Here is a 56,881-nt window from a genome sequence, read left to right as displayed (position 1 = left end):
AAATTAAACTTTTCTACTCCAAAGTGTGAATTCTTCAAATACGTTTTATAATTTTGCACTTGCGGGTTGACTCTGCGATATTGTCCATGGTTGGCTATTGCCGTTTTTGTGTAGGTGGAATACACTCTATCTACACCATCTCTCTTGTTTATTACTAGAGATAGCGCCTGATTCCGCTCTTTTCCGATTATTTATAGTTGGCTGCATGGCCTTGGCAACTCTCCTGTTAAGGCTTTGCAGTATTGCTGAAGAGCCGGGGCAGCATCCTTGTCTCACCTTTGCAGCATTTTTTGTCTGAATGTTTTGGGATTTATCGACCGTTGACCTGTGGGGCAAATCCGTTGGTGTATAAGGCTGTAAGTTTGTGAGTTGTAGGAAGAAGAGTGTGAGTCGAATACTGAAACCTAGGGCTATTATCAGAAGTTGATGGCTGCCCTGAAGCCCAAAGTGAGGGTGTGTATGTGCTCTTTGCTTGATACACTATGGGCAGGGAGAAGGTTGTAGTCGGTGAAACCGCCAAAAGCGAAGTTGCGCTTCAGCCGGTAATCGAGGCTTAGTCCGCTTCCGTATGAGATACCACAGCTACTTGGGACGTCCACCCCTCCAATGTTAGTATCCTTATATCCTATGTATCCAATCAACGCTTTTGTGCCAATACGCCAACGGGGCGTCAAGGGGACAGAGAAATAAGGGCCTGCGCTGATGTTGTAGAAGTCGAGTGTGTTCTCCGAGGCCTCTTTCTCGTTTACGATAATGTGACTATTAGAGACTGTGGCGCGTGCACCAATGCCTAGGTAGTGATTGAAAAACCATGCACCCTCTGCACCTATTGTCGTGCCTGCAGAGAACTTGTATTCTACGGCTTCGTTTAGATCGTATTGGCTCAAAGGGACGTTGAAGCCGGTATAGACTCCGATAAACGAGGGCTTGCTTAGCCCTATTTCCATGGTCTCCTGCGTGGGGTGGATGTTTAGTCCTCGTTCTTTCATAATGGCATCGGCTATCCAATAGCCAAATTCCGTGGATAGAATGCCGAATCCTGCTCCCACCAGCACGTCGCTTAACCAGTGCTTGTTATTGGCCACACGCATCAGTCCGGTGGTCGTTGCCATACTGTAAGCGGCCACACCTATCCATGGGGAGAGGTGTCCGTATTCTTTGGTGAGCATCGTGGCGGCCATAAATGCCGTGGCGGTATGCCCAGATGGAAAGCTTTGCTTGTTGCTTCCGTCAGGGCGAGTGACGCGTGTGGTGTGTTTTAAGCCTTGTACCACGCTCGTCATGAGTGCCACTGAGATGACGTTGCTTACCACCATGCGTTCCCACGACGACCTGCTTGGTACGCCGATGGCTTTGAGTCCGACCATGACGGCGGTCGGTGTTAATTGCAGATAATTGTCTAATGTGTAGTGGAATTTAGGCATGAAGTTATTGCGTAAACTTCTAAAATCGGTATCATAATGCCCTTCCAGCAGTCCGCCGATGATGAATGGGACGCCGATGTAAGTAGCTTGGAACCATCGCTGACGACCGATACCGTCAATCTTTTTCAGCAGTTGGCTTTGATGTGTAGTGTCGTTGACAGCTCGTAAAGAGTCGTTTTCATTGGTTGTTGATGCTGTTGATGTGGTAACAAACATTAGAAAAGCAATGAATGTAATTGTCTTTCTGAGTGTCTTCTTTTGATTTTTTCCCATTTCTGTGATAAATACTGTCTGTCCGCTGTTATTACTTGTTCGTTTATGCTTCACTGAACATTCCGCTGATAGATGTCAGATAGAGGTTGTTGTGTCGTATGTCCGGTGTGCTTCTGGGCTTAAACGCGGCAGCGTGTGTTTGAAACTGCAAAATTACAAGATGTTATTGAGAAAATGGTAAAGGAGAATGTAAAAAATATATTTCCTTAATTAAATGCATGTTTGGTGTGTGTTTGTCGGGGAATGACTACCTTTGTAATACTTTTCAAAGTGAACGTAGGATATGTATATAGTATTAGCGCTTGTAGGTCTTGTTGCCGGGACGTTCTCTGGTTCTATCGGTTTTGGGGGCGGCATGATTCTTTTGCCGGTCATTACCTATTTTTATGGCATTGAGATTGCGGTGCCTGTCTCTACCATCGCGCAGATGATGAGTAATCTTTCGCGTGCCGGCATGGGGTGGCGCGAGATACATTGGCGACAGGTGGCTTGGTTTTTGATACCGGCTTTGCCTTTTACTGCGTTGGGAGCATTTGGCTTCTCAATGATAGACAAGGCGTTGATGACCCGTATATTATGCATATTTCTCATCGTGTTCTCCATCATGAAGTTACGAGGAAAGGTTCATTTAGGTGGGGGGAGACACACGATGCTCGTAGGTGGAGGTCTTACCGGCTTGCTTAATGGTATGCTTGGTATCTCCGGCCCGCTGAGTAGTGCCGTGTTTCTCTCGCTTAACCTCTCACCGGTAGCCTATATTGTCAGTGAAGCCACGGCTGCCACTGCCATGCACATGGTTAAAGCGGTGACTTATAATCGCTTTGGTTTGATGGATTGGCACATCTTCTTGAATGGTTTCTTTATAGGCTGCGCCATGATGGTGGGTAATTTCATAGCCTTACGCTTGATACGTTATGCCCACAAGAAGCTGTATCAACGTATCGTAGCTGCCATGATGATAGTCATTTCTCTATGGTTGATGCTGACAGTGTAATTTTGGGAATTCTAGGTTTTTAAGCTTATGAGTCTTTAGGTTCGAGTTGGCTTTGGCAGTTTTACGACTTCTTAAGTATTACTATATATTCGTGACTCATGGTGCTAACCTTGGCTCCTACTTTATTGGTTGGGCTCGTTTTAGATGGCATCCGCTTATTTGGTATTTCTCTTACCAAAGTAATGTGATGCTTAAATCCGCATTTTTCAAACATCTCAGCAGTAAAGTAGTCCAAAGGTATCTGCACATCTTTAACCCTTCTGTCACCTACAACATAGCAAACGACACCACCACTTCTAACAGTCTTGGCAACATGTTGTATAGATAGGTAATAGTCATTCAGAAATGATATTACTTCTAAATACCTTTTATGCTCTAAGCTATCTATCTCATCTAGCACTTCTCTAATGCTTTCCGTTTTGAATAGTTCCTCTTTACTTTTCTTTCCTCCCATTAATAGGCGATCCAAATTTCTCGCATTTTCAAAATTAAACCATTCGTTAGCCCATCTGGAGAATTGACCATAAGCAACAGTAGTGCGGCTATCACCATAGGGAGGAGAGGTTACAACCATATCTACGGCATTATCAGCTATAATATTGGATGGTATGTCATTAGTAGAATTAAAATCATAAATAGATGCTGCTACTTTGTTAGCGCATTCATTATATGTTTTTAATCCTTCCAAGTTTCTTAGTACTTTCTTCTCAAATAGATTAAAAGTATTTGGATTGAATTTAGCTATACTGTCCTTATTCATTCTATATCTTTTAAACTCGCCATTTCTAGTAAAAGAGACTTCTCTTACAGTCTCTGCTAAGGCAATATTAAAGAAATCTTTATCCTCTGCATCCTTTATTAATTGAGATAGAAAAGATAGCTTTAATAAAGTTTTCTCATCATACCAAAACGAATAGTTGGATATTCTGTCAAAATTTCGCTCTATGACTTTATCCTCAGAATAGAAAATTAGTTCAGACTGCATGACTCTAAACTGCCTTAAAACAGACTCGTAATTATAATGAGTGGTCTTTACTTTTCCCATTAATCTAGCCAATGGATTTAAATCCGCACCAATAGAATCTATACCGGCTAAGGAGGCTTCTACTAGAGTTGTACCACTACCCATGTAAGGATCGAATATAAGCCTTAACCTTCCTTCAGGCTTATACTCTTCTATAAGTGTCCTGGCTATCTGTGGAATCATCATAGCCGGATAATTGTGATAACAATGGGTAAACTCTTTTGTATTAGCTTCCTTAAAGCTCCATCTATCATCTATTTTCCGTTTATACATCTTGTTATTGTTGTTGACTTTTAATATGAGAGTACAAAATTATTAAATACTTTCAAAATGAGAGCATGGTGAAAAGTGTATTTCAATAAATTTGTAGCAAAATTAGTAAAAACTATGGTTAAATCAGAATACCAGCAAGTAATAGTATCAAAATTACGAAAATTAAGAGAGGAAAGAGGATATAGCCAGCAGAAAGTTGGTTCTATTCTAGGGATTAGTAATGGACAAATCGGTAATATTGAAAGTCTAAATAGGCCTCATAAATACACTTTAAGCCAAATAAGGGCTTTATGTAAATGTTATAATATACGGATAGAGCAACTATTCTTGGAAGATGCTGATTATGAAAACAGTGATATAATAAAAATACTCATAGATAAAATTATTGATTATGGAGAATAAAGATTTTATGATAGAAAGATTTAGAGAAGTTAAAGCGCTGGGGTATGTCCCTAGTAACAGGAAAAATAACACAGGCATAGGTAAGACATTTGAGGATTATGTAGGAGTTGTAGAAAATAACTTAGATGCCCCCGATTTGGCAGGTTATGAAATCAAGTCGCATAGAGAAGAGGCTACATCGTATGTAACTCTTTTTACAAAGGCTCCCTCATTCCCTAGAGGGGCTAACACCTACTTAAGAAATAGATATGGTGTACCTTATGAGGAAATAGAGAAAGCCGGTTTGAAAAGGTTGCATACATCTATGTTTGCTAATAGTTTTAATACCTTTGCTGGTAAGTTATCTTTCAAACTTATAAATGACAGAGGGCAAAGGACTATTAAAATCGGTGTATACGATTTAGAGCATCATCTACTGGATAGCAGTGTCGGCTATAACTATGACGCTTTAGACAGGATACTAAAGAATAAACTACATAATCTTTTCTATGTGAGTGCAGAAAGAAAGTTTGAAGATGATACAGAACATTTCTACTTTAATAAAGCGGAGATATATACTAATCCTGCATTTAGTAAGTTTTTAGACCTGATAGACGATGGCATGATTATGTTTGATATAAGGATAGGTAGTTATGCAAATGGTAAAACGCATGACCATGGAAGCGGATTTAGAATATTACAGCCAAATATAAAATTACTATATGCTGATAAAGAAAATGTAGAATAAAGGGTTGGTTTGTTGCCCCTTTTCTATCCTCTAATGATATTTGAGAGATAGAAGACTTGTTCTTTTAGCAACGTAACTCTATGAGCTCATGAACTTATAAACTTAAGAACTCATATATAAATCCACATTATTAGGTATTGCCGAGAAACAGAATAGCGACTAACTTTGCCGTATCGTCAAATAAATAACAAATGAATGGAAACTATACGGTTATCAAGTATCCCTGAGACAATGCTGATTACATTGTGGGCTAAAGCCACGGAAACTATACAATGTGGAGGATTGATTCATGATGAAGTGGCTAAAAGTATAATGGAGAACATCGATTATGATTTCTCGAAATTCAATGGCAGTAGACTGTCGCAGGTTGGATGTTGTGTGCGTGCTGCGCTGATTGATAAGGAGGTGAGGAACTTTCTTGTTACAAATCCCGATGGAGTGGTGGTGCAGCTCGGTGCGGGATTGGACGGGCGTTATCAACGTTTAGGCTGTCCAGATGTGACACATTGGTTTGATTTGGACTTGAAGGAAGTCATTGGTCTCCGTCGGAAGCTGATTCCTGAAACCGAGAGAAATACATACTTGGGCTTGTCTATGTTCGATTACCAGTGGATAGAGATGGTGAAGTCGTATGGCAAACCCGTGTTGATACTCATAGAAGGTGTATTGATGTATTTTGAACCGGCTGTGGTCAGGGATTTCTTTCAAACCGTCTGCGAGCGCTTCGACGAAGCTACGTTGGTCTTTGATATGTTGACCTACTTTGCCCTGAAACGTGCCAAACACCACGAGACGGTGAAAAAGATGAGTAGCAGCGTGCCATTTTTGTGGTCGGAACTCGATACCCGGAAGATGGAGTCATGGCATTCCAAACTGCATATCGGCCGAGAGTATTATATGAGCGATTACGACCAAGGGCGGTTCCCTCTCGTTTTGCACCTTATGTATCTGCTACCTTATTTTTATAAGCGTCTCAATCAGCGTATTGTAAAGGTAGAGATTCGATGATATCATACGAGGGGGAAGTTTATGTTGTATGATGCGATGAGATAAAAGCGTATTAAATAAATATAATAACGTTAATTAATGATAAAATAAAAGGTTTATAGTAGGCCGAATGATACCATGTAAATAAAACGTCGTAACTTTGCAGTCCGATTATTTCGGGGATAAACTTAGAACCCCAGTGCAGGGGTGTTAATAGTGTAGCTTTTGGCCGAGCTCCATGGTTAGTGAATCGTCTGCACAGCAGCGTGAGCGTATGCTCGTGTTGTCAGAATAAAGTTTAAAACGTTTTTTAGTAGTAAAATCAAATCTTAAAATGAACACTTTAAGTTACAAGACTATTTCCGTGAATAAGGAAACAGCCCAGAAAGAGTGGGTCGTAGTAGACGCCAGCGATCAAGTTGTAGGTCGCCTTTGCTCTAAGGTCGCTAAGCTGTTGCGCGGAAAGTACAAACCAAGCTTCACTCCCCATGTGGATTGTGGAGACAATGTAATCATTATCAACGCCGAGAAGGTGGTTTTCACAGGTAAGAAGGAAACTGATAAGGTTTACACTCGTTATACTGGTTATCCCGGTGGTCAGCGTTTCAATACGCCGGCTGAACTGCGTACCCGTGAGGACGGTATGGACAAGATTCTTCGTCACGCCGTAAAGGGTATGTTGCCAAAGGGACGTCTAGGTCGTCATCTCTTGAGCAATCTTTATGTATTCAATGGTGCTGAGCATGACAAAGAGGCTCAGAGGCCAAAGAACATCGACATTAACCAGTACAAATAAAGCAAAAAGATGGAAGTTATCAATACAATTGGTCGCCGTAAGAGTGCTGTCGCTCGTGTCTACCTGACAGAAGGTACCGGTAAGATCACAATCAATAAGAAAGATTTAGAAACTTATTTCCCTTCAGCTATCCTACAGTATGTAGTAAAGCAGCCTTTGGCAGAGCTTGAAGTAGAGGGTAAATATGACATCAAGGCTAATCTCGATGGTGGCGGTTTCACAGGCCAGAGCCAAGCTCTTCGTCTCGCTATCGCTCGCGCATTGGTAAAGATTAACGCAGAAGATAAGAAGGCTCTCAAGAAGAAAGGCTTCATGACACGTGATAGCCGTGCTGTTGAGCGTAAGAAACCGGGACGTCCAAAGGCACGTCGTCGCTTCCAGTTCAGCAAGCGTTAATATGGTGGCCTTGCGCCTCCTGTTTAGTATCTAAACCGGTGGGACTCTCTTTAGTGAGATTACCCACAGGCTGATTCTGACAAAAGAATTCAAAAGAAAGTAAACAATTAAAAGAAAAAGAAATGTCAAGAACTAATTTTGACCAATTACTAGAGGCTGGCTGTCACTTTGGTCACCTCCGCCGCAAGTGGAATCCTGCAATGGCTCCTTATATCTTTATGGAGCGTAACGGTATTCATATCATCGACCTTCACAAGACTGTAGCTAAGATTGACGAGGCTGCTGAAGCTTTGAAGGGAATCGCCAAATCAGGAAAGAAAATCCTGTTCGTCGCTACTAAAAAACAAGCTAAGGACATCGTTGCCGAGAAGGCAGCATCTGTTAACATGCCATACGTAAACGAGCGTTGGGCTGGTGGTATGCTTACCAACTTCCCTACTATTCGTAAGGCTGTTAAGAAAATGACGAACATCGATAAACTGATGAACGATGGTACATTCTCTAACCTCTCTAAGCGTGAATTGTTGCAGATTACACGTCAGCGTGCCAAGCTCGAAAAGAACTTGGGGTCTATCGCCGATTTGACTCGTCTGCCTAGCGCACTCTTCGTTGTCGACGTAATGAAAGAACACATCGCTGTGAAAGAGGCTAACCGTTTGGGTATCCCTGTATTTGCTATCGTAGATACAAACTCAAATCCTAAGAATATCGACTATGTGATTCCTGCTAACGACGATGCCAACGATAGCGTTAATGTTATCTTGACTGCTGTTTGCGGTGCTATCGCTGAGGGCTTGGAAGAGCGTAAGGCTGAGAAGGCTGATGAGAAGGCTGCTGCAGAGCAGGCTGAAGAAGCTGCCGACAAGCCACGTCGTGCTCGTAAGGCTCAGAAGGAAGAAAAGGCAGAGGTTGTAGCTGAGGCTACTGCTGAAGAAGCTCCTGCTGCTGAGTAATTAGAAATTCAAATATAACCCTTTAACGAAAGAAAATTAATATGGCTGTTACAATAGCTGACATCCAGAAGCTTCGTAAAATGACCGGTGCCGGACTTGCTGATTGCAAGAAGGCGCTTACCGAGGCTGATGGTGATATTGAAAAGGCAATCGAGCTCGTTCGCGAGCGTGGTTTGGCTATCGCTGCAAAGCGTTCTGACCGTGAGACTTCTAACGGCTGCGTGCTTGTAAAGGCTGCAGATGGTTTCGCTGCTATGATTGCTTTGAAGTGTGAGACCGACTTCGTTGCCAATGGTGCTGATTTTATCAAACTGACCGAAGACATCTTAGACGCTGCTATGGCTGCTAAGGCTCAGAGCCTTGCTGAGGTTGAAGAGTTGACATTGGCTGACGGTACCAAGATTGCTGAAGCTGTGAAATTGCGTTCAGGTATCTCTGGTGAGAAGATGGAATTGGATGGTTACAACTTCATCGTTGGTGACAACATCTATGTTTACGACCACCAGAACAAGCACCTCTTGGGTACCATGGTTCAGTTGAACAAGGCTGCCGAAGAGCAGGGCCACGCTATAGCAATGCAGATCGCTGCTATGAACCCAGTTGCTTTGAACGAGGCTGAAGTTCCTGCTGAGGTTAAAGAGAAGGAGTTTGTCGTTGCTGTTCAGAAGACTAAGGAAGAACAGGTTGAGAAGGCTGTAGCTGCAGCTATCAAGAAGGCTGGCTTCAATGCTTATATCGCAGAGAGCGAGGAGCACTTGGAAGAAGGTGTTCGTAAGGGCAACATCACCGAGGCTGAGGCTGACGAGATTCGCAAACTCAAGAAAGAAACTGCTGAGCAGAAAGCTGCTTCTTTGCCAGAACAGATGATTCAGAACATCGCTAATGGTCGTATGAATAAGTTCTACAAGGAAAATTGCTTGTTGAATCAGGAATTCATTCAGGATTCTAAGCTCACTGTAACCGACTACTTGCAGCAGGCTGACAAGGAATTGACAGCACTTGCATTCCGTCGTTTTACATTGCGTGCTGAATAAATTTATTCAAAACAGACAATAGAGGAGGATATGCCGACAAGCATATCCTCCTTATTTTATGTATACGCGTATACATGTATGCGGGTGAAATGAATCAATAATTTGCTTTTGCATTCTTTTTTTTGTAAGTTTGCAAAGATATATGATGTAAGCAAACAATAAGAAGATGAAGATATTTGCCGTGGGAATGAACTATTAGAAAAGTAGAGTAAAATAAAACCTATGAAAATCAACTCTTTATAAGTCTTTATCATTATAAACACTTTCTTTATTTAGCTAATTTTTATTTGTTTTTTGTTACTATTTTGTTACTCGTTTGCTTGCTTGTTACCAAAAAAACCTTATCTTTGCCAGTGGTAACAAATTAGTAAATATGGGACGTAAAAAGCAGATCAATGTTAAAAGCCCTATCCGGATCCGTTTTAAGGAACTGGCAAAGGGAAACAAAAGTATCTACCTTGATACTTATCAAGACGGGAAAAGGAGCTATGAGTTTCTAAAACTATTCCTAATCCCAGAGACATCACAGGTAGCACGAGTGGCTAATGAAAATACGATGAAGGTTGCTCAAGCTATCCGGGCACAACGATTATTAGAGTTGGAGAATGGCAAAGCGGGGTTAAGAACTGGCAAAGAGAAGATGCCTTTGCTGGATTGGTTGAGAATTTTTCAGGAAATAAGATTAAGGACAGGACAGAGTAATAAAAGAGCGGAACAAATAGGAACTGCGATAAAACACGTTGAGGCTTTTCAGAAAGGTAGAAACGTTTCAGTGGGCCAAGTTGATGCTAAATACTGTCGAGACTTTATAAACTATCTTTCTACTGCAAAATCAAGAACTGCAACTATCAATACCAAATCGCTTGCAAAGAGTACAGCAAAGAGTTATTTTATCGTTTTATCCAGTGCATTAAAAGAGGCTGTTCGTCAAGGTGTAATATCCGTAAATCCAGCTTATGGATTAAGCAAAGAAGATTTTAAGCCTATAAATACGGGAAGCGTTCCGATTGGCTATCTGACTATTGAGGAGCTACAAGCAATGATAAATTGCACCTACAATAATCAGAATAAATTATTGCGCAGAGCGTTCTTGTTTGCTTGTTTTACGGGCTTTCGTATCAGTGATATAAGGTCATTAAGATGGGATGAAATAAAGAGCGTGGACGGTTCTTTCTTTCTCCATAAAAGGATGCAGAAAACAGCAACGTATATTGATGTCCCATTGCCTGAATCAGCTTTGTATTGGCTCCCGAATAAAGGGAATAGAAGTGAAAGCGATTTTGTTTTTCCTACAGCTGAAAGGTGGACTAATAAAAAGCTGCAAGAAAGCCTACCTATTACGGAATGGTGTGTAAATACAGAGCTAAACCGATGGGCGCAGAGGGCTGGGGTGAGAAAGCACATCACATTTCATCAAAGCCGGCACACTTATGCAACGATGTTGGTAACTAAGGGTGCGGATTTGTTTACAGTTCAAAAGCTATTAGGGCATAAGAGCATACAGACTACCCAAGTATATGCAGAGTTGGTAGGTAAAAAGAAAAGGGAAGCAGTAGAACTCCTTGATGATGTTTTAAGTAAGTAGGAATTATAAAATAATATAGTTATGGGAACGAATGTAAAAAACAATGCACCTTTAGGTCATTATGTAGTAGGTGATGCTACGGGTAAATTCTTAGATTGTGTTGAACATCTGGACAGACTGCAAGAGGATTTACGTACAGCCTGCCATCTGGTCTATGGAGAACCTACAGACGAAGAGGGTACTTATTCTGCAGATATGATGAAGAAGTACGAAAATATATTCGGAAGTTTGCGTAATATGCTGGTAGATGATGTTGCAGAGTGTGTGCGCTGTTCTGTTGATACTACGGGGGTATTATCGCAGGATGTTGTATTTTTATAGTGAAATGATGCTGAAAGCCTCATCACAACATAAAGATGAGGCTTTCATTTTTCTTTCTATTGGGTAAATAGTTGGTGTCAGAATGGAAGATGTTATCGAACTAACGCATTTGGGAAATCAGAACGATAAAAACGAAGTATCAATCATTAGGTGGGTAACGGAGGAAGATTACTGGGAGGCTGAAGAGGAAATGGAAGAGCGTTATTTGCTGGAGTATGGAGGTGCATTTGCAGTAGAATTGACTATACGTAAACTTTACGGGCACTCTGGAACGTTTGATGATGTTTGCCTAATACTTGATAACCGATACCCCAATATTGACCGAGATACGGCAATTATGATAGCAGAACAGATTAAGGCTAAAGCAGAGGAAAGTAACGATAAAGTTTTGAAGCTAACGCCACAGCGTTTAATCTGGGTGATGAGATGGGCAGAGAATAAGCAATTTGCTGTGGCAAAAGTTAATCATCAGGATATAATTTCGGAAAAGACTATTCGGCAACTACCTGAAGGTCTATTATCTATCAAGCCTTATTTGAATGTAGCTATCGAGGCTGGATTAGTGGATGAGAATTATCAGCCATTAGAGGAAAATGTAAATCGGAATGAACTTGCAGCGATGATATGGTATATTAACCAAAGTCACAAGGTCAAATATATTTGGAAGCTATTTCAGAACTTCTGGTTGTTACCGTCTAAGACAAATCCCAAAGTAAAGGCAGTTAATTTGCAGCATTATAATAGAGATTTATATACACCACGTATAAAGGACTTTATCAAGAATATTAAAGATATAGGCAAGTAATTTGGTAGTGATAAGGTAGCATTCTTGTAGTGCTACTTTATCTTTTATTCTTTCATAAATTCTGAACTTTGCAGCATAATAATACCGAAGGAAGGTGCGCACCCCCAGAGGCTGTAAAAATCAGAAACAATGAACGAAATTATTTTTATTTTGAAGGAGATACAGCGTAACAGCCTATTGGCTGCGAAGCAGGTGTTATCCATTGATGATGTGGCTACGCTTACTGGTCTTAGTAGGTCGCATTTATATAAATTGACCAGTGCCAACGAAATTCCCCATTACAAGCCTAATTCCAGACTTCTGTATTTTGATAAGACGGAGGTTGAAAAATGGATGAAGCGTAATCGAGTAGGCGCTAACAGTGAAGCAGAAGAGTATGCAGCAGGCTATACGGCAAGAAAGGAGGCTACCAAATGATTATTAAGGACTTGGAAAATGCAGCAGCTACAAGAGTTGGTAGATTGTTTAAGGTTGTGTGGTTAATAGTGCAAACCCGAAAAGAAATTCCAGCACCTAATGAACTTCGTCTAATTTGTCAGAATAGTGGGGTATCGTATTATGATGTTGTGGAGTTGTTTAATCAAATTAAGAAGGAGCCAGACTATGGAAAATAAAGATTTATTTGAGAATGATGGCTACATACCGGGTTATTCTCCAAGAGATAGACAGATACGAGAAGAGAGAGAGAGTATTATAAAACAAGCCTCAACGGTTGAAGTACCTCGTAATGGTGTTATTATAGGCAGAAATCCGAAAGAGCAGACAGAAAGGCTTTATAGGCTTTTATCCGATGGTAACAAGCATAGTACAGTAGATATTACTGATAGAATCCGGGTAGCAGATCCAAGAGCTGTAATACGAGAGCTAAGAAAAAAAGGTGTAGTGGTCTTTGATGAATGGTGCAAAGCTAATGGGAAAAGGTTCAAGAGATATTGGATAAAAAGTTGAGGCTATGGCAGAGGGGAAAAATAGTTCGCCATTCATAGAACTGATTAACCGGTTTTGGAAGGTAAATATAGAATATTCATTTGGAACGTCAGATATGGCTCTTTTCTTTGCCTTACATCATTTCTGCAATCAAGTTGGTTGGAAGAGGCAATTTGCTTGCTCCAATCGACAAATAAAGATCCTAATCCAAATATCAGATAAAACTCTGATAAGTTCTCGAAAACGCCTTATGGATGCAGGGTTGATAACCTTTACGCCAGGAAACGCCAAACGGCAAAAATCTTTGTATTCATTATGCCTAGACTACTGGAAAAATTCCAGTAGTTCGGGTAGTAGTTCGGGTAGTAGTAATATAATAAGAAAAGAAAAGACTAAACCAGAATTATCAAAGAATGATAAGAAAGTACCCACAACAAATAAGAAATCTATACCGAGTAAGGTTGAAGAGACATCCCCTACACTGGAAGAGGTTGTAAAGATATGCACCGATAAGGGTATGAGTGAGGAAGAGGCGAAGAACTTTTATTATTACTATGATGCCCAAGGGTGGGTAACCACTGGAGGGCAAAAGATAAGGCGCATCGATAGTATGGTTAATCGGTGGCTGACAAATGGAAAGGGCAAAGAATATGATAGAGTCAATAACACAAATAGTTCAAAGAGAGAGGCACGAAATAGGGAGGTCATCGACTACGTTATGTCGCACTATAAAAAAGAGTGATAGGGAGGCGGTAGAGCTACTGGAAAAGTTCAACCCTTCTTTGCAGTATAAATGCTTTGCGCATCCAGAGAGGTGTGTAAGTGGAAGCGCCCCCACTCTGGCAGAGGTTAATAGAGCCTATGGCGAGCAGGTGGCTGCGGACTGGCTTACAATTGAGCTGAACGACTATCAGAACTTTGTCGGAGTGAAGGAAGAGAACAAGGCTACGTACGATGTGGTCTGTGAGTTGTCGAGGATGATATTAGGGCGGTATTACTTCTTTAAATTGTCCGAACTGATGCTATTCTTTCAGAGATTGAAATACGGGGACTACGGGGAAATGTACGGGTGCGTTGATGCTGTACGCATACTAAGGGCGCTACGTTCCTTTGTGGTTGAGCGAAACGTAATCATTGAAAGGCTGGAGCAGGAAGAGAGAGAAAAGAAAAGGGCATCGGAAAGAAAGAATGCTATAAGCTACCAAGAATATTTAGCAAGAAAAGATAAAATGCAAAATAAAGCGATTTAAGGCGTTAAAAATGCACGAGATAATAGAATACTTATAAGCGTAATAAAAAGCCGTTAGAATTATAAATAGAGAGGCAGGGGCTAAAATGTTCCTGCCTTTATTGTGTCCTGACGATTGGAATGAAGCAAGAAAGATGGGATTGTGAAAACAAAGCACGGATGAAGCACGGAGACGAAAGGAATAAAGGTTTTGAAATGATGCTGCAAGAAGAGCAGTTTTTTTACTAAATTAACAACCAAAAAGGAGTTGGAAAGAATAACACGAACCAAGATGGAATGTGGTAATATGTCCTTTTGGAGATTGGTTTATTATCCTCGTTTTTATTTATTCCCAAAATAAATTCTATCTTTGTAGCAGAAAGCAGGGTAAGCACCTATAAAAAGTGCATTTTGTTACTAATTTGTTACCAGACTTTAGTAATACCCTTGCTTTCCTTTTGATTTATAAATAGTTATCGAAAGATGAAGATATTTGCCGTGGGCATGAATTATGGCCTACACAATAAAGAACTTGATGGAACGTTGTATAAACCGGAGACACCGGTTATTTTTACCAAGGCCGATTCTGCTTTGCTGAAAAACGGGAAGCCATTTTTCATTCCCGATTTCATGGGGCGTATCGACTATGAGGCCGAGTTGGTAGTGAGAATATGCAAGTTGGGTAAGAATATATCTCAGCGTTTTGCGCACCGTTACTACGATGCGGTGACGGTAGGTATCGACTTTACGGCTCGTGAAATGCAAAAGAAGTTGCGTGATGCCAGCCAACCTTGGGATATATGCAAAGGTTTTGATGGCTCGGCAGCCCTAGGTGAGTGGGTGGAGAAAGATAAGTTTCTAGACCCACAACAGCTTCGTTTCCATCTCGATATTAATGGTGGTACTGTTCAAGAAGGATATGCCGGAGATATGCTATTTAAGATAGACGAGCTTATTTCGTATATTAGCCGATACTTTACGCTCAAAACAGGTGACTTGTTGTATACCGGTACGCCTGTAGGGGTGGGACCGGTGCAAATCAACGACCATCTCGAAGGTTATTTGGAAGAGCGTAAGGTGCTGGATTTGAGATGTAAGTGATACTTCTCCCCAACTCTCTCCCAAGGGGAGGGAGTGCAGGATAAGGGAATGATGGTTGCTTCTTTACTACTCGTAGGGGCTAATTGCATTCTAGGTCTGTGAGTTTATCTCTTTCATCCTCCCCTTTTGGAGAGGATTGGTGTGGCGTTACAACTGTAGAGACGGTAGGTCTACCGTCTCATGGCAAAACCGATGGACTAGTCGATGGTTCTGCTTGATACATAAAATAAAGAAACGTGATGAAGCTATATATATATATAAGGAGAAAACACTTACCCTTTGTTAGGAGGGTAGGGGCTGTATTGCTCTTTTTTTTATGCTCGCTCCCACTTTTTTCGGCTAGCCGTTTCTTCAATCTTATCTATGAACAAGTGAAGATAGACTCGGTATTACCACGCTTCTCGTTTACCATTCCTATTGGAACAGATTACGCCGATTCTACTTATCAGGTGAGTATCCTCTATCCTGAATACATGAATATGACGTCTACGGATATTGCTCAATATAAGAAAATATCAGATATGGCATTACCTGCCAGTCCTGTGATAGAGCAACATATCAGTGTGAATCGGAAAAATGGGGAACTTATCGTGAACTTCTTGCCCCTTGTCTATCGTGATAATCGCTATCAAGTGCTTGTCAGCTTTATGCTAAGGGTAGAGTCGAAACGAGTTTCTACAGCTAAGCAAAGCAGCCGGATGGTTATGCGTGCTCCGCAATTTCCTGCCTATACAGCTTCCTCTGTGCTCTCTACAGGTACTTGGGCAAAGATTCGTGTAGCGGAAACAGGCGTGTATGAGTTGACGGATGCGCTTATCAGGAGAGCTGGATTTACAGATATAAGCAAGGTGAAAGTGTATGGATATGGCGGAGCTTTGCAACCGGAAGCTATTAAGACCGGCTATATTCGCCAAACAGACGATTTGCATGAGGTGCCTCTTACAATTGTTGGAGGCCGTCGACTCTTCCATGCCGTTGGTCCGGTCACGTGGAGTAGAAAAGATGCTACGCGTAGGACGCGTAATCCTTATTCCTCTTACGGCTATTATTTTATAACCCAGACTGATGCTGTAACGGCAACAAAAGATTCAACGGCATTTCTCCAAAGCTTCTATCCCTCGACTGATGACTATCACAGTCTTTACGAGGTAGATGGTTATTCATGGTATCATGGTGGTCGGAACCTTTTTGATACGGAAGCAATACCTGTTGGAAGTACTAAGAAATTGGTGTTGAAAAATGAGGCTAATAGTGCTTATGGTACATTATCTGTGAATGTTTCGGCAGGTATAAGAAGCCAAGTTCAGATAGCAGTCAATGAACAAGTAAAAGGTATTATCAACGTCTCGTTGGTGGATTATGATAAAGGTAGTGAAGCAGCGGGAACCTATGTGCTGAACTCTCTTACTGGAAAAGACGTTATCTCTATAACAACCTTGTCGGGTGGTCCGGTTCGTTTAGATTATGTCTCAATGGCTTGGGCTGCTCCGAAGCCTGCTCCGCGTTTGGCTTCTCAGACTTTTAAGGTGCCCGAATATGTTGGTAAAGTTGCCAATCAGAATCTCCATGCCGATGAGCAATACGATATGGTGATGATCATTCCTGCTTCAAAGAAACTGAAGGCACAAGCCGAAAGGCTTAAAACATTCCATGAATTGCATGATGGATTGCGTGTACGTATCGTACCGGCAAATGAACTTTATAATGAGTTTTCGAGTGGTACACCTGATGTCAATGCTTATCGTCGCTATTTAAAGATGCTTTATGACCGGGCTAAGACGTCAAAAGACGCCCCACGTTATCTCTTGCTTTTTGGTGATTGCGTGTGGGACAACCGTATGCTTACGCCTGAATGTAGAAATCTGAAAGCCGATGATTACTTGCTTTGTTATGAAAGTGAGAACTCGTTCAATGAGATTACGTGCTACGTGGACGACGGTTTCGTGACATTGCTTGATGAGGATGAGGGTGGCAATCTTAAGGAGCATGACCAGCAAGATGTAGCTGTTGGCCGATTTCCGGTAACGACTGCGGCTGAAGCTAAGGTGATGGTAGATAAGACCATCAACTATATGGAGAATAAAAATGGTGGCTCGTGGCTTAATACGCTGATGTTTATGGGCGATGACGGCAATCAGAATCTGCACATGGACGATGCCAACGATGCAGCCGATTGGGTAAGAACAAACCATCCTGGCTACTTGGTTAGGAAGGTGCTATGGGATGCTTACACACGAGAAACTTCTTCTATAGGTAATACTTATCCCGAAGCTACCAAGCTCATCAAGCAGCAACAGGCTGCCGGAGCCTTGATAATGGACTACGCCGGACATGGCTCTGAGACATTAATTTCTCATGAGTCGGTATTAAGGTTGACCGACTTTGCCTCTTTCACGAATAAGAATCTACCATTATGGATTACGGCCTCGTGCAATATTATGCCTTTTGATGGAGTTACAGAGAATATAGGTGAAGCAACGATCTTAAATCCTAATGGTGGGGCAGTGGCTTTCTTTGGTACTACGCGGACAGTGTATGCTCAATATAACAAACGTATTAACATGGCTTATCTTAGATACGTGCTTGGTAAACAAGATGGTAAGCCTGTTTCTATTGGCGAAGCTCAGCGACTGGCTAAGAACTACTTGATTACGTCGGGCCAAGATTTGACGACCAATAAACTTCAATATTCTTTGTTGGGTGACCCTGCTTTGGTACTTCACCAACCTTCGTTCACGGCTAAAATAGATGCTATTAATGGTGTGGCTGCATCTTCAGACAATGCTCTCATGTTGAAAGCGGGCAGTACGGTGAAGATAACCGGACATATAGAGAATGCTCCTGACTTTACTGGAACATTGACAGCAACCGTCCGGGATTCGGAAGAACTCATCACGTGCAAGCGAAATGATGAATCGGAAGCAGATGAAGCATTTACTTATTACGACCGTACTAAGACCTTATTCAACGGTACCGATAGTGTGAAGAATGGTAAGTTTAGTTTCTCATTCGCTGTACCTAAAGATATTAATTATAGTAATGAGAGTGGATTGATTAATCTCTTTGCCATCAGTAATGCCAAGTCTAGTTTGGCACATGGTTACAATAATTCGTTCAAGGTGGGAGGTTCGGCCGTTGCAAAGACAGATTCTGTTGGACCGTCTATTTATTGTTATCTGAATACATCGTCGTTCTCAAATGGTGGAAAAGTGAATTCCACGCCTTATTTTGTGGCAGAAATCACGGATAAAGATGGTATCAACGTCACTGGTAACGGTATTGGACATGATTTGGAACTTGTGATTGATGATGATATGAGTAAGACGTATGTGTTGAATAATAATTTCTCATACGACTTTGGAAGTTTTACCAAAGGCTCTACCTACTATAATATTCCAACTTTATCGCCCGGAAAGCATACTTTGACGTTCCGTGCATGGGATACTTTGAATAACTCTTCGGTGTCTACATTGACGTTTAATGTGGTAGAAGGACTCAATCCTAATATCTTTGATGTGTCTGTTAATAAGAATCCGGCATCGTCTACGACCACCTTTATCGTCAATCACGACCGTGCAGGAAGTAATATCGATGTCACGATAGAGGTATACGACTTGTCCGGTCGTATCCTTTGGAGAAATTTGGAAAAGGGGATTACCCCCCAAGGTGCATATACCTTGAATTGGGATTTGACCACGGCTGCCGGAACACGCTTGCAAACCGGTGTCTATCTATTCCGTGCCACGCTGGGTTCTGATGGCGGTGTTACGAGCTCAAAGGCCAAGAAACTCATCGTTGTAGGCAATAATTAAGCCTGCTGTCCGTTTATCTTTCAAGTAAATTTATGAAATGATAAGAAACAAAATGAATAGCTATAAGTATATCCTCATGGCTTGTTTGTCGCTTTTGCTGTTAGTTCCTCAAACGGCAAAGGCAGGCGATGACAAGACAACTATTTTTAATCCGGTCTATACGGCCGTCACTTCTCAGACGATAGCACCCGATGCTCGTGCCGGTGGTATGGGTGATGTGGGTGCTGCTACCGATCCCGATGTGTACTCACAGTATTGGAATCCGGCTAAGTATCCTTTTACTATTTCGCGTGCCGGAGTGGCTTTGAACTATACTCCGTGGCTTCGTAAATTGGTTAACGATATTGATTTGGCCTATCTTGTAGGTTATGGACGTATCGGAGAACATAGTGCCGTGTCTGGCTCGTTGCGTTATTTCTCGCTTGGAGAAGTCACAACGAATGATGCAGCATTGACCATTCGCCCTTATGAGATGTCGGTAGATGTGGCTTATTCATTGATGTTGAGCGAGAAATTTTCTATTGGTGCTGCGGTTCGTTGGATTTATTCAGACCTCACTTACGACTATAATGAACATACCTCTCCCGGTAGTGCCTTTGCCGCAGATTTGTCGGCGTACTACCAGACTTACTTGATGCTTGGCAGCAGGGAAAGTCAATTGGGCGTGGGATTGAATATCTCGAATATCGGTAGTAAGATTAATATGGGTGGAACCTATAATGAGTTCATTCCTACCAACTTGAGATTGGGAGCCTCACTACTCGTGCCAATCGACCAATATAATAAATTCTCGGTTTCAATAGATGCCAATAAATTGCTTGTTCCCACGATTCCTAAGCAGAAAGAGGGGGAAGAGACTGTCGATTATGAGAGTCGTTTGCAAAAGGATTATTATGATGTATCAAGCATCAGTGGCATCTTTAAAAGTTTTGGCGATGCTCCCGGAGGATTCAGTGAAGAGTTGAAAGAGATTCAATGGAGCGTTGGTGGCGAATATACTTATAATGATAAGTTTACGCTTCGTGCCGGTTATCATCATCAGAATGAAAGCAAAGGCAACCTGAAATATTTCACGGTGGGTGCCGGATTCAAAATGAATGTTTTCTCACTTGATGCTGGTTACGTTATTGCAACAGCAAAGAGTAATCCCCTTGATCAGACATTGCGCATTTCTTTGGCATTTGATATGGACGGAATCAAGGATTTGTTTAAGAGATAGATAAAGAGATTAATCAAACCACTTTTATGAAAAAAGTAAATGAAATGGAGAGATTCTTTCCCCGTGTAGGTTATGGTTACGATGTACACCGATTGGTGGAAGGGCGTGATTTGTGGTTGGGTGGCATCAAGATAGACCATGAGATGGGGCTTCTAGGGCACAGTGATGCCGATGTACTCATTCATGCTATTTGCGATGCATTGCTTGGTGCTGCTAATATGCGTGATATTGGGTATCACTTCCCGGACACAGCTGCTTCCACACTCGATATAGATAGTAAGATGTTACTGCGTAAAACAATCGAATTGATAGCCTCTAAAGGATATGTATTGGGTAATATTGATGCGACCATCGTAGCAGAACGTCCCAAGATAAATCCTCACATTCCGGCTATGAAACAATGTTTGGCTGAAGTGATGGACTGCGATGAAGACCAGATTTCTATCAAAGCGACGACATCAGAGAAGATGGGGTTTGCCGGAAGAGAGGAGGGTATGGCGGCTTATGCCGTTTGTATGATTGTTAAGAGTTGAGAAATAAGGAATCATAGTTAAAAGGTAATAGGTAAGAGATTGTGGGTATAAATTATATATTACCACTACTCTTACCTATTAACTTTTATTGTTTTTGGGTATTTGTCTCTTAGAATTCTATGCAGACAGCCTTGTCTACCATGATATCTTGTTGGGTATCAGTCAGCATACCGGTTTTCTTGTCAATACTAAATACTTGAATTTTATTACTATCTCGACATGCACATAGCAAGAAACGACCGTTAGGAGTGATGTTAAAGTTGCGAGGATGGATGCCGGTATCTTGGTATCCAATCTTCGTAAGTGTTCCATCTAGTTTGTTCACTGCAAAGATAGAGATGCCATCAGCCTTCAAACGATTGCTGGCATATAGGAATTTGCCGTCGGGGGAGAGGTGAATGTCAGCACCGCCATGCCCATTTACCGAGTCGCTTTGAATCTCTTGGAGTCGTTTCATCTCTTCTCGGCCACGCTGGAATACCGTTATTGCACCCGAAATTTCGCTCATTACATAGACCGCTCTGTCAGAATAGATGATGTGGCGAGGTCCGGAATTACGTGTTAATGTGCCGGCTACGCCCATTTTTTGCAGACTTCCATCGCCTAAAACACGGAATCTTAGTAATTCGTTGGCACTGAAGTTAGAGGCCAATACTGTTTTCCCGTCAGGCGAAAGTTTGCTACAATGTACGTGAGCCGTAGCTTGGTTAGGAAAATCAGATGAAGCGGTGCTACCCTTAAACTGCTGTGACATTGGCTTCAAGGTGCCATCATCATTCATTGGGAATACACTCAGCGAGCCACCGGTATAGTTGGCTGTCATCACCACTTTGCCATTTGTCTCTATGTGGCATGGGTCTTCACCGTTGGTCGGTTGACTGTTGAGCAATACCATTTCACCGGTTTTCATGTCTAATTTGATGGCATTGATAGAAGCAGTAGCATCCGATTTTTCTGAAACAGCATACAATAATCCTTTCTGTTGACTTAGTTTGACGAATGACGGGTTATCAATAGCGAGTGTATATAGGGGAGTTGCTACTCCTGTTTTATCGTCGAAATGAAAGGTATAGATTCCTTCACTGGTTCCGTTGGTATAGGTTCCAACGATCATCATCAGTTTTTTTGCTGGACTTTTTGCAAGTCCCAGCACGATGAGAAGACATGTTAAGAGAATAGTTTTCTTTTTCATAAGTAGACAAAATTATCTCTACAAAGATAATCCTTTTGTGTGGTAATAATACATTTAAGGAGAAAAATAATAGAAAACGCCGGAGCTTATTCACAAACTTCGGCGTTTTCTTATGTTTAACTAAAACCTTTTTCTGAATAAATGAAAACCTCACGGCCTCCATCATTACCCGTTAAACAATCTATCAATTTACCTTTAAAAACCTAATAACTAAAAACCTAAATCTATTTTATTACTACTAACCTAAACAATCTATTAACCTTTTGACGTTGCAAAGATACATCGAGTTTTTGTGTGCGGCAACAATTTCTATCAACTTTGACCGAATTACCGTCTTTTTCTTGATTTATATCAACACATGTGTTCGCGCACAATGGGTAAAATCTGTGTAATAGGCATGTTCTGTAGTTGTTGTATGATGGTTGTCATAGGGCGGTAATGGTGTATCTTTTTCTCTTATTAACCGACAAGTGTAAGAAAATTCTTTTATCTTTGCGTATAAAAAGAGAACATCATGCGCGTGCTGATAGTCAATACAAGTGAGAATACAGGGGGGGCAGCAGTTGCTGCCAATCGGTTGAAAGATGCTTTGAACAACAATGGTGTAAAGGCTAAGATGCTTGTTCGCGACAAAACGACCGATGATATCACCGTTGTGAAGTTGACAAAGGGATTGTTGAATCGTTGGAATTTCCTTTGGGAGCGGTGGGTTATCTTTTGGAATACGCATTTCTCTCGTAAGCATTTATTCGAGATAGACATTGCCAACGCCGGTAATGACATCACTCAATTGCCCGAATTTCGCGAAGCCGATGTCATTCATTTGTCGTGGATTAACCAAGGAATGCTGTCTATCAAGAATATCCGGAAGATAGTTGAGAGCGGTAAACCGATTGTTTGGACACTCCACGACCTTTGGCCGGCTACGGCTATCTGTCACTATGCGCAGGGTTGTCCATCGTTCCGAACTCGTTGCCACAACTGTCGGCTGTTGCCAGGTGCTGGCTCTACGAATGATTTATCGGCTCGTGTGTGGCGTTATAAACAAGCTGTTTATGCGAAATCCAATATCACTTTTGTTACATGTAGCCGTTGGTTGGAGCAACAAGCCAAGCAGAGTGCGCTGTTGAATGGCTTGCGTGTCACCTCGATTCCCAATCCCATTGATACGCGTGTGTTCTGTATGAAAGATAAACAGGAAGCTCGAAAGCGGTTAGAATTACCACTAGACAAACGATTGATACTGTTTGTGTCGCAGCGAGTAACCGATGTACGCAAGGGTATGGACTATTTTATCGATGCCATTGATATGCTTGTTCAGCAGCATCCTGAAATGAAAGACAATACCGGGGTAGTCATCTTGGGTGGGCATTCCGAAGAAGTAGCTGATCGTTTGGCTCTGACTACTTATTCGTTGGGTTATGTGAACGATGAGCAGCGTATCGTTGATGTGTATAATTCTGCTGATATTTTTGTGCTTCCTTCGCTCGAAGACAATCTGCCCAACACCATCATGGAAGCCATGGCCTGTGGAGTACCATGTGTAGGATTCAATGTCGGTGGTATTCCGGAAGAAATTACTCACCTACAGAACGGCTATGTGGCGCAATATAAGAATACTGCAGATTTGGCTAAAGGCATCTTTTGGGTGCTTGTTAAGAGTGACAGAGAACTATTAAGCAAGCAAGCTGTGGGGCATGTATTGCGTAATTATTCTCAGCGCAGTGTAGCTATGAAGTACTCAGATGAGTATGAACAGGCGTTGGCCTCTAAACATTATGGAATATGATAACATTTACCATCGTCACGTGTACTTACTGTGCTGAACACGAGTTGCAACGAACTGTAGATAGTGTATTGCATCAATCGTATGGCGAAGTAGAACATCTCATCATCGATGGAGCTTCTAAAGATGGGACGTTGGCTATCGCCCGGAGTTATATGGAGGCTAACGAGGAGACAGGAATGCATCGGGTGGTGCTGAAATCTGAGCCCGACCGCGGTCTGTATGATGCGATGAATAAAGGTATTTTTGAGGCTACGGGCGATTATCTCATCTTCTTAAATGCCGGCGATGTGTTTCCTACGCCCGATACATTGGAATTAGTAGCCGGTCAGGTAGGTGAGGATGAGGAGTTGCCGGGTGTGCTGTATGGCGATACCGATGTGGTGAATGATGAGGGGACGTTCCTTTATCGCCGTCGTCTATCACCACCTGAACATCTCACGTGGCGCTCGTTCCGACAAGGAATGTTGGTCTGTCATCAAGCTTTTTATGCTCGTACTGATATTGCTCGTTGCAATCTTTATAACTTGGATTATCGATTATCGGCCGATGTGGATTGGTGTATTCGCATCATGAAGGATGCCGAAGGGCGTGGATTAAGTCTTCGCAATCTCCACATGGTGGTGGTCAACTACCTTGAGGGTGGTATGAGCATCAAGAATCATCGGGCTTCTTTACGCGAACGTTTCCTGATTATGTGCCATCATTATGGTTTGCTCACTACTTATTTCATGCATACTTGGTTTGTAGTGAGGGCTGTCGTGACCTCTCTTCGGGACTCTTCTAAGAAAAGAAGTGATAGATAAACCTCACCCCAGCCCTCTCCCAAGGTGAGGGGAATACAAGATGAGGAAATGATAGTTGCTTCTTTTTTATCTGTAGGGGTGAATTGCATTCACCAGTTAAAGAGTAAATCATGGTCAATCAGTTAGTCCGAAAGGATAGCTGCTTTTTTGCCTAACTGTATAAGATTAACGTTTGTAATTGAGAATATAAAGATGAAAATACTAGAAAATTGCATGTACAAGACACTGAAATATCCGTTATATTAGGAGAGGGTGATAAAGATTATATCAGTTTGACAGATATGGCAAGGTTTCGCGACAATGATCCTTTTGCCGTGATAGGGCATTGGATGCGTAACTTGAATACGATAGAGTATCTAGGTGTATGGGAGACACTACATAATATAAATTTTAAACCTACCGAATTCGATAGGTTTAAACGTGAAGCTGGTTATAATTCATTCACAATGTCACCGTAGAAATGGGTTGAATCAACTCATGCTATTGGTATTGTATCCAAATCAGGAAGATATGGAGGAACTTTTGCACATCGGGATATTGCCTTTAGTTTTGGTATGTGGTTAAGTCCTACTTTTCAATTGTACATAGTTCAAGAGTATCAACGTCTGAAAGAGAATGAAACTAATCCTTTAGCTTTAGAGTGGAATGTAAAACGTTTGCTGTCAAAGACAAACTACATCTTACATACTGATGCTATAAAGAATGTCATTATACCACGGCTTAATTTCTCTGGTTATAAGCAGCCTTTTGTTCAAAACGCCGGCTCTTTGCTTCACTGCAGTGTCGAGGCCCTATTCCGCACATGTTACTGATAAAAAACAATAAGAAATATATAATAAGTTTTTAATCGCTTGGTGACATCAAAAGAATGCGTATATTTGCAATCGTTTTAAACATAAAAAGATTGTAGATTATGAAAAGATTTTTAGTAGGTGCAGCCATGATGGTTGCCACAATAGGTTTTGTTAGTGCACAACAAGGTCAAAAAACTGATAAGAAGCCGGTAAAAACAGAATGTTGTGCAAAGAAAGATGCCAAGTGTTGTGACAAGAAAACCGCACAATGTGGCAAGGATGCTAATGCTGCTTCTTGTAAGAAGGGCGACATGAAGAAGTGCTGTTCTTCTGAAGCTAAGACCACCAAGAAGTGCAATGGCAAAAAGATGCAATGTGATACAACAGCAAGGTGCGATAAGAAGTAATTTGAAGTACAACGCATAACGGACAGCTCCTCACTTTCGGGTGGGGAGTTTTTTTTGTCCTGTGGCCTAAAATGAATAGTGGGATGCACCTCAACGGTACATCCCACTTCTTATCATAGTTATTAGAAATGTTATCGTTATGAGAATCGGATAATCTGTCCGAGGCGTAGAGAGGCATTCTTGCTAATGCGATTAAGCTTACACAATGTCTCTATAGATACTCCGCGCTGGCGCGAAATAGAGAAGAGTGTGTCGCCTGACTTCACCTTATAGTAACTCAACTGTGCGATACTATTATCTTTACTAGCGTTATCATCGTTGTTACTTCCTTTGACATCGGCACGGTCATAACGACCATTGCCAATCTTTCCACGTAGGCGTGTGGCTTCGGCCGATTCCCTTTCGTAGCTACTTTTCTTGAATATAAAGTAGTCTCCTGTAACGTCTTGGTTGCGGAAGTCGAAGAGTAGAGCCGGATTAAGAGCTACACCGCAGAGCCGAGTCTCAAAGTGTAAGTGTGAGCCTGTGCTTCGACCGGTGTTTCCACCAAGGCCGATAACCTCTCCGGCACGAACCACTTGGTTCTCTTCTACCAGTTGCTTGGAAAGGTGTCCATAGATGGTTTCCAGTCCGTTCGGGTGGCGAATGACAATATACTTGCCGTAGCCACGTCCTTCGTAATTCACGATGCGCACTTTTCCACTGAATGCCGACCGGATGGTATCGCCGATATACACTTTGATGTCCAATCCTTTATGCTGACGTCCCCAACGTAATCCGAAGTTACTAGTCACGACACGACTAGGCGTTGGCATACAGAAATGGCGGAGGCTGATACGGAATGAATCGGGCAGTTCGGTGGCTCTGTGGGCATATTTGTTATCCCACTCGCTATAAAGTTCGGCAGCCGGCGACTCCATTTGTTCGCGTTGGATGATACTCTTTAAAGCTACTGTATCGACTGTACGCATCTTTCGGTCTATGGGAGCTTGACGCGCCAATAGGTCTTGAGCCATTGCGGGAATGCAGGCTAATACGAATAATGCGGCAATTGTAATTCTTTTACTATTTGTAATCAATTTCATTGTTAATTCATAGGTTTAAATAGTATCGCGGATACAACACAAAACCGCGATAAGAGAGGCGATGAACCATACAAAAAGTTCATCAGATTGTCAACGGACTTCGCAAAGATAGTAAAAAAATGAAGAAAATATTTCCGTATTAACGAATTTTATAGGCTTTTTAACACAAAAAGTTTCAATTGTTGATAGATGTAAGAGGGTGGATTTGGACAAGATGAATAGGGGTGTCAACTGCTTTTTTCTATTTTGAAACTCAACCATTTATATATCCCAATCTCGTTGACTTAGCCATACGTCAGCATGTCAATTCACCTTGCTGCAAAGATTTGGCAGTATTGCTGCATAGACGTTTCAGTATTGTTGCATAGGCCGGTCAGCAAGACTGCGAACATCTTGCAGTAACTCAATAGGAATCCCAATGGATTTTCAAGCGATCTGGAATACAGAACAAGGACTGATGTTCTATATCACATCTTTTCTACTCTAGAAAAGCAATAATATACAATTAACATGTTGGATTCTAGTGGTCACTTCGCCTATCAGATAACTAAGGCCGACAAGCCTGAGGATTCTACAATGGGTAAATTGGTGATGACGGGCGTAGGTGACATCCCTACGAGCTTTGAAATCAATGGGGTGCTCGGTATGCGAATCCGTATAGGTTCACCGAATGATAACGACTGGAGTGTGAGTAGTGCAGCGGTGACGATTACGGCACGTGTGAACTCGTTTGACGTACCGGGTGTATATCGTGCTCCACAATACTATATCTATGTGTCGGATATTCCTGTTTATGTGACGCCTGATGCCAAGGTGTTAGCTGTTGGCGAACGTCTTACCACGGCAAACCACGAAACCGACATTGAAATGACAATGGGTGGATGGAAAGACGGCGTAGGGCCGTACAACAAAACGAGCGATTCTGAGACTATCCAACTCATCGATCAATGGAAGACTTCAAAGGAAGATTTGGTAGGATATCCGCTTGATGGTTTCAGATACCAGTCGCAAGGAGCGCAGAATCCAACCGATGAATTCAGTCAACCTTATACGGAAAGCGGCCAGCAATCGAAGCCCGGAAACCTTCCGGCACGTGGTACTTACTTGCGATTTGAGCCACGTGAGAGTGGTACCCTGATGGTATATGTGTTCCAAAAAGGTTCGAAGCTAGGCTTTTGTGGCTTTGCTTTCGTGCCGGAAGGCTGGACTCCGGAGAGTGGTGTGGATCGTGTACGTGTAAAAGCTGATGCTGTGACGCTCTCAGGTAAGGATGCTTACAAGGCGCCGGGCGATATAGAGAATGCCGAGGTGACCTTGTTGCGTAAGTTCAAGAAAGACTATTGGACTACCATCTGTTTGCCGTTCAGCGTACAGGAGACTGAGTTCAAGAAGATATTCGGTGAGAATGCTGTTATCTGTACATTCGATAAGATAATAAAACTAAACTTGACGGGTGAAGAACAGAATGTGCTACATCTTCGTCAACATGTATATCACATGATAGAGGCGGGTGTACCTTACTTCTTAAAGTCTGCTGTCGTTCTTGAACAAGTAGTGTTCTCAAATGCCAGTTTCGAGAGCCATATACAGCCGGAGTTTTTCTATAGTGCACAGATGGATGGTTTCCAAAGTAAGGGTATCTATAGTCCTACGAAATTACCGGAGTATAGCTATATTCTCAATGGGCAGTTTACGCGTCGTACAGGAGGTTATCTCTTGAATGGATATCGTGCTTATTTGGAAAATCTTGCAGATGCTGCGGGTGATTTAACTACTGCTGCCGGTGCCAAGTTAATGCCTTTTTCCGGCTTCGACGACCTCACGACAGGTATTGATGACATTGTAGTGGAGACCGGAGATACGGCAAATCCTTATACAAACGGTGTACTTGATTTGCAAGGACGCAAGGTTGCGGACTATGCAAATGCTGTGAAACAGTTACCTAAGGGTGTGTATATCGTGAATGGAAAGAAAATAGTTGTACGATAGAAGAGGAGGTATTAGAAATGAAGAAGAAATATGTAAGTCCTACACTCCGTTTAGTCATTGTATACGTAGAGCAGCATTTGCTGCAAGGCTCAAAAGGAAAAGTAGACAATGTAATTATCGATGATACAACTACCGGATTGCATTGGGCAGGCCCGACCATTGGTGGAGACGATTCGGAAGTAGATCCTGATTTGTAAAAGTCTTCTCTTTAGAAGACCCTAAATAAAGAAATAATGAAAAGAGATGATGGCTTAAAGCCATCATCTCTTTGTTGTTTAAGGATAATGAAAGATTTGCGAACTTTCTATCGTCCAATCCACTTTAATTCTGAAGTCCCTTGTTTAAGCCCCTATGGAGGCCCTACGATATGGCTGCCCAATTGATATTAGTGCGTCGAAGCTCCTTTAGGCGATTCCAAAGGATGGCATTTTGAGGGCTCTGACAGCCGGGGTCGGCATCAATAATCTTCTGTGCCTCATTGCGAGCGAGTTGTACTATCTGCCCGTCACGAGCTATATCGGCAATCTTGAGGTCGAAGGCTATACCGCTCTGTTGTGTTCCTTCCAAGTCGCCGGGACCACGTAGCTTCAGGTCGGCCTCTGCTATTTCGAAACCATCGTTGGTTCCACACATGATATCAATGCGTTTTCGGCTCTCGTCGGCCAGCTTGTAGTGGGTCACAAGAATGCAATACGACTGCTTAGCACCGCGTCCCACGCGTCCTCGCAATTGATGCAATTGCGACAGACCAAAGCGCTGTGCGTCGAGAATCACCATTACCGAGGCATTCGGAACGTTTACACCCACCTCTATCACAGTGGTTGCCACGAGTATCTGTGTCTCTCCTTTCACAAACCGAGCCATCTCTTCTTCCTTTTCTTTCGACTTCATCTGTCCATGAATCTTGCTCAGTTTGAATTCCGGGAATACCTCGCGTAATGTTTCATATCCCTCTTCCAGATTCTTTAGGTCGCTTTTCTCGCTCTCTTTGATGAGTGGAAATACGATGTAAGCCTGTTGCCCTTGTCGTATCTGTTGGCGTATTCCGTTGTACAGACTTGTCGTTTGCGTGTCGTATTTATGGACGGTCATGATGGGTTTACGCCCCGGTGGCAACTCATCTATTACACTTACGTCCAAATCACCGTATATTGTCATGGCCAAAGTACGCGGTATCGGTGTGGCTGTCATCACGAGAATATGAGGCGGATTTTCCGCTTTCGACCATAAACGCGCACGTTGCTCTACGCCAAAACGATGTTGCTCGTCGACCACAGCAAGTCCTAATCGGGCAAACTGCACCGTATCTTCGATGATGGCATGTGTTCCGGCGAGTATTTTTACCTCGCCGTTTTTCAGTCCTTCCAGCACTTCGCGACGTTTCTTCCCTTTTACCACGCCTGTCAACAACTCGCAACGAATATCCATTCCGTGCAGAAATTCGCGGATGGTAGCCAAGTGTTGCTCGGCTAAAATTTCCGTTGGTGCCATGATACAAGCTTGATATCCGTTGTCAATAGCAATGAGCATGGACATCAGAGCGACGAGTGTCTTGCCCGATCCCACGTCGCCTTGTAACAAACGATTCATTTGTCGCCCGCTCTTCATGTCGTCTCTAATCTCGTGCATCACGCGTTTTTGCGCTCCGGTAAGCGGAAATGGCAAGTTGTGATGGTAGAAATCGTTGAACTCTTTACCCACATGGGCAAAGATGTTACCGCGATATTTACGGCGATGGTCGCTGGCATAGCGCAGAATGTTGAGTTGGACGAAGAAGAGTTCTTCAAATTTCAAGCGCACTTGAGCGCGTTGTAAGCGATCTATACTCTGTGGATAATGGATGGTGCGGAAAGCCTCTTCACGCGGAATTAAATGGAGTGATTCAGTGATGAAAGGCGGTAGGGTCTCCGGAATACTGCTTTCCGGTAACTTGTCGATGAGCGTACGAGTGAGTTTTTCAATGTTGCGCGATGTCATCCCGTGGTCTTTCATCTTGTCGGAAGTGTGGTAATACGGTTGCATTCCCATCTGTCCGAGTTGCAGATTATCGGCCGGTTCTATCTCTGGGTGGGCGAACTGGTAGCGTCCTTGATACACCGTAGGCTTGCCGAAGACGATGTACTCCACACCTATCTTATACGTCTTGTAGATGTATTGTGCCCCTCTGAACCATACCAAATCAACCACACCACATCCGTCGGAGAAGTGGGCCACCACGCGTTTCTTACGTCCTCCCATTGAGAACTCGTCAAAACTAAGGATGCGTCCTTTGATTTGGACGAATGGTAGTGTACCGCTAAGTTCGTTGATAGGATAGATATGTGTACGGTCTACATATTTATATGGGTAGTGTTGCAATAGGTCATACCATGTCGTGATGCCGAGTTCCTTGCTCAGCATCTCTTTCTTCTTGGGGCCAACACCTGGAAGATACATGATATCTTGTGATAGAATGGAATACATAGCACCTAATGCGACCTCTCCCTTGTTCCTCTCCCTAGAAGAGGGGGAGTCTTTATGTAATGCGTTGTTATTTTTTTATGAATTCAATTTCTTACTAAACTCTCAGCAACCATCAAGTCATAAGGCGTGGTAAGTTTGATGTTCTCGCGGTTTCCCTCGACGATTGCCACGTTGCATCCAAGGCTTTCTACCACCGAAGCATCGTCTGTGAACGAGTCTCGATAAGGTTGGTTGAAGGCTTGACGTAGCAACGCGATGTCGAACACCTGCGGTGTTTGGACGATGCGATAATCACTTCGTTGCACGTTGTGCCCTCCTTCGTGGCTATCTACATAGCGAAGTGTGTCTATAACAGGCATTACCGGAATAGCAGCGTATTCTTCTTCGGCAGCTTCGTAGCATCGTTCGATGGTTTCCAACGATACGAAAGGACGCACACCATCGTGTATGCCTGCGAGTCCTTCTGCATCGGTCGGGATAGCAGAGAGTCCGTTTTTAGACGACTCAAAACGCGTACTGCCACCATCCACTATCGTATGTGCGATGTGGAAGTCGTGTTCCCGACATAGTTGTTGCCAATATTCGTGCTGGTCGTGTGGTAATACGAGGATGATTCCCATGTCTGAATCGTACTCATGGAATCGCTCAATAGTGCGCATGAGTACCGGTTTCCCTGCCACGGGTAGAAACTGTTTGGGTATCTCTCCACCCATTCGGAGGCCTTTTCCTCCTGCTACAATGATGATATAGTTCATATTTCCGTTTTCCAATCTTCCATCCTTGAGGGTGGGTGTGGACTATTTGTTATCTATGGATTCTGTTCGCGATTCTTCTTTTATAGCCAGTTTGTGGCAAAGATAAGTTTGTTACATCCTTATGAGACGGTAGACCTACCGTCTCTACAGTTGTAACTCCACCTCAATCTTAATCTTGTATCTCTAATTGTCAACTTAGAGAGCTCCCTTGCCTTTGCTAATGGGGAGTACCTATCGGCACTCTAACCTTTATGATTCTTTCTCTCCCAGCGGTTTTCGCTTTGCTCCAACCATCGGCTAACGCTGGTATAGCCACTTTGTGGCTCGCTGTTTGCCTTATTTCTTAACACCAAGGACAAATACTACTCGCCCCAACGGACAACAAATGAAGCTACTGAATACCCTCATTCTGCCCTCCCTCTCCTTGGTAGAAGGGCAGGGAGAGATCCTTATTAATCCTCCCTCCCCTTTTGGGGAGGGTTGGGGTGGGGCTTTACTTCCTCTCCATCAGGTGTGCATACTGCATCTTTACCTCATAGTTTTTCACGCGTTCGTCGCCTATGAAGTAGCTTAGGATGCGATAAGCATAGGGGAATGTGGCAGCCGGACCTTCGCCTGTGATGATGTTTCCATCCTCTTGGAAGAGTTGAGCGGTGTATTCTGCACCGTCCATATACTTCTCGAAGCCCGGTGAGCAAGTTGCTTTACGACCATGCAACAGGCCTAGACTGCCGAGAACCATGGGTGCGGCACAGATGGCACCGATACGTTTGCCTTTGGCATTCTGTTCGGTTAAGGCCTTGCGCACGCCCTCGTGCTCGTTCAGATTGGTTGCTCCGGGTAGTCCACCCGGCAACAATAGCATGTCAGCATCGCTTAAATCGGCGTTCTCGAACAATAAATCGGCTTTGATAGTGACGCCGTGTGATGAAGTCACCAGTTCTGAGCCGGTTACGCTTACGGTCTGGATAGCGACTCCACCGCGACGCAAGATGTCTACCGGAAGCAAGGCTTCGATCTCTTCGAAACCGTCAGCTAGAAATTCATATACTTTTGCCATAATTCTTAAACTATATAATGCTTTGTCCGTAAAAAATACTATTTTTGCATAGTTAATGTATTTGCAAATATACTAAATGTTTGTGATTTAGTGGTGTTTGACGGCTATTAAAGAATCAAAAATATAATGATAATGTCAGGTCAGCAACTTCGTTTCGCCATTTTCGGAAACAGTTATCAAGCCAGCAAGGCCACTTGTGCGGAGAATATTCTTGGCGAGTTGCATGCACGCGGCGCTGAAGTCTATATGGAGCGCAGTTTTTATAATGTCTTGACACTGCAAGGAAAGCTATCTATTCAGGTGTCTGGCATCTTCGATGACTACAATTTCGATGTAGACTATGTGGTCTCTATCGGTGGAGACGGGACTTTCTTGAAGGCTGCTAAGAAGGTGGGAGCCAAGGCAATCCCTATCGTTGGAGTTAACATGGGGCGTCTTGGATTCTTGGCCGACGTGTTGCCGAGCGAGATAAAAGAGGCTTTCGACGAGATATATGAGGGGCGTTGTAAGGTGGAAGAACATACGGTGTTGCAGCTGATAACCGATGGTGAACCATTGGAAGGCTGTCCTTTCGCCCTCAACGACATTGCGGTGCTGAAACGAGATACGGCTTCGATGATTTCTATTCACACCAGTGTAGACGATGAATTCCTTGTCACTTATCAGGCAGATGGACTTGTGGTGTCTACACCTACGGGTAGTACGGCTTACAATTTGTCGAATGGTGGTCCCATTATTGCTCCCCATACCAATAGTATCTGTATGACACCGGTGGCTCCACACAGCCTAAACATCCGTCCTATTGTCATTGGTGACGACCGAGAGATAACGATAGAGGTGGAGAGTAGGTCGCATAATTATCTCGTAGCTATTGATGGTCGCTCGGAGAAATTGCTCGAAAGTACGCGCCTTATCATTCGTAAAGCACCTTACACCGTTCGCATCGTGCAGAGAAACAAGCATCGTTACTCTGCCACACTGCGTGAGAAGTTGATGTGGGGAGCTGATCAAAGGGGATAGAAGCCCCCCCTGACCCTTCCCAAAGGTGGAGGGAGTGTTAATAAGAACCTCACCCCAGCCCTCTCCTAAGGAGAGGGAGTGCAGAATGAAAGATTGGGCTACAACTGTAGAGACGGTAGGCCTACCGTCTCATAAGGAGAAAAGGTAATCGTAAAGTCCTAAGTTGCCTTTCTTCCCTACCTTGTTTTATATAATAAATAGAAAGTATGAACATACGAAACTTACTGCATATCCCACCGGCTAAATATCCCATCCGTACCATATTAAAATGGTTATGGCGGTCATGGCACGGCAATCACACGCAAGCGGTGCTGAATGCCATCGTGGGTTTGCTGTCTGTGGGCATCAGCTTGTTGCAGGTTTGGGCTGTACAACATGCCATTGATGTGGCTTCGGGAGTGGTAGAGGGGAGTCTGTACGTAGCCATCGGCTTGATGGGAGGGCTGATACTCTGCGACTTTTCCATGTCTGTTGCTACCGTATGGATACGCAATGTACTAGGTATCAAAGCCCAGAACAGGATGCAACAACGGATGCTCGGCCGTATTCTGAGGTCGGTATGGGGTGGTCGCGAACAGTTCCATTCGGGCGATGTATTGAACCGTTTGGAGATGGATGTGAATAATGTGGTGAACTTCCTGACTGAGGTGATACCCAATACACTATCTGTTGTGGCCATGTTTGTGGGTGCTTTCTGCTATCTTTTCTCTATGGATAAATGGCTGGCTGTGGCTATTGTAGCCATATTACCCATTTTCTTGTCGGTAAGCAAACTCTATATTGGACGCATGCGCAACCTCACCCGACAGGTAAGAGAGAGCGATAGCAAGGTACAAAGTTTGTTGCAAGAGACCTTACAACATCGCATGCTTATCAAAACATTGGAGAGCGACGACACCATGATAGACCTATTGGAAGGGCAACAAGGTGAATTGCGTCGCCGTGTGATGCACCGTACACGGTTTAGTGTGTTCAGTTATCTGATGGTGAACTTCGGCTTTTCAGTAGGTTATCTGCTCGCTTTCTTCTGGGCAGCCGTCCGTTTGGCGGCGCATACCCTGTCATTTGGCGGTATGACGGCGTTCCTCCAACTGGTCAACAGAATCCAAAAACCGGCGCGAAATCTCGTGAATCTAGTACCCACTTTCGTCTCTGTCTTCACGGCAGCAGAACGTTTGATGGAGTTGGAAGAGAACCCTTTGGAAGAACAAGGAGATGCTGTGGAGATGCCGTCACCCTGTGGTATTCGCCTACGGAACGTCACTTACGGTTACGACGATGCCGAAAACAATGTCATCGAGCATCTAGACTTTGATTTCAAACCCGGAACATGCACAGGTGTGAAAGGCGAGACAGGCGCCGGAAAGACCACCCTGATTCGGATGTTGTTGGCCTTAGTGGCACCCAAAGAAGGACAAATAGATATCTATCATGGTGACCGTAGCGAGCGACTATCGCCCCTACATCGTTGCAATTTTGTCTATGTGCCGCAAGGCAATACGCTGTTGAGCGGTACCATTCGCGATAACTTACTGTTGGGTAAAGTCGATGCCACCGACGAAGAATTGGAAGATGTATTACAACAGAGTTGTGCCGACTTTGTATTCGACCTGCCCGACGGACTTGATACCGTTTGTGGAGAGCAGGGAGCGGGACTGAGTGAAGGACAGGCACAGCGTATCGGGATAGCTCGAAGTCTTTTGCGACCGGGCAGCATCCTCGTGTTTGATGAGGCTACCTCAGCACTTGACCTTGATACGGAGAGGGAGTTGCTACAGCATATATTATCATCTCACCATAAGACGGTGATATTTATAACGCATCGTCCGGCTGTGCTTGATTATTGTAATCAAATCCTTCAAATCAATAAAATTCCGAGTTAATGTGCGAAAATTGAGTTGCGCTGCAACTTACCAGTCTACTATGACGTCAAAAAGCTATATGATTCATCTCAACGATATTAATAAAACCTACTTCGGGGCACAACCGCTTCACGTGTTGAAAGGTATCAGTCTCGATATTGAAGAGGGAGAATTCGTCTCTATTATGGGCGCTTCGGGTTCTGGAAAATCCACTCTTCTGAATATATTAGGTATTCTTGACAACTATGATACCGGTGAATATACATTGGCCGGAACGCTTATCAAGAATCTATCAGAGAAGCGTGCGGCCGAATACCGTAATCGCTTTATCGGCTTTATCTTTCAAAGTTTCAACCTGATAGGGTTCAAGACAGCTGTGGAGAATGTGGAGTTGCCTTTGTTCTATCAAGGTGTTTGGCGCAAGCAACGGCATCGTATGGCCATGGAATACCTCGACAGACTGGGATTGACACAGTGGGCTGAGCACTATCCCAATGAACTTTCGGGCGGTCAGAAGCAACGTGTGGCTATTGCACGGGCGCTTATCACGCAACCCAGAGTGATATTGGCCGATGAACCGACGGGTGCTTTGGATTCTAAAACCAGTGTAGAGGTGATGGAATTGTTGAAGCAATTGCATGCCGACGAACATAAAACGATAGTTGTAGTGACGCACGAAAGCGGTGTAGCCAACGAGACTGATAAGATTATTCATATCAAAGACGGACTCATAGGAAGTATCGAAGAGAACATCGACCACAAGGCTAGTCCGTTCGGAATCAATGGATATATGAAGTAATGCGAGCATCATGAGAGATATAATTGCCGAAATATGGTCTACTAGTAAGCGCAATAAGCTGCGTACAACGCTCACAGGTTTTGCGGTGGCATGGGGTATCTTTATGCTCATCTTCCTGCTGGGAGCGGGCAACGGACTCATCCATGCCACGGAAGAGAACTCCGGTAGATTTCTCGATAACTCCATGGTGGTGTTTGGCGGACAGACTTCCAAAGGCTATCAAGGATTAAAAGAAGGTAGGCAAATAGCCTTGAATGATGCTGATATGAACACCACAAAGAAACGATATAGCAAGAATATGTTGAATGTGGGGGCTAAAATATCGGCCGGCAGCATTAATGTGGCATTGGGAGAAAACTATATTTCGAGTACGTTGCAGGGTGTTCATGCCAACTATGCAGAGATAGATAAGAAAGAAATGCTTTACGGCCGTTTCATCAATGAGCTTGATAATGAGGACACTCGTAAGGTAATGGTTATCAGTGAGAGTCAGGCCAAGGAGTTGATGCCGGGACATATAGATCGTTTGGTGGGTCGGTATGTGAAGGTAGATAGTTTGGCTTACCACGTGATAGGTATCTATAAGAGTGATCAAAGTGAGATGAATGCCGACTGTTATGCCCCGTTTAATACCGTACGTGTGATTTATCAAAAAGGTGATAAAGTGGGGAATATCGTCTTTGCTTTCCAAGGTTTGGAGACCGAGAAAGCCAATAAAGATTTTGAAGAATCCTATAGAGCCAGTCTCAATAGAAACCATCAGGCTGCTCCTGACGATGAAGAGGCCGTCTGGATATGGAATAGATTCACCCAAGCATTGCAGATGAACACCGGTATGGGCATTATCCGAACCGCTCTTTGGGTTATAGGTATCTTCACACTATTAAGTGGTATCGTGGGCGTATCGAATATTATGCTCATTACAGTCAAAGAACGTACACGCGAGTTTGGTATCCGTAAGGCCATCGGAGCGAAGCCTTCATCCATCTTAAAGCTCATTATTATCGAGAGTGTTATCATTACTACGTTCTTCGGGTACATTGGTATGATGATGGGAATGGTGGCTAATCAAATTATGGATGCCACTATCGGGCACGAAAAGATAGATTCCGGGCTGTTCACTTTGCAGATGTTTGTTAATCCGACAGTTGGTTTCGACGTGTGTGTGGAAGCGACTTTGGTGATGGTATTGGCCGGAACGTTGGCCGGATTGATTCCCGCTCGTAAGGCAGCACATATTAGACCGATTGAAGCATTAAGGGCTGAATAACGCTATGAGGATAGATTTAGATACATACAAAGAAATACTCGATACGCTCACACGCAATAAGAGCCGTTCGTTCTTGACTGGATTCGGTATCTTTTGGGGGGTGTTCATGCTGGTAGCCCTTATCGGTGGTGGCAACGGAATGAAGGAAATGCTGTCTAAAAACTTCTCCGGATTTGCCTCAAATTCCGCTATTATCTTTGCACAGAATACCACGAAGGCGTATGCCGGTTATCGGAAAGGCCGTTCATGGTATATGGATTACAAGGATGTGGAGCGTCTGAAAGCGCAGATTCCGGAGATAGATATAGTCTCACCGATGCTCAGTCAATGGGGCAGATTTGCCGTTGTGGGCGATAAGAAAGCTTCGTGTACGGTGAAAGGATTGCAAGCTGACTATGTGAAAGTGGAAGAACCGCAGATTTACTATGGCCGCTATCTAAATCAAATGGATATACAGCAGGGGCGTAAAGTGTGTGTAATAGGCAAGAAAGTGTATAAGACGCTCTTCCCAAATGGTGGAGATCCTTGTGGACAATTGGTGCGTATAGATTCCATCTATTATAATATTGTGGGTGTAGATTATAGTACCGGTAACATAAGTATCAATGGAAGCACGCAAGAGAGTGTCATTATCCCTATTACAATGATGCGCCAAGCCTACAACACGGGAGACCAAGTACATCTTATTTGCGTTACGGGAAAGCGCGGAGTGAAGATGGGTGAGATTACCAATCGGATGCGTGAAGTGGTTGCAAGAGCCCATCGCGTGGATCCAACTGACGAGAAGGCTATTACGATATTCAATACCGAAGTGATGTTTGGTATGGTAGATAACTTGTTCCAAGGCGTCAATTTCCTCATTTGGTTGGTGGGAATAGGAACTTTATTGGCTGGAGCCATCGGGGTATCTAATATCATGATGGTGACTGTAAGGGAACGAACGACCGAGATAGGCATTCGTCGTGCTATCGGAGCAACCCCCTGTAACATCCTCGGACAAATCATCTCAGAGAGTGTATTGCTTACGGCTGTGGCGGGGATGAGCGGCATTCTCTTTGCCGTACTCATCCTTCAGTTGCTCGAAATGGGTAATACTACCGGTGGAGTAGTCTCAGCTCATTTCCAAGTGGGCTTCTGGACAGCTTTGGGAGCAACGGTTTTCATCAGTATCTTAGGCGTATTGGCAGGCTTGGCACCTGCCGGAAGAGCTATGAGTATCAAACCGGTAGATGCTATGAGAGATGAGTAAAGCCCCCACCTCGGCTCTTCCCAAAGGGGGAGAGAGACGATATTGAAGTGCTGAAACAATGAACATAAAATAATAAACAACTACTTCTATCCCCTTGTTTCTCTATGATTAGAGGGGAAGAAACAGAAGATTTAAAGCGAAGAAATGAAAAAGTATTGGAAATTTGTGGTCGCTGCATTGGTTCTATGTCTCTTTGTTGGAACCTTTGTATTTCTTTGGATTAAGTCGCAACCTACTGCCGACGTGTATAGCGAGTTCACTCCTAAGGTGATGAACTTGAAGAAAACCACCGTCGTAACGGGTAAGATAGAGCCGCGCAATGAGGTAAACGTGAAGCCACAGATAAGTGGTATCATTACCGAATTGTTGAAAGAAGCCGGTCAAACAGTGCAAGCTGGTGAGATAATAGCCAAGGTAAAGGTGATTCCCGATATGGGGCAGTTGGCCAATGCACAAGCTCGTGTGCGCTTATCTCAAATCAATGTGAAGCAAGCACAGGTAGACTATGCCCGCGAAAAACAACTCTTTGACAAAGGATTGGTGGCAGCCGATGAGTATGATAAGATAGCTCAAGCCTTGAAGCAAGCCAAAGAAGAGGTGCAAGCTGCTGCCGATAACCTCGAAGTGGTGCGCGATGGTGTATCTAAGAGCAATGCCAATACGAGTAGCACTCTCATCCGTTCCACCATCAGTGGGCTCATATTGGATGTCCCTGTCAAGGTAGGTAACACCGTTATCCTTAGCAATACGTTCAACGATGGTACCACAATTGCCACCGTTGCTAATATGTCCGATTTGATATTCCGCGGTAATATTGACGAGACAGAGGTCGGTCAACTGGTTTCGGGCATGCCGATGAAGATCACAATTGGCGCTCTACGGAATTCCAGCTTGAAGGCTAACCTCGAATATATCTCCCCTAAAGCGGTAGAAAGTAATGGTGCTAACCAGTTTGAAATCAAAGCAGCTGTTACCGAGATAGGCGGTACTCATATCCGTAGTGGCTACAGTGCCAATGCCGAAATCGTGCTGGCTGCTGCCAATCATGTGCTTACTATCCCCGAAAGTGCCATCGAATTCCAAGGCAGCAAGTCTTATGTCTATATCATTGGGGGCAAAGGTGATAAGAAAACCTATACCAAACGTGCCATCACAACAGGTTTGAGCGATGGTATTAATATTGAGGTGAAGAGTGGACTTTCTACTCGTGACAAGGTGCGTGGGCCGAAGGTAGTGAAAGAATAATCCACGCTTTCATCACCACTTTGCCGAATTTCCATTACCTTTGCACGATATTGATGAGATCATACAGGGTGAATAAGCAGTTCGGAGAAATCATACGGTTTGGTATTGTCGGTGGGTTGGCCACGTTGTTGCAATATGGTATCTACCTGTTATTGCTCAAGCAGATGGGACACAATCCCGCCATGACGATAGGATATGCCATTAGTTTCATCTTTAACTATTTGGCCAGCACTTACTTTACGTTCCGTGTGAAAGCCAGCGCCAAGCGTGGTGCGGGCTTTGCCTTGTCGCATGTGGTCAACTATCTGCTTCAGATGGGTACGCTCAACTTCTTCTTGTGGGTGGGTGTTCCGAAGACGTTGGCTCCTATTCCGATGTTCTGCGTGTGCGTACCTGTCAACTTTCTCTTGGTCAGATATTTCTTAAAGCGCAAATGAAACGTATCTTTGGCATCTTCAGAATCAAGTATGAAGAGCGTTGGCCGGCGTTCTTCGTATTCTTGACGACCCTCTTGCTCAATGCATTGGTCATTATCAAGTATGCCGATAGATTCCTTCTTCCGGCCGAAAATTATCACAAACTCTTTGTAGCCAACTTCCATGTGTCGGGTTACGACCCCTTGACCTATGCCGTATTGTCGCATTGGTTCACGGAGTATAACATCTATCGACACCCGTTGTTGGCCTTTTTCATGTACCTCCCTGCGCAACTCAACCAAGCATTGATGGCTCTTACGGGTATCAATTGTGCCCCTTTTATCATGGCTGTTATCCTGCTATTGGGTGCCCTCTATAGTTTTATCTTTCTCTATCGTATACTCCGCGAAGTCATTGAGTTGCCACAATTCGATGCCACACTGCTGTCGCTCATGCTGTTCAGTTTTGCTTATGTGCTGGTATCGGTGTGTGTGCCCGATCATTTTTCGCTCTCCATGTTCATGCTTCTGTTGACACTTTACGTCAGCGGAAAGAAACTCAAGCAGCATAAACCCTTCACGAAGTGGCAGACAATCCTCTTCTTTCTCGTTACAGCAGGCATCTCGCTCAATAACGGATTGAAAGTGTTTATGGCCAATTGGTTTGTGAATGGGCGTCGATTCTTCCGTCCGCTCAATCTTGTTTTGGCCATTCTTGTGCCCTCATTGTTGATATGGGTGTTTGCCCGAATGGAGTATCACGAATATCAATATCCGCGTTGGAAGGCACGCAAGGTGGCACAAAAGCGAGCTAAAGATAAAGAACGAGCGCAGTTGGTAGCTCAATTTACCAAGGATTGGCCAGCTTGGGATTCTACTAAGGTGGCTCATGCTGCCGACTCGGTGATGAAGATTCGTGCATGGGAGAAGAAGCATGCCAACGATAAGAAACCGATGAATGCCCACCAAGGTAAGCCGGTGAAGAAGGGCGAATTCTGGTCGTGGACCGATATAACGACCTCACGCACAGCCACAGCCGTGGAAAATCTCTTCGGCGAGTCTATCTTGTTGCACCAAGACTATTTGTTGGGTGATACGTTGACCGGGCGACCTGTCATCGTCAATTATCGTTGGTGGACGAACTATGTGATTGAAGGCGTGTTGGTGGTGTGTTTCCTCTTGGGACTTTGGATAGGGCGTCGCAACCGCCTGATGTGGTTGGCAGTCTCGTTCTTTGCTCTTGATATGATGATACACATGGCTTTGGGATTCGGTATAAATGAGGTTTATATCATGAGTCCACATTGGGCTTTCGTGTTCCCCATCGTATTAGCGTGCCTTGTCAAAGGCGTTCCACGCCGTTTCCTGTTGCCGTTGCGTGGCTTGTTAGGACTCATAACGGTTTATTGCTTCGTCTATAATGTGGTCTTAATCATAGAATATTTGGCATTCTTATGAATATTTTCCGACTGAAAAACGAGGAACGTTGGATAGCCCTCGTGACTTTCTTGGTAGTGGTGGCTTTGCTCTTTGTGATGATTCAGCAGTATTCGCCGCTGTTCCTCAAGGGTGGTAGGTTAGGGTTTTGGACTATCTTCTCACGCCATTTCCGCATGTCGGGCTACGATTGTTGGTCGTATATCACCCTGTCTAACCTGCGTATTCATTTCGAGACCAGTCGTCATCCGTTGTTCTTGTCCATTCTTTATCCGCTCTATTTGCTCAATCAGGAACTGATGTACAACACGGGTAGTAACTATGCGGTCTACCTTATAGGAGCATTGACTACATTTTGTGCTGTTTATTCCATCGTCTTTATCTATCGACTACATCGAGATGTTATGGGGCTAAGGTTGTGGGACGCCCTGTTGCTGACGCTTCTCTTCTATAGTTTCGGGCATATCATGGTCGCCTTGTTGGTACCTGACCACTTCGTACTCTCCCTTTTCTTGCTGTCTATGACCTTGTATATTGTTGGGAAAGCTATGCGTGAGCATCGCCGATTGCCCTTGTGGCAGTGGACGATATTACTTTTTCTCACGGCCGGTGTGACGCTTACCAATGGCGCAAAGACTCTGTTGGCAGCCTTGTTTGTTGACGGCAAGCGTGTGTTTCGTTGGCGAATAGTGGTATTTGGAGGCGTGTTGCCACTTGTAGCACTTGTGAGTATCTATCTTTTCCAATACCATACGTACGAAGTTCCGCAGCAACAAGCCATACATCATATAGAAGTAAAACAGCGTGAGAAGAATCCTGACGAACTGACTAAGCGTACAGCACAGCGCGACAAATGGATGGCGGAACATTCGGGTAGCCCCATAGCCAACCTACCACTGTTGAGTATGACCGATGTAACCACCTCGCGTGTGCAGACATTGGTGGAGAATTTCTTCGGTGAACCTATTCAGTTGCACCGTGACCATTTGTTGGAAGACGTATCGTTCACTCGCCCTGTGTTCGTGAGTTATCGGTCGATTGTGAATTATGTGGTTGAGGCTGTCATTGTCTTGCTATTTATCGTGGGCCTGTGGATGGGTCGCCACGACCGCTTCATGCTCATGGTCATGTCGTGGATGATGGTGGATGTGGTGTTACACTTAGTATTAGGCTTCGGCATTAACGAAGTATATATTATGTCGGCCGACTGGATTTTCATCATCCCATTGGCTTTTGCGTGTCTTTTCAAAAGCACCCATGGACCTTTACAAATAGGCCTTCGCGCCACCACATGGTTGCTTACGTTGTATCTTTTGGCTTGGAACAGCACTCTATTGATACACTATCTACAAATACCCTATACACAGTTGGTTCGCTGAAAGGCCGTGGCAACAATGCTGCCTCGCCTTTGCAGCCTCACTGATTGGATTAGGCAGCAACGCTGCGAAGCCTCTGCAGTGGCGTACGGGTGGAGGGTAGGCAGTGAAAAGTGGGAATATTTATTTGCTTAAGATATTACCTCTTCCTCTTCACTTTCGGCATCTTCCTCGCCTCTTTTATAGGCTTGAGGGGATACGCCGTAGTTATCTTTAAAGCATTTACTGAAATATCGTCGCGAACTAAATCCTAGCATTGTAGAGATTTCTGTGATATTGTATTCGGGATTGTTTTTTAACAGCAGAGCAGCTCGGTGTAGTCGAACCATTAAGATAAACTCATTGGGAGTCTGCCCTGTAATAGCCTTCAATCTGACAAACAACTTGGTGCGTGCAATACACATCTCTTGTGCGAAGTCGGTCATATTAAACTCGCTATTGGCCATATGTTTTTCTATCACACTCATAGCCTTGTCTATAAACAGCTTGTCTTGAGGATTGGTGGCAATAATCTGTGTATTGGTTTGAGGTTGCTTACCAAGTTTCTCGCGTAATACAGCCCGGCTGTTGACAAGATATTTACAGCGTGCTAACAAAATATTAATATCGAAGGGTTTGGTGATATAATCATCGGCTCCCGTTTGTATTCCTTCAAGCTTATGTTCCATGGCAGTACGGGCCGTGAGCAAAACCACTGGAATATGACATGTATCAATGTTGCTTCTTATGATTTTGCATAATTCGATTCCTGACATCTCATTCATTAATACATCACTTAGTATCAAGTCGGGCAATTCTTCTTGAATAGCTTGTAAAGCTTCTTTTCCATCAGGAACAGCTGTTACCTTATAATAAGGTTCAAATAGTTCGATCAGCATAGAGCGAAGCGCAGTATCGTCTTCCACAATCAGAATCCGGAACATCTTTTCATTCTCTGTATCCATGTTGGTTTGGCTTTCTTGTTCAATTTCTTCAATCTGCTTGATTGCTTGGACGTGGGACAGGAGATAGTCGGACTCGCTGTTCAGGCAGATTTCGTCTGGTTGATATTGTTCATTGCCAATAGGTATCTGGAAGGAGAAGGTAGCCCCTTCATTAGGTGCACTAATCACCTTAATGCTTCCGTGATGCAATTCTACGATACCTTTTGCCAAGGCCAGTCCAATGCCGGAGCCAGCTTCTTTGGAAGTACTCCCCACTTCTGTCTGGTAGAAACGATTGAATATATTCTCTTGTTCTTCTAAAGGGATTCCCTTTCCGCTATCTGTGACTTCTATGACAACCGACAATCCATGCTTAGTTACCGATAAGGCAATCTCTCCACCGGCCGGAGTATACTTGAAAGCATTGGATAGCAGGTTGTTAATGACTTTTTGTAGTTGTTTGGCATCGTACCAAACCATAATGCCATCATTAGATCGATTAAATTTAAAATCTATTTTCCGTATTGTAGTATACTCTTGGAATAGCAGGTAGTTCTCGTGTAGGAACTCTACTATATTATGTTCGCGTACTTTAATTTTCATTTGTCCCTGCTCTTGTTTTCTGAAGTCGAGGAGCTCATTGATAAGTTCTTGGAGCTGTAGACAACTCTTATAGGTGCGCAGAATCTTATTGTAGACCATGGGAGCAATGCTCTTTACTTGAAGAAGCATTTCCATTTGGCCGATAATCGTTGTGAGCGGTGTTCTGAACTCGTGCGAAATATTGGTAAAGAAGCGCAGTTTGGATTGATTGAGTTCTTCAATATGCTTTACATAATTACGTTCATATTTAAGTTCTGTTTCTAGTTTTAGTTTTTTATGATAGACACGCAACACTATGATAATGATACCTCCTATAAGGAGGATATAGAGTTATATAGCCCACCAAGCCTTATATAGAGGTGGTAAGATATGAATCTTGATTCGGCTAATAACTTTGTCTTGTCCTTGTTTATCGACGGCTTTAACCACCAACAAGTAATCTCCCGGTGCAAGATTCGTATAAGTGATTAATCTCTCATTTCTGAGTGTTGTCCATTGTTGTGAGAAATTCTCAAGACGGTAGATGATTTTGTCTTGGTTAAAGGGTGAATAATTAGTGATGGCATACTGAATGCTGAACATTGCTTGAGAAGCCTTGAGCGTAAGTTCTTCGGTTTGCGACAAGGACTTCTTCAATATTCCGGTCTCGTCATTAATACTTACTTCTTTATCATAGATAAAGAGTTTATGTGGGAATATATGATAAGCAGGTGTGTTCTGTGCTAATTTTACAGGATTAATGGCCAACATACCGTCTACACCACCAATGTATAAATGATTGTCAGAAGCCAAAAATATGGCATTCTGATTGACGGCCGACAAAGGAATACTTTTGTTGACCGTGTAATTTTCCACTCGATTAGTTTTTATATCGAGTGTTGAAAGTCCGCAATCGGTGATAATATAGAGCTTTCCCGTTTGATCACTACATACTCCATAAATACAGTTGCTCAGCAGGTTGTGTTTCTTCTCATTATAATTGGAAAATCCATCGGTCTTTTCATTATATAAATCTAAGCCACTCTCTGAGGTACAGAACCACAACCGTTGCTTACAATCCTCGTAGATGCAGTTAATACCATTGCTACTTAAGCTAGAAGGATTATTTGCTTCGGACTGATATAACTTTAATTTGCGTGTTGCAAAATTATAGGAATAAGCTCCTCTCTCTGCTCCTCCTATCCATAATATTCCACGATGATCGATACATAAATCAAGTGCGAAGTTGATAACATCTCCTTCCCTGCCATCTTTAAACATGGGCGTGAACTTCTCTGTGGTAGGGTTGAATTCGAGTACTCCGTTATGGGTGGCCAATAATAATTTGTTCTGATATAGTATTACCTTGCAGATAATATTCGACTGATGCGTTTGCAGGTTCTTATACTGATAATGTGTAAATCGGCCTGTGCCCAAATCCATGCGATTGAGTCCGCCCAAATGGGTTCCGATCCATAAGCAGTTGCGAGCTTTGTCAAAGCATACAGTTTTTACATTATTCTGGGATATGCCAAAGTTGCCCGATTGCTTATACCACTTAAAGCTGCTGGTCTTAGGATTAAAGCAATTTAATCCACCTCCTTCAGTACATATCCAAATATGATGATAGTTGTCTTCGGTCATGGCTCCCACGATGGGAGAGCTCAATCCTCTTGTTTCCTGAGAAGCCACATTATAATGGTGATAAATTCTTCCTGAGGGATTAAAGTAGTCAACGCCTCCGAAATAGGTGCCTACCCACATGTTTCCTTGATTATCGCATAGCAGACTCCATACGGATGATGAAGTGGTGAGTGTGTTGCGCGAGGTATTGGGATAGGATACAAAGTCTTTTTTGTTAGGCTCGTGCTTGTTTAGACCTCTAAAAGTGCCAATCCAAATATTGCCCGTTTTATCTTCACAGATATCGCGTACATAGTTTGAGCAGAGAGTATGAGAATCACCTTCAACACTTTGATAATGTTCATTCTGAGCTCCATAGACCATAAACAGACCGTTGTTCAGAGTTCCAATCCAACATCTACCATGGCTGTCTTTGAATATTTTGATGATTTCGTCTTCTCCATCTAATATCCGGGTAATGGTTTTATTCTTTTTATTATAAGTAAAACAGCCATGTTTCCTTGTGCCTATTACGACATGCTGGTTGTCTACATATAGGGATGTAACTTGATAGTCGTGTATCGGCATGGAACAAACCAATGTAAATCTTCCATCGTTGTAGGCATATACCTTGTTCTCAATCCCTATATATAGTTGTTTATGGTAATAAATGGTGGATACGCTATTTTGTGTAAGCAATTTGAATTGTTCTGTTTGTGTATCAAAAACAGACAGGCCACGTATGGTAAGAATATATATATAACGTTGTTTATCTCCTACAATTTGGCGAATAGAATTGCTCTGTATACTATTCTTGTTATTCAGATTATGCTTATATGTTGTTATTCCTTTGCCATCGTAAAGATTTAGACCGTTGCGGGTTCCAATCCATATTAATCCTTTATGATCTTGATAAAGAGACATGACTGAGTAGTGAGACTGTCCCTCTCTTGTACTTAAATGGTTAAAATTGATACCTTGTCCCATACAAGGGATAAGCTCTATACAGAAGATCAATATTATAGAAAATAGTCTATATCCTTTCATACGTGGTTAGTTTTCATGTTACTATTCTCAGGTAATAAGCGGTACAAATATATGCCTTTTTTTGAAAAGTCATTTTATTAAAATAAAAAGATGCTCATTTCGACCATTTTATGTGTCTTTTGAGTACATTTTTCCAAATCTTATCAAAAAGTACTATGGTGGTCATAAATATGAACGATATAGTCCTTAATCCTTTTTTAAATAACATTATCTTTGCCAAATAAGCCTTGATTTATATCAATTTGAGCTTAATAGCTAAACAGCTCTGAATGATTAAAAATCAATTAACAAAATGACCGATATGAAGAACCTTACTTTTACAGCTTGTGTTGCAATTCTGTCTTTTAGCTTATTCGTGGAAAGTTGTGTTTCCAGTCAAGAAGTAAAAAAAGACATGATTGCTGAGAATGTAGAAAATGCAGTGAAGCAATATACGCTACAGACGAATATTATAGAAAAAAGTGGGAAAATCCTGAATCCTCGTACCATCAATGAGAAGGGTGAAATCCAGTATATTCCTATCGATGATTGGTGTTCGGGATTCTTTCCCGGTAGCATGTGGTATCTCTATAAGTTGACCAATGATGAAAAATGGGAAAAACTGGCAGAGAAATATACTGAGAATCTAGACTCCGTACAATATCTAACTTGGCATCATGATGTGGGCTTTATGATTGGAAGCAGTTATCTTAATGGATATCTTGCCGGTAAGAAAGAGTATAAGGATGTCATCATACAAACAGCGAAATCGCTATCTACCCGATTTTGTAAGATTCCCGGCGTTATTCAATCTTGGAATGTTGATAAAGGCTGGCAGTCGGAAAGGGGCTGGATGTGTCCCGTAATCATTGATAATATGATGAATTTAGAACTGCTTTTTGAGGCTACCGCCCTGTCTGGTGATTCTACTTTCTACAAGGTGGCTGTCAGTCATGCCAATGCCACCATGAAGAATCATTTCCGTTCCAATAATAGTTGCTACCATGTAGTTGATTATGATTTGAAGACCGGTGAGGTACGTAAAAAGCAAACCGCTCAAGGATTTGCCGATGAGTCGGCTTGGGCACGTGGGCAAGCGTGGGCTATTTACGGATATACGGTTTGTTATCGTTATACGAAAGATAGACGTTATTTAGCGCAGGCACAGAAAGTGTGTGATTTTGTATTCAATAATCCTAAACTTCCAGAAGACTTGATTCCTTATTGGGATTATGATGCCTTAAACATTCCGGACGAGCCTCGTGATGCTTCGGCAGCAGCTGTTACAGCCTCTGCTCTTTATGAAATGAGTACCTATTTGCCTGACAAGCCATATAAAGAGACTGCTGATAAAATTATAAAGAGTTTGAGTTCGTCTGCTTATCGTGCAAAGGTTGGCACTAACGGAAATTTCATTCTAATGCATTCCGTGGGTAGTATTCCTCATCATCAAGCGATTGATGTACCACTAAACTATGCCGATTATTATTTTTTGGAAGCTTTAAATCGCAAAGATCGTTTGGAGAAGGGCGAGAATATTAGATAACCGACATACTAACCTGTCTATTATGAGTATGTATCAATTTCATTATCAAGTAGGGCGAATTTTATCTATATTCGTACTTGTGGTATGTTTTTCCAACAGTGTTTGGGGGCAGATTGCAGTAAAAGGTACTGTGGTGGATAAAACAAATTTTCCGATTGCTGGGGCTACTGTATCGGTAAAGGGTGCAGGAACAGGAGCCATCACCGATTTGGATGGTAAATTCACAGTTAAAGTCCCAAGCAAGTCCTCTGTACTAGTATTCTCTTTCATAGGATTTACTACGCAAGAGGTGACTGTGGGTGATAAAACACAGCTGAATGTAATCTTACAAGAAGATGGAGTGACGCTTAATGAAGTGGTGGCCATAGGGTATGCTACCGTAAAGAAAAGTGACTTGACCGGCTCGGTGGAGAAAGTAGATATGGCTGAACTAACAAAGATATCGGCTCTATCTTTTGACCAAGCTTTGGGTGGACGGGTTGCCGGTGTACAGGTAGTGTCGAGCGATGGGCAGCCCGGACAGGGAACTAACATTGTTATCCGTGGTAGTAATACGATTTCGGATGTAGCAGATGGAAATCCACTCTATGTTATTGATGGCTTTGCCACAGAAGATGCTAATGCGTCTTCCATCAATCCCAACGATATAGAATCTATTGATATATTGAAAGACGCTTCTGCTACCGCCATCTATGGTGCACGAGGAGCTAACGGTGTTGTAATCATCACGACCAAACGTGGGAAAGAAAGTGCTCCCCGCATTGCCTATAATGGCTATGTGGCCTATCAGCTTCGTCCTAAGTTTTTGGACTTGCTTCACGGTCGAGATTTTGTAGAACTACAGCAAGAGATTCTGTCTGAATCGGATATGAATAAAACTTACTTCTCGTATGATGAATCGTTAGGGCGCTATCAGACTATTGAAGATTATAACAATCGGGTATCTAATAACTGGCAATGTAAAGTCTTCCAGAATGCGCCAATGACAAGTCATTACATATCGCTTGCTGGAGGTTCGAAAAAAACAAAATACAGTTCCAGTGCTTCATACTATCAGCAACAAGGTACTATCGTAGAGTCTTCGTATAAGAGTCTAAAGGCGCGCCTTACACTTGACCAACAAATTTCGGACAAAATAAAATTAGGAGCGTCGGTTAATTTCTCTAATAATATATCTCTAGGCTCTGCTCCCTCCCAAGGTGGCGGACAAAGTACACAGTATTTTCTTTATCAGGCATTGGCTTATAGACCACTTAAATACCGTTCTACCGATGATATTTATGCTGTCATTGACGATAACGGAGGTACGTATCCTTATAATCCGCTTAAGACCATTGAGAATACGTATGACAAGACTCGTAATCGCCAACTGAGCTTCAATAGTTATTTGAATTACGATATTACGAAGAATTTGCTTTTCAAAGTGACTTTCTCGTACACTTGGCGCGAAGACCGTAGGGAAGAATATTACAATGTAGATACCTATTATGGTGATCCCATGTACTCGTCTACCGGAAGTAATGGGGCTTACAGCTATAAGGAATGGAATGGTTGGTCGAATGAATATACGTTGAGTTATAAGAAGAAAGCAAAAAAGAATCACAATATCAATGGAATGATAGGTGCATCATTGTCGAGTCAGGCCATATCTCTCTTAGGTGCAAAGTCTGTAATGGTACCTTGGGATGATATGAGTCTGTGGGGAATTGATGAAGGCACCCCACAAGTAGTGACAGCAAACCGGGTGACAAACAATCTGCTTTCTTTTTTTGCACGTTTTAATTATGATTGGAAGTCGCGTTACTTATTTACGGCTACCATGCGTGCTGATGGTTCCTCCAAATTTATCAAGAATAAATGGGGTTATTTCCCATCAGCTGCTGCTGCATGGCGTGTATCGGATGAACCTTTTATGGTGAGTACGGCTTCGTGGCTGTCTAATCTGAAACTGAGGTTTGGATGGGGAGCAACAGGTAATAATAGTACCCAGAATGCTTATCCATCCAATTTACTCTATGCAAGTAATCAAAACTATACATTTGCTCATTCGATGACCCCCGCAATTTACATCTCACAGATGGCAAATAGGAAATTGAAATGGGAAACAACTTATCAAACGAACCTTGGTATAGACTTTGGTCTGTTTAACAATAGGATTAATGGTAGTATTGAATTTTACGATAAGGTAACTAACGATCTGCTACTCTATGCAGATGTTCCCCCTAGCATCGGATTTACACAGGTACAGCAAAATATTGGAAGTATCAATAATAAAGGTCTGGAGATAACCTTGAACACTGTTAATCTTCCGGGTGGAAAGAAGAAACTGAAATGGACAAGCAGTTTCAATATCTCGTTCAACAAAAATAAGATTACAGCGCTTTCGGATGGACAACTTAGCAGAAAAGCAGGTATACGTTATCCTAATATCCCTGATTTGTATATCTGTAAGGTGGGTGAGCCTCTCTCCGAGATGTATGGCTTTGTGTATGATGGAGTTTACCAATACAGTGATTTTAATGAAGTTGCTCCCAATGTTTTTGTACTCAAACCTGAGATTCCCAATAATACGAATGAACGTGTCAATGTCCGTCCGGGAGATCCCAAATTGAGAGATATAAACGGTGACGGTAAGGTAACGGCTGAAGACCAAACTGTAATAGGGCATGGCTTGCCTATTCATACCGGTGGTTTCACCAATAAGTTTGAGTTTGGTGGCTTCGATTTGAGTATTTTCCTACAATGGTCGTATGGTAATGATGTTATCAATTACAACCGTGTGAAACTAGAGAATCTTGCAGGCCGCCATTTGAATCAGCTGAGTACAATAAAAGACCATTGGACTCCGCGCACGCTCAATGTAGATGGTTCCTATACGGAAGGACACTATACGAATTATCTTTGGGCTGTAGGTCGGGCGCTGACCAATATCAATACGAGTCGGGAGGTGGAGGATGCATCTTTTCTGCGTGTGAAGAATATCCAGTTGGGGTATAACTTTACCAATAAGTTGCTTAGGGCGATAAAGTTCTCTTCTCTTCGCCTCTATATTAGTGCGGATAATCTAGTGACTTGGACCAAGTATACAGGCTATGACCCTGAAGTTTCCACCCGGAACTCATCTATGACTCGTGGCTTCGATTATTCGGCTTATCCTCGTTCTACAACATTCACATTTGGTGTGAATTTAGGATTGTAATCCATGTACAACAATAAAGAGAGAAAAATGAAAAAGTTACTATATCTGGTAGAGGTAATCTTGGCCTTCTCATCATGCAGTTTTTTAGAAACAGAAAAGTATGATTATCTCGACGAAGGCAATATCTACAACACTGAAAAGAGTTGTATGGCAGGATTGGCTGGTATCTACGATGTGTTGGGTGCCAATGGTTGTTACGGGCAGATGTTGTGGGCCGACTTGGATGCCGGTACTGATATTTTAGTATATAACCGCGAATTTGGTAAAGACTATATTAATACCTATAATTATAATTATAACAATACTGATAATTCGTTGAAGACGGCATGGGTGGCACTTTATGAAGGTATCAATCGAGCTAATGACTATATTGATGTTTTAAAAAATCGTTCGGACAAGCAATGCGGAGGAAGCTTGAAAAAAGCCATGTTTCTTGGTGAGGCTAAGGCCTTGAGAGCTGTTTACTATATGAATCTCGTCGCTTTTTGGGGGGAAGTTCCTCTACGTGTGAACGGTACGAAAGATTTGAGTTCTCAACTTCTAAAGAAAGCTTCTCAAAAAGAAATCTATGCACAGATAATAAGCGATCTTGAAGCTGCGGAGCAAGGTTGCCTAAAGGCTACGGAACTAAACACGCCCGGTCGTATCTCGAAGACAGCAGCTCAGGCTCTTTTGGCTCGTGCCTACATGTGGCAGTCGGGTTATCCAGTTTTGAGCAATACTTTGGGGAGAGCATTAGAATACGCGAGAAAGGTGCGCGATAGCAGAATCCACAAGCTATATCCGGCTACAAATGGGGAAAATGGATACCGTGCTTTCTTCATAAATATGTGTAGTAACAATTATGATTTGATTGCCCGTGAAAGTATGCTGGAAGTAGAATTCAATGGAAATGGGCAAGATAAGACCGATGAAACTGGCCGTTTGGGACTTTATATCGGTGTAACTCAGCAAAAGGCTTCGGAAGATGTGCCATATGCATATGGGCTTTATGATGCTACCAAATATTTGTTCCGCCTATATGAGACAAATGATGCTCGTCGGTGGTGGAATATTGCGGATTATAAGTATGTAGACAAGGGTGGGCTGGTGACGGAGACACCACGTACAGATGCCGAGAAAAAGTTGGAAGATGGAAATGCAGCGAAATGGCGTGCAAAGTATATTCCGGAACGTCCTCTGTCGCGTAACCACTCTTCTATTAATTTCCCAATTATGCGCTATGCTGATGTGTTGCTGATGATTGCTGAATGTGCCAACGAGGTCAACCATGGACCAACCCAAGAAGCGATTGATGCTATCAACCTCGTGCGCAATCGGGCCGGGGCGACACCTATCTCGTTGGCTGACTATGACTATGAGAGCTTTGCGAAGCTTTGTTTTGAGGAACGCACCCGTGAACTCTGTTTTGAGGTTCCCCGTCGTATGGAACTACGTCGTCATGGTGCTAATTTCTTTAAGGCGCAAATAGGCATATTGAAAGACCAATCGCTGAATGAGCAAAATAAGATGATAGGGTATGACCTCTCTAGTGTGAAGGCGGTCCCTGCCGTCAATTTTGCTTCCAAACACATTTATTATCCTATTCCACAAGTAGAGCTCAATACCAATACCATTTGCGGGCAAACGGAGAAGTGGTAATAAATCTAATGATCAAATAAAAACAGAAGAAGTTTATGGAATACAATAGATTATATTATTGGCTGTGTGCCATAGCAGTAATGCTTATTGGATGTAATCCTGATGCCATTGATGGGGTCTCGTTTGATGTGTCTGTGGGGAATGGCTCAAATACTGTTCATGTCGGTGAGGAAGTAGAATTTCTTTTTAGTGGTAATGCTAGTTATGTCAGCTTCTATTCTGGTGAGAATGGTAACAGCTATCTTAATAGAAATCGCACAGAAGTGAAACTTAAATCGTTAACACTTGATGCTTCTTTCAAACAGCAATACACCGATAAGGAATATTATAATCAAGAGCTGTTGAATGTGTATATCTCAGAGGATTTTAATTCCACATATACTGTAGATGGTATCAAGAAGAGCACTTGGAAGAAGATTTCAGGCCAGACGGATGGAACTTTGCATGTGCCGGCTCCATCATCCAGCGCGGCTCAAACTGCGAGTAGCACCTTGGATCTAGATGCCTACGCAAACAAAGGCTTCTATATCGCTTTTGAATATAAGGCTCCCAAACGCAAGGATGTTCCCAAAAACAACGGGGGAGGTAAGTATACTCAAGCACCTCGTATTGACGTCCTCTCGTTGTTGCTCAATAAGGAAACCGCAGATGGTGAGTTTGTCAAACTGAGCAATACGGCCACTGATTGGGGATTCCAAATCGTATATGAAAATTCAGAAAAGAAAGGTACCTACTTGGTCAACGACGAGTCGCTTCTTTTCCAGCCTCAAGCAGGTAAGGAACACAACGATGATGATATTATCGTGTGGATGGTAAGTCAGAAGCTCAAGCCCAATGCTGTTTCTCCTGATCGTGGGACAGCCATCAAGGGAACAGATGTCTACTTGTCGAGCTATACCTATATATATAGCAAGCCCGGAACCTATACCGCCACCTTTATCGGCACAAATGCGAATTTATGGAATTCCAAGCAAATGATTAAAGAAATAAAAATCAATGTTGTTGAATAATCTAATATAATTCTAGAACTGTAAATTCATTAGACGCCTCTTGGAAATCATGGGCCAGGGATGGTTTTACTGTGGTTAGAAGAGCTAAAATAATACAGAAGAATAAGAATGTACAATAGCATACTCTTTATTGAACGCAAAGATACACTGCTTGTATTGTAAAAACTATATATTTGCAACATAGAGTCGACCTAAAGCTACAAATCATGACAAAGTTAAAGATCTTAGTCCTATTTATATTATTACTCGCAATATTTTTCACCCTTGTAGGGTGTTGTAACTGCCACGATGATGATACATCCCAAGAAGGAACACTTCCATTGGTCTTTCAAGGGCAGGTCTACTTGTTCAATTCCGAGGCCGGTACTATATTTCATGATGCACAGGAAATTGGTGTGTTTCTGATAGATGCTGATAAGAAAACTCTTCAAAACGAGTATTGTAACTTAAAATATTATGCAGATAATCATAATTCTACTGGATATTTTGTTCCAGAGAAGACTCCTGTTTGTCTGAAAGCTGAGGAAAGGGTAGATGCTATTTCCTATTATCCTTATTTGGAAACGAAAGATTTGGCTGTACATTCCCGCTATGTTTATCCCATTGATATCAGCAATCAAAAGTCTATTAAGCCTGATGCATTCCTTTATGATAACAGTGCGAAGAATATCAGCAATAGCTCTAATAAGGTGAAATTAGAGTTACGGCCGGTTCTTAGTAAGATAAAATTGACTTTTGTTCAAGGTTCGGATATCAGTGAATCGCAATTGCGCAAAATGGCCCTAACCTTAAAGGGAGTACCGGCAAAAGCTCAATTTGACCTGTTGAGAGGTGAATTCATCACTACTTCGCTTACGTACGATAATGCGCAGATTACAAATGACGAAATTGCTGTTAGTGTCAATACTGACTTAACCGCAGATATCGTGCTTTACTCTTCCGTATTAACAAAAAATGCCATACTTCATATAAAACTTCCTGCCGAAGCTGGTAAAGAAGAAGTAAATATGTCTATGAGAGTTGAAAATGTTATTTCCTGTATTGAAGCGAATACCCAATATTTCGTATTGGCAAAGATTACGAAATCTGGGGTAAAAGCGGAGTTAACTAGTAAATCTCCTATCTATATCCTTGACTGGAGCAATGATAGAAATATTGACGGCTATGTTCAGCCGGAAAACCATAATTAAACAACTGTGCTCATGAACCTATCTGTTTATTATATAAAACAAGAGTCTGTTTTTGTTCACAGTGGTTGCTATTGATATATTTCACTCATAACAATTAACGGAAGAACAAAGTTCTTTGTGAAGAATGTAGCCTTTAAGAAGAGGTAATGAACGATTTAACATATTATATAATAATTAAAACTCAAATCTACACAATTATGAAGAAAAATTTATTGATGATGGCTATTGTGGCTACGGCAGCGCAGAGTCAACCAGCAAGTGCAAAATTATAAAACGTATTTGAAGAATTCACACTTTGGAGTAGAAAAGTTTAATTT

The 56,881-nt window shown here is 42.7% G+C and carries 46 protein-coding genes and 1 pseudogene; 38 read left to right on the top strand and 9 right to left on the bottom strand.

Annotation, left to right across the window (positions count from 1 at the left end; translation table 11 throughout):
- Window positions 1–416 precede the first annotated feature (416 nt).
- Entirely contained in the window at window positions 417–1,697 is a 1,281-nt protein-coding gene (locus AC1EK4_RS10075; RefSeq protein WP_480358140.1) for a phosphatase PAP2 family protein, read from the bottom strand.
- A gap of 283 nt (window positions 1,698–1,980) precedes the next feature.
- Here AC1EK4_RS10075 and AC1EK4_RS10070 point away from each other — a divergent pair, with 283 nt between their 5' ends.
- Entirely contained in the window at window positions 1,981–2,691 is a 711-nt protein-coding gene (locus AC1EK4_RS10070) for a sulfite exporter TauE/SafE family protein (protein ID WP_036896656.1), read from the top strand.
- A 61-nt stretch (window positions 2,692–2,752) separates the two neighbouring features.
- On the opposite strand, the gene AC1EK4_RS10065 is transcribed toward AC1EK4_RS10070, so the two are convergent.
- Window positions 2,753–3,988 (bottom strand): DNA methyltransferase, encoded by a 1,236-nt coding sequence (locus AC1EK4_RS10065; RefSeq protein WP_480358138.1) that lies wholly within the window; start codon window positions 3,986–3,988, stop codon window positions 2,753–2,755.
- A gap of 114 nt (window positions 3,989–4,102) precedes the next feature.
- On the opposite strand from AC1EK4_RS10065, the gene AC1EK4_RS10060 reads away from it, so the two are divergent.
- From AC1EK4_RS10060 to ispF, 17 genes are all read left to right on the top strand, one after another.
- Window positions 4,103–4,390, top strand: coding sequence for a helix-turn-helix transcriptional regulator (locus AC1EK4_RS10060; protein ID WP_036896654.1), 288 nt, complete (start codon window positions 4,103–4,105; stop codon window positions 4,388–4,390).
- On the top strand, window positions 4,380–5,117 hold the full coding sequence (locus tag AC1EK4_RS10055; protein ID WP_480358136.1) for an MvaI/BcnI family restriction endonuclease: 738 nt from the start codon (window positions 4,380–4,382) through the stop codon (window positions 5,115–5,117). The genes AC1EK4_RS10060 and AC1EK4_RS10055 overlap by 11 nt, the downstream gene beginning before the upstream one ends.
- Before the next feature lie 195 nt (window positions 5,118–5,312).
- A complete protein-coding gene (locus tag AC1EK4_RS10050) occupies window positions 5,313–6,125 on the top strand; it encodes a class I SAM-dependent methyltransferase (RefSeq protein ID WP_480358134.1) in 813 nt (270 codons plus the stop codon).
- Between the two features lie 313 nt (window positions 6,126–6,438).
- Window positions 6,439–6,900 (top strand): 50S ribosomal protein L13, encoded by a 462-nt coding sequence (gene rplM, locus AC1EK4_RS10045; RefSeq protein WP_480358132.1) that lies wholly within the window; start codon window positions 6,439–6,441, stop codon window positions 6,898–6,900.
- Between the two features lie 9 nt (window positions 6,901–6,909).
- Window positions 6,910–7,296, top strand: a complete 387-nt coding sequence (gene rpsI / locus AC1EK4_RS10040) for a 30S ribosomal protein S9 (RefSeq protein ID WP_036896650.1) — start codon at window positions 6,910–6,912, stop codon at window positions 7,294–7,296.
- Window positions 7,297–7,418: 122 nt separating this feature from the next.
- Window positions 7,419–8,249 (top strand): 30S ribosomal protein S2, encoded by an 831-nt coding sequence (gene rpsB / locus AC1EK4_RS10035; protein WP_036896649.1) that lies wholly within the window; start codon window positions 7,419–7,421, stop codon window positions 8,247–8,249.
- Between the two features lie 41 nt (window positions 8,250–8,290).
- Window positions 8,291–9,283, top strand: coding sequence for a translation elongation factor Ts (tsf, locus tag AC1EK4_RS10030; protein ID WP_036896648.1), 993 nt, complete (start codon window positions 8,291–8,293; stop codon window positions 9,281–9,283).
- 373 nt (window positions 9,284–9,656) lie between these two features.
- Entirely contained in the window at window positions 9,657–10,868 is a 1,212-nt protein-coding gene (locus AC1EK4_RS10025) for a tyrosine-type recombinase/integrase (RefSeq protein ID WP_480358130.1), read from the top strand.
- Window positions 10,869–10,889: 21 nt separating this feature from the next.
- Entirely contained in the window at window positions 10,890–11,189 is a 300-nt protein-coding gene (locus tag AC1EK4_RS10020) for a hypothetical protein (RefSeq protein WP_480358129.1), read from the top strand.
- Window positions 11,190–11,271: 82 nt separating this feature from the next.
- On the top strand, window positions 11,272–11,994 hold the full coding sequence (locus AC1EK4_RS10015) for a hypothetical protein (RefSeq protein WP_480358127.1): 723 nt from the start codon (window positions 11,272–11,274) through the stop codon (window positions 11,992–11,994).
- A 129-nt stretch (window positions 11,995–12,123) separates the two neighbouring features.
- Window positions 12,124–12,411, top strand: coding sequence for a helix-turn-helix transcriptional regulator (locus AC1EK4_RS10010; RefSeq protein ID WP_480358126.1), 288 nt, complete (start codon window positions 12,124–12,126; stop codon window positions 12,409–12,411).
- A 186-nt stretch (window positions 12,412–12,597) separates the two neighbouring features.
- Window positions 12,598–12,942 carry a hypothetical protein gene (locus tag AC1EK4_RS10005; RefSeq protein ID WP_480358124.1) on the top strand — a complete coding sequence of 115 codons (345 nt, stop codon included), beginning with the start codon at window positions 12,598–12,600 and terminating at the stop codon, window positions 12,940–12,942.
- A 629-nt stretch (window positions 12,943–13,571) separates the two neighbouring features.
- Window positions 13,572–14,171 (top strand): DUF6633 family protein, encoded by a 600-nt coding sequence (locus tag AC1EK4_RS10000; protein WP_480358123.1) that lies wholly within the window; start codon window positions 13,572–13,574, stop codon window positions 14,169–14,171.
- 461 nt (window positions 14,172–14,632) lie between these two features.
- The gene (locus AC1EK4_RS09995) at window positions 14,633–15,250 is read left to right on the top strand and encodes a fumarylacetoacetate hydrolase family protein (protein ID WP_480358121.1); all 618 of its coding nucleotides are present in this window, start codon (window positions 14,633–14,635) and stop codon (window positions 15,248–15,250) included.
- 239 nt (window positions 15,251–15,489) lie between these two features.
- Entirely contained in the window at window positions 15,490–19,062 is a 3,573-nt protein-coding gene (gene porU / locus AC1EK4_RS09990; protein ID WP_480358143.1) for a type IX secretion system sortase PorU, read from the top strand.
- 52 nt (window positions 19,063–19,114) lie between these two features.
- On the top strand, window positions 19,115–20,281 hold the full coding sequence (gene porV, locus AC1EK4_RS09985; RefSeq protein ID WP_480358120.1) for a type IX secretion system outer membrane channel protein PorV: 1,167 nt from the start codon (window positions 19,115–19,117) through the stop codon (window positions 20,279–20,281).
- Between the two features lie 26 nt (window positions 20,282–20,307).
- Window positions 20,308–20,814, top strand: a complete 507-nt coding sequence (gene ispF, locus AC1EK4_RS09980) for a 2-C-methyl-D-erythritol 2,4-cyclodiphosphate synthase (protein ID WP_480358118.1) — start codon at window positions 20,308–20,310, stop codon at window positions 20,812–20,814.
- A 109-nt stretch (window positions 20,815–20,923) separates the two neighbouring features.
- On the opposite strand, the gene AC1EK4_RS09975 is transcribed toward ispF, so the two are convergent.
- Entirely contained in the window at window positions 20,924–21,931 is a 1,008-nt protein-coding gene (locus AC1EK4_RS09975; RefSeq protein ID WP_231725634.1) for a lactonase family protein, read from the bottom strand.
- Between the two features lie 589 nt (window positions 21,932–22,520).
- Here AC1EK4_RS09975 and AC1EK4_RS09970 point away from each other — a divergent pair.
- The 4 genes and pseudogenes from AC1EK4_RS09970 to AC1EK4_RS09955 all read left to right on the top strand — a co-directional run bounded on the left by AC1EK4_RS09970 (window position 22,521) and on the right by AC1EK4_RS09955 (window position 25,799).
- Complete coding sequence (locus AC1EK4_RS09970) at window positions 22,521–23,795, top strand: glycosyltransferase family 4 protein (RefSeq protein ID WP_480358117.1); 1,275 nt, start codon at window positions 22,521–22,523, stop codon at window positions 23,793–23,795.
- Window positions 23,792–24,598, top strand: a complete 807-nt coding sequence (locus AC1EK4_RS09965) for a glycosyltransferase family 2 protein (protein ID WP_480358115.1) — start codon at window positions 23,792–23,794, stop codon at window positions 24,596–24,598. The genes AC1EK4_RS09970 and AC1EK4_RS09965 overlap by 4 nt, the downstream gene beginning before the upstream one ends.
- Before the next feature lie 209 nt (window positions 24,599–24,807).
- Window positions 24,808–25,410 (top strand): annotated as a pseudogene (locus AC1EK4_RS09960) (KilA-N domain-containing protein).
- A 101-nt stretch (window positions 25,411–25,511) separates the two neighbouring features.
- Window positions 25,512–25,799 carry a hypothetical protein gene (locus AC1EK4_RS09955; RefSeq protein WP_036896641.1) on the top strand — a complete coding sequence of 96 codons (288 nt, stop codon included), beginning with the start codon at window positions 25,512–25,514 and terminating at the stop codon, window positions 25,797–25,799.
- A 137-nt stretch (window positions 25,800–25,936) separates the two neighbouring features.
- On the opposite strand, the gene AC1EK4_RS09950 is transcribed toward AC1EK4_RS09955, so the two are convergent.
- Entirely contained in the window at window positions 25,937–26,884 is a 948-nt protein-coding gene (locus tag AC1EK4_RS09950; RefSeq protein ID WP_036896640.1) for a peptidoglycan DD-metalloendopeptidase family protein, read from the bottom strand.
- Window positions 26,885–27,394: 510 nt separating this feature from the next.
- Between AC1EK4_RS09950 and AC1EK4_RS09945 the strand changes: the two genes are divergently transcribed.
- Complete coding sequence (locus tag AC1EK4_RS09945) at window positions 27,395–28,873, top strand: hypothetical protein (RefSeq protein ID WP_480358114.1); 1,479 nt, start codon at window positions 27,395–27,397, stop codon at window positions 28,871–28,873.
- Between the two features lie 17 nt (window positions 28,874–28,890).
- A complete protein-coding gene (locus tag AC1EK4_RS09940; protein WP_062434489.1) occupies window positions 28,891–29,070 on the top strand; it encodes a hypothetical protein in 180 nt (59 codons plus the stop codon).
- Window positions 29,071–29,233: 163 nt separating this feature from the next.
- Here the strand turns inward: AC1EK4_RS09940 and recG are convergent, their stop codons facing one another.
- The 3 genes from recG to AC1EK4_RS09925 all read right to left on the bottom strand — a co-directional run bounded on the left by recG (window position 29,234) and on the right by AC1EK4_RS09925 (window position 33,151).
- Window positions 29,234–31,336 carry an ATP-dependent DNA helicase RecG gene (recG, locus tag AC1EK4_RS09935; protein WP_480358112.1) on the bottom strand — a complete coding sequence of 701 codons (2,103 nt, stop codon included), beginning with the start codon at window positions 31,334–31,336 and terminating at the stop codon, window positions 29,234–29,236.
- 83 nt (window positions 31,337–31,419) lie between these two features.
- A complete protein-coding gene (locus AC1EK4_RS09930; RefSeq protein ID WP_036896637.1) occupies window positions 31,420–32,091 on the bottom strand; it encodes a 2-C-methyl-D-erythritol 4-phosphate cytidylyltransferase in 672 nt (223 codons plus the stop codon).
- 493 nt (window positions 32,092–32,584) lie between these two features.
- Window positions 32,585–33,151, bottom strand: coding sequence for a DJ-1 family glyoxalase III (locus AC1EK4_RS09925; protein WP_036896636.1), 567 nt, complete (start codon window positions 33,149–33,151; stop codon window positions 32,585–32,587).
- A 132-nt stretch (window positions 33,152–33,283) separates the two neighbouring features.
- Here AC1EK4_RS09925 and AC1EK4_RS09920 point away from each other — a divergent pair, with 132 nt between their 5' ends.
- The 9 genes from AC1EK4_RS09920 (at window position 33,284) to AC1EK4_RS09880 (ending at window position 43,827) form a co-directional block, all read left to right on the top strand.
- Window positions 33,284–34,171, top strand: coding sequence for an NAD kinase (locus AC1EK4_RS09920; protein WP_036896635.1), 888 nt, complete (start codon window positions 33,284–33,286; stop codon window positions 34,169–34,171).
- 206 nt (window positions 34,172–34,377) lie between these two features.
- Window positions 34,378–36,054: an ABC transporter ATP-binding protein gene (locus AC1EK4_RS09915; protein WP_480358109.1), complete on the top strand. Its 1,677-nt coding sequence runs from the start codon at window positions 34,378–34,380 to the stop codon at window positions 36,052–36,054.
- A gap of 58 nt (window positions 36,055–36,112) precedes the next feature.
- On the top strand, window positions 36,113–36,832 hold the full coding sequence (locus tag AC1EK4_RS09910) for an ABC transporter ATP-binding protein (RefSeq protein ID WP_480358107.1): 720 nt from the start codon (window positions 36,113–36,115) through the stop codon (window positions 36,830–36,832).
- A 10-nt stretch (window positions 36,833–36,842) separates the two neighbouring features.
- Window positions 36,843–38,102, top strand: coding sequence for an ABC transporter permease (locus AC1EK4_RS09905; protein ID WP_480358106.1), 1,260 nt, complete (start codon window positions 36,843–36,845; stop codon window positions 38,100–38,102).
- A gap of 4 nt (window positions 38,103–38,106) precedes the next feature.
- Window positions 38,107–39,351, top strand: a complete 1,245-nt coding sequence (locus AC1EK4_RS09900; RefSeq protein WP_036896632.1) for an ABC transporter permease — start codon at window positions 38,107–38,109, stop codon at window positions 39,349–39,351.
- A 144-nt stretch (window positions 39,352–39,495) separates the two neighbouring features.
- Complete coding sequence (locus AC1EK4_RS09895) at window positions 39,496–40,596, top strand: efflux RND transporter periplasmic adaptor subunit (RefSeq protein ID WP_036896631.1); 1,101 nt, start codon at window positions 39,496–39,498, stop codon at window positions 40,594–40,596.
- Window positions 40,597–40,649: 53 nt separating this feature from the next.
- On the top strand, window positions 40,650–41,033 hold the full coding sequence (locus AC1EK4_RS09890) for a GtrA family protein (RefSeq protein ID WP_036896630.1): 384 nt from the start codon (window positions 40,650–40,652) through the stop codon (window positions 41,031–41,033).
- Window positions 41,030–42,469 carry a DUF6080 domain-containing protein gene (locus AC1EK4_RS09885; RefSeq protein ID WP_062434736.1) on the top strand — a complete coding sequence of 480 codons (1,440 nt, stop codon included), beginning with the start codon at window positions 41,030–41,032 and terminating at the stop codon, window positions 42,467–42,469. Before AC1EK4_RS09890 ends, AC1EK4_RS09885 begins: the two co-directional genes overlap by 4 nt.
- Entirely contained in the window at window positions 42,466–43,827 is a 1,362-nt protein-coding gene (locus tag AC1EK4_RS09880; protein WP_036896628.1) for a DUF6080 domain-containing protein, read from the top strand. The genes AC1EK4_RS09885 and AC1EK4_RS09880 overlap by 4 nt, the downstream gene beginning before the upstream one ends.
- A 128-nt stretch (window positions 43,828–43,955) precedes the next feature.
- Here the strand turns inward: AC1EK4_RS09880 and AC1EK4_RS09875 are convergent, their stop codons facing one another.
- Window positions 43,956–45,644, bottom strand: coding sequence for a hybrid sensor histidine kinase/response regulator transcription factor (locus AC1EK4_RS09875; RefSeq protein WP_480358104.1), 1,689 nt, complete (start codon window positions 45,642–45,644; stop codon window positions 43,956–43,958).
- A gap of 36 nt (window positions 45,645–45,680) precedes the next feature.
- A complete protein-coding gene (locus AC1EK4_RS09870; RefSeq protein WP_480358101.1) occupies window positions 45,681–47,999 on the bottom strand; it encodes a ligand-binding sensor domain-containing protein in 2,319 nt (772 codons plus the stop codon).
- A gap of 301 nt (window positions 48,000–48,300) precedes the next feature.
- Here AC1EK4_RS09870 and AC1EK4_RS09865 point away from each other — a divergent pair, with 301 nt between their 5' ends.
- The 5 genes from AC1EK4_RS09865 (at window position 48,301) to AC1EK4_RS09845 (ending at window position 56,564) form a co-directional block, all read left to right on the top strand.
- Entirely contained in the window at window positions 48,301–49,524 is a 1,224-nt protein-coding gene (locus tag AC1EK4_RS09865) for a glycoside hydrolase family 88 protein (RefSeq protein WP_480358141.1), read from the top strand.
- A 28-nt stretch (window positions 49,525–49,552) separates the two neighbouring features.
- A complete protein-coding gene (locus AC1EK4_RS09860; RefSeq protein WP_480358099.1) occupies window positions 49,553–52,723 on the top strand; it encodes a SusC/RagA family TonB-linked outer membrane protein in 3,171 nt (1,056 codons plus the stop codon).
- A 27-nt stretch (window positions 52,724–52,750) separates the two neighbouring features.
- Window positions 52,751–54,364: a RagB/SusD family nutrient uptake outer membrane protein gene (locus tag AC1EK4_RS09855; protein WP_480358097.1), complete on the top strand. Its 1,614-nt coding sequence runs from the start codon at window positions 52,751–52,753 to the stop codon at window positions 54,362–54,364.
- Window positions 54,365–54,399: 35 nt separating this feature from the next.
- The gene (locus tag AC1EK4_RS09850; RefSeq protein ID WP_480358094.1) at window positions 54,400–55,374 is read left to right on the top strand and encodes a DUF5017 domain-containing protein; all 975 of its coding nucleotides are present in this window, start codon (window positions 54,400–54,402) and stop codon (window positions 55,372–55,374) included.
- Between the two features lie 206 nt (window positions 55,375–55,580).
- Window positions 55,581–56,564 carry a fimbrillin family protein gene (locus tag AC1EK4_RS09845; RefSeq protein WP_480358093.1) on the top strand — a complete coding sequence of 328 codons (984 nt, stop codon included), beginning with the start codon at window positions 55,581–55,583 and terminating at the stop codon, window positions 56,562–56,564.
- Window positions 56,565–56,881: the final 317 nt, after the last annotated feature.

Source organism: Prevotella sp. C0026C3 (genome assembly GCF_056590795.1).
Note: the sequence above shows the minus strand (reverse complement) of the source record. Positions and strands in the feature narration are given on the sequence as shown.

Bases quoted from the DNA above. Each gene is read 5' to 3' on its own strand.
- AC1EK4_RS09975 (WP_231725634.1), bottom strand. From the start codon at position 21,931: ATGATGATCGTTGGAACCTATACCAACGGAACCAGTGAAGGAATCTAT.
- AC1EK4_RS09995 (WP_480358121.1), top strand. From the start codon at position 14,633: ATGAAGATATTTGCCGTGGGCATGAATTATGGCCTACACAATAAAGAA.
- AC1EK4_RS09890 (WP_036896630.1), top strand. From the start codon at position 40,650: ATGAGATCATACAGGGTGAATAAGCAGTTCGGAGAAATCATACGGTTT.
- rpsB (WP_036896649.1), top strand. From the start codon at position 7,419: ATGTCAAGAACTAATTTTGACCAATTACTAGAGGCTGGCTGTCACTTT.
- AC1EK4_RS09865 (WP_480358141.1), top strand. From the start codon at position 48,301: ATGAAGAACCTTACTTTTACAGCTTGTGTTGCAATTCTGTCTTTTAGC.
- AC1EK4_RS10060 (WP_036896654.1), top strand. From the start codon at position 4,103: ATGGTTAAATCAGAATACCAGCAAGTAATAGTATCAAAATTACGAAAA.
- AC1EK4_RS09955 (WP_036896641.1), top strand. From the start codon at position 25,512: ATGAAAAGATTTTTAGTAGGTGCAGCCATGATGGTTGCCACAATAGGT.
- AC1EK4_RS09915 (WP_480358109.1), top strand. From the start codon at position 34,378: ATGAACATACGAAACTTACTGCATATCCCACCGGCTAAATATCCCATC.
- AC1EK4_RS09925 (WP_036896636.1), bottom strand. From the start codon at position 33,151: ATGGCAAAAGTATATGAATTTCTAGCTGACGGTTTCGAAGAGATCGAA.
- AC1EK4_RS09885 (WP_062434736.1), top strand. From the start codon at position 41,030: ATGAAACGTATCTTTGGCATCTTCAGAATCAAGTATGAAGAGCGTTGG.
- AC1EK4_RS09855 (WP_480358097.1), top strand. From the start codon at position 52,751: ATGAAAAAGTTACTATATCTGGTAGAGGTAATCTTGGCCTTCTCATCA.
- AC1EK4_RS09860 (WP_480358099.1), top strand. From the start codon at position 49,553: ATGTATCAATTTCATTATCAAGTAGGGCGAATTTTATCTATATTCGTA.
- AC1EK4_RS09940 (WP_062434489.1), top strand. From the start codon at position 28,891: ATGAAGAAGAAATATGTAAGTCCTACACTCCGTTTAGTCATTGTATAC.
- AC1EK4_RS09950 (WP_036896640.1), bottom strand. From the start codon at position 26,884: ATGAAATTGATTACAAATAGTAAAAGAATTACAATTGCCGCATTATTC.
- ispF (WP_480358118.1), top strand. From the start codon at position 20,308: ATGAAAAAAGTAAATGAAATGGAGAGATTCTTTCCCCGTGTAGGTTAT.
- rplM (WP_480358132.1), top strand. From the start codon at position 6,439: ATGAACACTTTAAGTTACAAGACTATTTCCGTGAATAAGGAAACAGCC.
- recG (WP_480358112.1), bottom strand. From the start codon at position 31,336: ATGTATTCCATTCTATCACAAGATATCATGTATCTTCCAGGTGTTGGC.
- AC1EK4_RS09895 (WP_036896631.1), top strand. From the start codon at position 39,496: ATGAAAAAGTATTGGAAATTTGTGGTCGCTGCATTGGTTCTATGTCTC.
- AC1EK4_RS10000 (WP_480358123.1), top strand. From the start codon at position 13,572: ATGATAGAGTCAATAACACAAATAGTTCAAAGAGAGAGGCACGAAATA.
- AC1EK4_RS10025 (WP_480358130.1), top strand. From the start codon at position 9,657: ATGGGACGTAAAAAGCAGATCAATGTTAAAAGCCCTATCCGGATCCGT.
- AC1EK4_RS09930 (WP_036896637.1), bottom strand. From the start codon at position 32,091: ATGAACTATATCATCATTGTAGCAGGAGGAAAAGGCCTCCGAATGGGT.
- AC1EK4_RS09970 (WP_480358117.1), top strand. From the start codon at position 22,521: ATGCGCGTGCTGATAGTCAATACAAGTGAGAATACAGGGGGGGCAGCA.
- AC1EK4_RS09945 (WP_480358114.1), top strand. From the start codon at position 27,395: ATGTTGGATTCTAGTGGTCACTTCGCCTATCAGATAACTAAGGCCGAC.
- tsf (WP_036896648.1), top strand. From the start codon at position 8,291: ATGGCTGTTACAATAGCTGACATCCAGAAGCTTCGTAAAATGACCGGT.
- rpsI (WP_036896650.1), top strand. From the start codon at position 6,910: ATGGAAGTTATCAATACAATTGGTCGCCGTAAGAGTGCTGTCGCTCGT.
- AC1EK4_RS09920 (WP_036896635.1), top strand. From the start codon at position 33,284: ATGTCAGGTCAGCAACTTCGTTTCGCCATTTTCGGAAACAGTTATCAA.
- AC1EK4_RS10020 (WP_480358129.1), top strand. From the start codon at position 10,890: ATGGGAACGAATGTAAAAAACAATGCACCTTTAGGTCATTATGTAGTA.
- porU (WP_480358143.1), top strand. From the start codon at position 15,490: ATGAAGCTATATATATATATAAGGAGAAAACACTTACCCTTTGTTAGG.
- AC1EK4_RS09900 (WP_036896632.1), top strand. From the start codon at position 38,107: ATGAGGATAGATTTAGATACATACAAAGAAATACTCGATACGCTCACA.
- AC1EK4_RS09870 (WP_480358101.1), bottom strand. From the start codon at position 47,999: ATGAAAGGATATAGACTATTTTCTATAATATTGATCTTCTGTATAGAG.
- AC1EK4_RS09905 (WP_480358106.1), top strand. From the start codon at position 36,843: ATGAGAGATATAATTGCCGAAATATGGTCTACTAGTAAGCGCAATAAG.
- AC1EK4_RS09850 (WP_480358094.1), top strand. From the start codon at position 54,400: ATGGAATACAATAGATTATATTATTGGCTGTGTGCCATAGCAGTAATG.
- AC1EK4_RS10010 (WP_480358126.1), top strand. From the start codon at position 12,124: ATGAACGAAATTATTTTTATTTTGAAGGAGATACAGCGTAACAGCCTA.
- AC1EK4_RS09880 (WP_036896628.1), top strand. From the start codon at position 42,466: ATGAATATTTTCCGACTGAAAAACGAGGAACGTTGGATAGCCCTCGTG.
- AC1EK4_RS10050 (WP_480358134.1), top strand. From the start codon at position 5,313: ATGGAAACTATACGGTTATCAAGTATCCCTGAGACAATGCTGATTACA.
- AC1EK4_RS10065 (WP_480358138.1), bottom strand. From the start codon at position 3,988: ATGTATAAACGGAAAATAGATGATAGATGGAGCTTTAAGGAAGCTAAT.
- AC1EK4_RS09910 (WP_480358107.1), top strand. From the start codon at position 36,113: ATGATTCATCTCAACGATATTAATAAAACCTACTTCGGGGCACAACCG.
- AC1EK4_RS10015 (WP_480358127.1), top strand. From the start codon at position 11,272: ATGGAAGATGTTATCGAACTAACGCATTTGGGAAATCAGAACGATAAA.
- AC1EK4_RS09845 (WP_480358093.1), top strand. From the start codon at position 55,581: ATGACAAAGTTAAAGATCTTAGTCCTATTTATATTATTACTCGCAATA.
- AC1EK4_RS10075 (WP_480358140.1), bottom strand. From the start codon at position 1,697: ATGGGAAAAAATCAAAAGAAGACACTCAGAAAGACAATTACATTCATT.
- AC1EK4_RS10055 (WP_480358136.1), top strand. From the start codon at position 4,380: ATGGAGAATAAAGATTTTATGATAGAAAGATTTAGAGAAGTTAAAGCG.
- AC1EK4_RS10070 (WP_036896656.1), top strand. From the start codon at position 1,981: ATGTATATAGTATTAGCGCTTGTAGGTCTTGTTGCCGGGACGTTCTCT.
- AC1EK4_RS09965 (WP_480358115.1), top strand. From the start codon at position 23,792: ATGATAACATTTACCATCGTCACGTGTACTTACTGTGCTGAACACGAG.
- porV (WP_480358120.1), top strand. From the start codon at position 19,115: ATGAATAGCTATAAGTATATCCTCATGGCTTGTTTGTCGCTTTTGCTG.
- AC1EK4_RS10005 (WP_480358124.1), top strand. From the start codon at position 12,598: ATGGAAAATAAAGATTTATTTGAGAATGATGGCTACATACCGGGTTAT.